The organism is Flavobacterium sp. FlaQc-52 (assembly GCF_044007495.1).
Taxonomy (GTDB): Bacteria; Bacteroidota; Bacteroidia; order Flavobacteriales; family Flavobacteriaceae; genus Flavobacterium; species Flavobacterium cupriresistens.
In genome coordinates this window covers 57,672-114,365 of the sequence record NZ_JBIPCV010000012.1, presented here as the reverse complement: position 1 = coordinate 114,365, position 56,694 = coordinate 57,672, and the positions used below count along the sequence as shown (strand labels likewise).

General features: G+C 33.8%; 64 protein-coding genes (2 of these 64 running past the window's edge). 59 read left to right on the top strand and 5 right to left on the bottom strand.

Translation table 11 applies throughout. The features are described from left to right. The 3 genes from ACHRV5_RS18395 to ACHRV5_RS18385 form a co-directional block, all read right to left on the bottom strand. A protein-coding gene (locus ACHRV5_RS18395) for a SusD/RagB family nutrient-binding outer membrane lipoprotein (protein ID WP_395427732.1) crosses the window boundary here: on the bottom strand, positions 1-928 show its 5' portion. It extends 524 nt beyond the left edge of the window; the window shows 928 of its 1,452 coding nt (coding positions 1-928); it begins with the start codon at positions 926-928; its stop codon lies off the left edge, out of view. An 11-nt stretch (positions 929-939) separates the two neighbouring features. Beyond that, the gene (locus ACHRV5_RS18390; RefSeq protein WP_395427731.1) at positions 940-4,185 is read right to left on the bottom strand and encodes a SusC/RagA family TonB-linked outer membrane protein; all 3,246 of its coding nucleotides are present in this window, start codon (positions 4,183-4,185) and stop codon (positions 940-942) included. Between the two features lie 84 nt (positions 4,186-4,269). Beyond that, positions 4,270-5,970 (bottom strand): hypothetical protein, encoded by a 1,701-nt coding sequence (locus ACHRV5_RS18385; protein ID WP_395427730.1) that lies wholly within the window; start codon positions 5,968-5,970, stop codon positions 4,270-4,272. 182 nt (positions 5,971-6,152) lie between these two features. On the opposite strand from ACHRV5_RS18385, the gene rpsL reads away from it, so the two are divergent. The 37 genes from rpsL (at position 6,153) to ctlX (ending at position 29,811) form a co-directional block, all read left to right on the top strand. Then, positions 6,153-6,536, top strand: a complete 384-nt coding sequence (rpsL, locus tag ACHRV5_RS18380; protein WP_007136570.1) for a 30S ribosomal protein S12 — start codon at positions 6,153-6,155, stop codon at positions 6,534-6,536. Between the two features lie 117 nt (positions 6,537-6,653). Beyond that, positions 6,654-7,130 carry a 30S ribosomal protein S7 gene (gene rpsG / locus ACHRV5_RS18375; protein WP_007803600.1) on the top strand — a complete coding sequence of 159 codons (477 nt, stop codon included), beginning with the start codon at positions 6,654-6,656 and terminating at the stop codon, positions 7,128-7,130. Positions 7,131-7,141: 11 nt separating this feature from the next. Beyond that, a complete protein-coding gene (fusA, locus tag ACHRV5_RS18370) occupies positions 7,142-9,298 on the top strand; it encodes an elongation factor G (protein WP_047774322.1) in 2,157 nt (718 codons plus the stop codon). A gap of 11 nt (positions 9,299-9,309) precedes the next feature. After that, positions 9,310-9,615 (top strand): 30S ribosomal protein S10, encoded by a 306-nt coding sequence (gene rpsJ / locus ACHRV5_RS18365; protein ID WP_007803605.1) that lies wholly within the window; start codon positions 9,310-9,312, stop codon positions 9,613-9,615. Positions 9,616-10,019: 404 nt separating this feature from the next. Then, positions 10,020-10,637, top strand: a complete 618-nt coding sequence (gene rplC, locus ACHRV5_RS18360; RefSeq protein WP_007803612.1) for a 50S ribosomal protein L3 — start codon at positions 10,020-10,022, stop codon at positions 10,635-10,637. After that, positions 10,637-11,266 carry a 50S ribosomal protein L4 gene (gene rplD, locus ACHRV5_RS18355; protein WP_047774320.1) on the top strand — a complete coding sequence of 210 codons (630 nt, stop codon included), beginning with the start codon at positions 10,637-10,639 and terminating at the stop codon, positions 11,264-11,266. The genes rplC and rplD overlap by 1 nt, the downstream gene beginning before the upstream one ends. Before the next feature lie 7 nt (positions 11,267-11,273). Continuing rightward, the gene (rplW, locus tag ACHRV5_RS18350; RefSeq protein WP_007803621.1) at positions 11,274-11,564 is read left to right on the top strand and encodes a 50S ribosomal protein L23; all 291 of its coding nucleotides are present in this window, start codon (positions 11,274-11,276) and stop codon (positions 11,562-11,564) included. Positions 11,565-11,573: 9 nt separating this feature from the next. Then, positions 11,574-12,398 carry a 50S ribosomal protein L2 gene (rplB, locus tag ACHRV5_RS18345; protein WP_007803623.1) on the top strand — a complete coding sequence of 275 codons (825 nt, stop codon included), beginning with the start codon at positions 11,574-11,576 and terminating at the stop codon, positions 12,396-12,398. Between the two features lie 6 nt (positions 12,399-12,404). Next, complete coding sequence (gene rpsS, locus ACHRV5_RS18340) at positions 12,405-12,683, top strand: 30S ribosomal protein S19 (RefSeq protein ID WP_031456039.1); 279 nt, start codon at positions 12,405-12,407, stop codon at positions 12,681-12,683. 6 nt (positions 12,684-12,689) lie between these two features. Beyond that, positions 12,690-13,103: a 50S ribosomal protein L22 gene (gene rplV, locus ACHRV5_RS18335; protein WP_007803631.1), complete on the top strand. Its 414-nt coding sequence runs from the start codon at positions 12,690-12,692 to the stop codon at positions 13,101-13,103. Between the two features lie 5 nt (positions 13,104-13,108). Next, positions 13,109-13,870 (top strand): 30S ribosomal protein S3, encoded by a 762-nt coding sequence (gene rpsC, locus ACHRV5_RS18330; protein WP_007803635.1) that lies wholly within the window; start codon positions 13,109-13,111, stop codon positions 13,868-13,870. A gap of 19 nt (positions 13,871-13,889) precedes the next feature. After that, entirely contained in the window at positions 13,890-14,315 is a 426-nt protein-coding gene (gene rplP / locus ACHRV5_RS18325) for a 50S ribosomal protein L16 (protein ID WP_007803637.1), read from the top strand. A gap of 13 nt (positions 14,316-14,328) precedes the next feature. Continuing rightward, positions 14,329-14,520 carry a 50S ribosomal protein L29 gene (gene rpmC / locus ACHRV5_RS18320; RefSeq protein WP_047774317.1) on the top strand — a complete coding sequence of 64 codons (192 nt, stop codon included), beginning with the start codon at positions 14,329-14,331 and terminating at the stop codon, positions 14,518-14,520. 17 nt (positions 14,521-14,537) lie between these two features. Beyond that, a complete protein-coding gene (rpsQ, locus tag ACHRV5_RS18315; protein WP_047774311.1) occupies positions 14,538-14,798 on the top strand; it encodes a 30S ribosomal protein S17 in 261 nt (86 codons plus the stop codon). A gap of 2 nt (positions 14,799-14,800) precedes the next feature. Further along, complete coding sequence (gene rplN, locus ACHRV5_RS18310; protein ID WP_007803649.1) at positions 14,801-15,169, top strand: 50S ribosomal protein L14; 369 nt, start codon at positions 14,801-14,803, stop codon at positions 15,167-15,169. A gap of 11 nt (positions 15,170-15,180) precedes the next feature. After that, the gene (gene rplX / locus ACHRV5_RS18305) at positions 15,181-15,495 is read left to right on the top strand and encodes a 50S ribosomal protein L24 (RefSeq protein ID WP_047774310.1); all 315 of its coding nucleotides are present in this window, start codon (positions 15,181-15,183) and stop codon (positions 15,493-15,495) included. 2 nt (positions 15,496-15,497) lie between these two features. After that, a complete protein-coding gene (gene rplE, locus ACHRV5_RS18300) occupies positions 15,498-16,049 on the top strand; it encodes a 50S ribosomal protein L5 (protein WP_047774308.1) in 552 nt (183 codons plus the stop codon). Positions 16,050-16,052: 3 nt separating this feature from the next. Next, positions 16,053-16,322, top strand: a complete 270-nt coding sequence (gene rpsN / locus ACHRV5_RS18295; RefSeq protein ID WP_007803655.1) for a 30S ribosomal protein S14 — start codon at positions 16,053-16,055, stop codon at positions 16,320-16,322. Positions 16,323-16,399: 77 nt separating this feature from the next. Continuing rightward, positions 16,400-16,798 (top strand): 30S ribosomal protein S8, encoded by a 399-nt coding sequence (rpsH, locus tag ACHRV5_RS18290; RefSeq protein WP_017495014.1) that lies wholly within the window; start codon positions 16,400-16,402, stop codon positions 16,796-16,798. A gap of 19 nt (positions 16,799-16,817) precedes the next feature. Beyond that, positions 16,818-17,360, top strand: coding sequence for a 50S ribosomal protein L6 (gene rplF, locus ACHRV5_RS18285; RefSeq protein WP_395427729.1), 543 nt, complete (start codon positions 16,818-16,820; stop codon positions 17,358-17,360). 11 nt (positions 17,361-17,371) lie between these two features. Continuing rightward, on the top strand, positions 17,372-17,722 hold the full coding sequence (gene rplR / locus ACHRV5_RS18280) for a 50S ribosomal protein L18 (RefSeq protein WP_047774303.1): 351 nt from the start codon (positions 17,372-17,374) through the stop codon (positions 17,720-17,722). Between the two features lie 3 nt (positions 17,723-17,725). After that, the gene (rpsE, locus tag ACHRV5_RS18275) at positions 17,726-18,250 is read left to right on the top strand and encodes a 30S ribosomal protein S5 (RefSeq protein WP_085950271.1); all 525 of its coding nucleotides are present in this window, start codon (positions 17,726-17,728) and stop codon (positions 18,248-18,250) included. A 12-nt stretch (positions 18,251-18,262) separates the two neighbouring features. After that, positions 18,263-18,445 carry a 50S ribosomal protein L30 gene (gene rpmD, locus ACHRV5_RS18270; RefSeq protein ID WP_017495010.1) on the top strand — a complete coding sequence of 61 codons (183 nt, stop codon included), beginning with the start codon at positions 18,263-18,265 and terminating at the stop codon, positions 18,443-18,445. A gap of 11 nt (positions 18,446-18,456) precedes the next feature. Then, positions 18,457-18,909, top strand: coding sequence for a 50S ribosomal protein L15 (rplO, locus tag ACHRV5_RS18265; protein ID WP_047774299.1), 453 nt, complete (start codon positions 18,457-18,459; stop codon positions 18,907-18,909). A gap of 13 nt (positions 18,910-18,922) precedes the next feature. Then, a complete protein-coding gene (gene secY / locus ACHRV5_RS18260; protein ID WP_047774297.1) occupies positions 18,923-20,269 on the top strand; it encodes a preprotein translocase subunit SecY in 1,347 nt (448 codons plus the stop codon). A gap of 7 nt (positions 20,270-20,276) precedes the next feature. Further along, on the top strand, positions 20,277-20,492 hold the full coding sequence (infA, locus tag ACHRV5_RS18255; RefSeq protein ID WP_007136545.1) for a translation initiation factor IF-1: 216 nt from the start codon (positions 20,277-20,279) through the stop codon (positions 20,490-20,492). Positions 20,493-20,504: 12 nt separating this feature from the next. Further along, positions 20,505-20,621, top strand: a complete 117-nt coding sequence (gene ykgO / locus ACHRV5_RS18250; protein WP_072945378.1) for a type B 50S ribosomal protein L36 — start codon at positions 20,505-20,507, stop codon at positions 20,619-20,621. Between the two features lie 2 nt (positions 20,622-20,623). Continuing rightward, positions 20,624-20,998, top strand: a complete 375-nt coding sequence (gene rpsM, locus ACHRV5_RS18245) for a 30S ribosomal protein S13 (RefSeq protein ID WP_012022478.1) — start codon at positions 20,624-20,626, stop codon at positions 20,996-20,998. An 8-nt stretch (positions 20,999-21,006) separates the two neighbouring features. After that, on the top strand, positions 21,007-21,390 hold the full coding sequence (gene rpsK, locus ACHRV5_RS18240; protein ID WP_007803677.1) for a 30S ribosomal protein S11: 384 nt from the start codon (positions 21,007-21,009) through the stop codon (positions 21,388-21,390). 93 nt (positions 21,391-21,483) lie between these two features. Next, positions 21,484-22,089, top strand: a complete 606-nt coding sequence (gene rpsD, locus ACHRV5_RS18235) for a 30S ribosomal protein S4 (RefSeq protein WP_035619621.1) — start codon at positions 21,484-21,486, stop codon at positions 22,087-22,089. Positions 22,090-22,110: 21 nt separating this feature from the next. Then, complete coding sequence (locus ACHRV5_RS18230; RefSeq protein ID WP_026109818.1) at positions 22,111-23,103, top strand: DNA-directed RNA polymerase subunit alpha; 993 nt, start codon at positions 22,111-22,113, stop codon at positions 23,101-23,103. Between the two features lie 36 nt (positions 23,104-23,139). Next, a complete protein-coding gene (rplQ, locus tag ACHRV5_RS18225; protein ID WP_047774292.1) occupies positions 23,140-23,628 on the top strand; it encodes a 50S ribosomal protein L17 in 489 nt (162 codons plus the stop codon). A 242-nt stretch (positions 23,629-23,870) separates the two neighbouring features. Continuing rightward, positions 23,871-24,989, top strand: coding sequence for a glutamine-hydrolyzing carbamoyl-phosphate synthase small subunit (gene carA / locus ACHRV5_RS18220; protein WP_230003382.1), 1,119 nt, complete (start codon positions 23,871-23,873; stop codon positions 24,987-24,989). A gap of 102 nt (positions 24,990-25,091) precedes the next feature. Next, positions 25,092-26,384, top strand: a complete 1,293-nt coding sequence (gene eno / locus ACHRV5_RS18215) for a phosphopyruvate hydratase (RefSeq protein WP_047774288.1) — start codon at positions 25,092-25,094, stop codon at positions 26,382-26,384. Positions 26,385-26,540: 156 nt separating this feature from the next. Then, on the top strand, positions 26,541-27,818 hold the full coding sequence (locus ACHRV5_RS18210) for a citrate synthase (RefSeq protein ID WP_047774286.1): 1,278 nt from the start codon (positions 26,541-26,543) through the stop codon (positions 27,816-27,818). 65 nt (positions 27,819-27,883) lie between these two features. Further along, a complete protein-coding gene (locus ACHRV5_RS18205; RefSeq protein ID WP_395427728.1) occupies positions 27,884-28,798 on the top strand; it encodes a dimethylarginine dimethylaminohydrolase family protein in 915 nt (304 codons plus the stop codon). A 77-nt stretch (positions 28,799-28,875) separates the two neighbouring features. Continuing rightward, on the top strand, positions 28,876-29,811 hold the full coding sequence (ctlX, locus tag ACHRV5_RS18200) for a citrulline utilization hydrolase CtlX (protein ID WP_395427727.1): 936 nt from the start codon (positions 28,876-28,878) through the stop codon (positions 29,809-29,811). 95 nt (positions 29,812-29,906) lie between these two features. On the opposite strand, the gene ACHRV5_RS18195 is transcribed toward ctlX, so the two are convergent. Continuing rightward, positions 29,907-30,356, bottom strand: coding sequence for a GNAT family N-acetyltransferase (locus ACHRV5_RS18195; protein ID WP_395427726.1), 450 nt, complete (start codon positions 30,354-30,356; stop codon positions 29,907-29,909). A 34-nt stretch (positions 30,357-30,390) separates the two neighbouring features. Then, entirely contained in the window at positions 30,391-31,020 is a 630-nt protein-coding gene (locus ACHRV5_RS18190; protein ID WP_047774278.1) for a MarC family NAAT transporter, read from the bottom strand. Between the two features lie 154 nt (positions 31,021-31,174). On the opposite strand from ACHRV5_RS18190, the gene ACHRV5_RS18185 reads away from it, so the two are divergent. From ACHRV5_RS18185 to ACHRV5_RS18080, 22 genes are all read left to right on the top strand, one after another. Beyond that, positions 31,175-31,540, top strand: coding sequence for a CoA-binding protein (locus tag ACHRV5_RS18185; RefSeq protein WP_047774276.1), 366 nt, complete (start codon positions 31,175-31,177; stop codon positions 31,538-31,540). A 74-nt stretch (positions 31,541-31,614) separates the two neighbouring features. Then, a complete protein-coding gene (gene recR, locus ACHRV5_RS18180) occupies positions 31,615-32,235 on the top strand; it encodes a recombination mediator RecR (RefSeq protein ID WP_047774274.1) in 621 nt (206 codons plus the stop codon). 71 nt (positions 32,236-32,306) lie between these two features. Beyond that, the gene (locus tag ACHRV5_RS18175) at positions 32,307-33,101 is read left to right on the top strand and encodes a polysaccharide biosynthesis/export family protein (protein WP_395427725.1); all 795 of its coding nucleotides are present in this window, start codon (positions 32,307-32,309) and stop codon (positions 33,099-33,101) included. Positions 33,102-33,116: 15 nt separating this feature from the next. Then, positions 33,117-35,552 carry a polysaccharide biosynthesis tyrosine autokinase gene (locus ACHRV5_RS18170; protein WP_395427724.1) on the top strand — a complete coding sequence of 812 codons (2,436 nt, stop codon included), beginning with the start codon at positions 33,117-33,119 and terminating at the stop codon, positions 35,550-35,552. 10 nt (positions 35,553-35,562) lie between these two features. Further along, positions 35,563-36,546, top strand: coding sequence for an SDR family oxidoreductase (locus tag ACHRV5_RS18165; RefSeq protein WP_395427723.1), 984 nt, complete (start codon positions 35,563-35,565; stop codon positions 36,544-36,546). A gap of 31 nt (positions 36,547-36,577) precedes the next feature. Next, positions 36,578-37,969 (top strand): UDP-glucose 6-dehydrogenase, encoded by a 1,392-nt coding sequence (locus tag ACHRV5_RS18160; RefSeq protein ID WP_395427722.1) that lies wholly within the window; start codon positions 36,578-36,580, stop codon positions 37,967-37,969. A gap of 83 nt (positions 37,970-38,052) precedes the next feature. Beyond that, a complete protein-coding gene (locus ACHRV5_RS18155) occupies positions 38,053-38,517 on the top strand; it encodes a UpxY family transcription antiterminator (protein WP_395427721.1) in 465 nt (154 codons plus the stop codon). Between the two features lie 287 nt (positions 38,518-38,804). Then, complete coding sequence (locus ACHRV5_RS18150; protein ID WP_230003367.1) at positions 38,805-40,088, top strand: nucleotide sugar dehydrogenase; 1,284 nt, start codon at positions 38,805-38,807, stop codon at positions 40,086-40,088. 31 nt (positions 40,089-40,119) lie between these two features. Then, a complete protein-coding gene (locus ACHRV5_RS18145; protein ID WP_395427720.1) occupies positions 40,120-41,127 on the top strand; it encodes a mannose-1-phosphate guanylyltransferase in 1,008 nt (335 codons plus the stop codon). Between the two features lie 12 nt (positions 41,128-41,139). Then, positions 41,140-42,186, top strand: a complete 1,047-nt coding sequence (gene rfbB / locus ACHRV5_RS18140; protein ID WP_395427719.1) for a dTDP-glucose 4,6-dehydratase — start codon at positions 41,140-41,142, stop codon at positions 42,184-42,186. A gap of 40 nt (positions 42,187-42,226) precedes the next feature. Further along, positions 42,227-44,653: an SLBB domain-containing protein gene (locus ACHRV5_RS18135; protein ID WP_395427718.1), complete on the top strand. Its 2,427-nt coding sequence runs from the start codon at positions 42,227-42,229 to the stop codon at positions 44,651-44,653. Positions 44,654-44,669: 16 nt separating this feature from the next. Beyond that, positions 44,670-45,749, top strand: coding sequence for a Wzz/FepE/Etk N-terminal domain-containing protein (locus tag ACHRV5_RS18130; RefSeq protein WP_395427717.1), 1,080 nt, complete (start codon positions 44,670-44,672; stop codon positions 45,747-45,749). 50 nt (positions 45,750-45,799) lie between these two features. Beyond that, positions 45,800-46,921 (top strand): non-hydrolyzing UDP-N-acetylglucosamine 2-epimerase, encoded by a 1,122-nt coding sequence (wecB, locus tag ACHRV5_RS18125; RefSeq protein WP_395427716.1) that lies wholly within the window; start codon positions 45,800-45,802, stop codon positions 46,919-46,921. Between the two features lie 2 nt (positions 46,922-46,923). Further along, positions 46,924-48,321, top strand: coding sequence for a lipopolysaccharide biosynthesis protein (locus tag ACHRV5_RS18120; protein ID WP_395427715.1), 1,398 nt, complete (start codon positions 46,924-46,926; stop codon positions 48,319-48,321). Next, positions 48,318-48,884 (top strand): acyltransferase, encoded by a 567-nt coding sequence (locus ACHRV5_RS18115; protein WP_395427714.1) that lies wholly within the window; start codon positions 48,318-48,320, stop codon positions 48,882-48,884. Before ACHRV5_RS18120 ends, ACHRV5_RS18115 begins: the two co-directional genes overlap by 4 nt. 116 nt (positions 48,885-49,000) lie before the next feature. Then, the gene (locus ACHRV5_RS18110; RefSeq protein WP_395427713.1) at positions 49,001-50,662 is read left to right on the top strand and encodes an FAD-dependent oxidoreductase; all 1,662 of its coding nucleotides are present in this window, start codon (positions 49,001-49,003) and stop codon (positions 50,660-50,662) included. A gap of 13 nt (positions 50,663-50,675) precedes the next feature. After that, entirely contained in the window at positions 50,676-51,752 is a 1,077-nt protein-coding gene (locus tag ACHRV5_RS18105) for a polysaccharide pyruvyl transferase family protein (RefSeq protein WP_395427712.1), read from the top strand. A gap of 141 nt (positions 51,753-51,893) precedes the next feature. Beyond that, on the top strand, positions 51,894-52,925 hold the full coding sequence (locus tag ACHRV5_RS18100; RefSeq protein WP_395427711.1) for a hypothetical protein: 1,032 nt from the start codon (positions 51,894-51,896) through the stop codon (positions 52,923-52,925). 45 nt (positions 52,926-52,970) lie between these two features. Continuing rightward, positions 52,971-53,819 (top strand): glycosyltransferase family 2 protein, encoded by an 849-nt coding sequence (locus ACHRV5_RS18095; protein ID WP_395427710.1) that lies wholly within the window; start codon positions 52,971-52,973, stop codon positions 53,817-53,819. Further along, a complete protein-coding gene (locus tag ACHRV5_RS18090; protein WP_395427709.1) occupies positions 53,806-54,876 on the top strand; it encodes an EpsG family protein in 1,071 nt (356 codons plus the stop codon). Before ACHRV5_RS18095 ends, ACHRV5_RS18090 begins: the two co-directional genes overlap by 14 nt. A 10-nt stretch (positions 54,877-54,886) precedes the next feature. Further along, positions 54,887-55,972 carry a hypothetical protein gene (locus ACHRV5_RS18085; RefSeq protein ID WP_395427708.1) on the top strand — a complete coding sequence of 362 codons (1,086 nt, stop codon included), beginning with the start codon at positions 54,887-54,889 and terminating at the stop codon, positions 55,970-55,972. A gap of 96 nt (positions 55,973-56,068) precedes the next feature. Beyond that, positions 56,069-56,694: the 5' portion of a glycosyltransferase family 4 protein gene (locus ACHRV5_RS18080; protein ID WP_395427707.1), read on the top strand. Its footprint extends 526 nt past the window's final position; the window shows 626 of its 1,152 coding nt (coding positions 1-626); it begins with the start codon at positions 56,069-56,071; its stop codon lies beyond the right edge, outside the window.

The window sequence follows — 56,694 nt, the reverse complement described above, 5'->3', positions numbered from 1 at the left end:
TTCCACCAGTTATTGGATCATAATAATGGCTTATTCTTGGATCATTAGTTGTGTTCATGTAGTCAACTAATGTTTTTCCAGCGAAGAAATCATCTCTACCGCTTGCAGAAAGGTTTTCAAACAAAGGATTGTAGTTTGGCGATGCAGCTAAATACGGTAATTGAGCATTATCAGCAGGAGAAGTCATTACCCCAGCAGCAATAGCTGCATTTGCAGTAGTTTGTGCTAAAGTTGGATTTGAATCTGCTATTCCTATTGCTAGTTTTAATTTTAAGGAATTTGCAAATATTCTCCACTTTTGAATAGATCCAGCGTAATATTTGTCACCATCAGTAAAAGTGTCAAAGTCAGTGGTTGATGTAGTGTTTACTAATTTAGCAGTGGCTGCATCAACTCTTTTAATCAAATCTACGTAGATAGTAGCTCCGTCATCATATACAGGTAATGGATAAGCATTAAGATTTGCTGCCTGAGTATAAGGAACGTTTCCAAAAGTATCTACTAAAAGCTGATAAGTGTAAACTTGCATTAAGTCAACTATTGCTAATTGATTTTGTTTGTTAACAGGCCAGTTTGGTGCCTCGGTTGGTGTTGGATCATATACATTGATAATTTCTTTTGCCTTACCAAGGTTGTTTAGGATGTTTACATAATTAAGCAAAAAGATGTTATTAGAAACATTTCTGTTTGTAAAATCATAATTACTCTCATTTACATAAGTTGTTTCCTGCCAATACTGCATCGTCAGTCTAAAGTTGTTTTCGTTTACACTTGGTGTATTTACGTAATCACTTAATTCCTTTTGCGTGTAAGTAACTAGTGATCCCGGTACAGTGGTATATGCACTGTGTGGGTCTGTATTTATGTCCTCATTAACACAAGCTGTCATCGACAGACCAATGGTTAATATTGCTATGATTTTTTTCATTTCCATTTTTTTTAAAAATTAACTTTGACATTAAAAGAAATATTTCTTGTTGTCGGCATAGGTCCTGATTGGTATCCTTGTGTGTTACCTGAAGATAATCCAGCTTCCGGATCAGCATATGGTAAGCTTTTGTCAATTATCCAAAGATTGTTACCTATTAAGCTAAATGAAGCTCCTTTTATAGATTTTCCGATTATACTTTCTGGAAGATTATAAGTAAAAACAACTTCTCTTAATTTTACAAATCCAGCATCATAAATAAATGCTTCAGCAGGTGGATCTGTACCTAAAACTTGGCTAGATTGAGATCTGTCTAATCTGGTTGTGTTTGTGATGTATTGTGGTTGGTTACCTCCTGGCGTGTAAGCAGGGTTAGCCATTACACCTTTTAGAATTTCACCTCCATTATTTGCTAATGTGTTTCTTATTGGGAATCCTAGGTCATTGTTTCCAACTGAGTTAGCGTAAATACCAGTTCCATATCCATAATATTGATCAAGAGAGAACATCTCTCCACCTTTCTTGATGTCAATTAAGAAGCTGAAAGAAAGATTTTTGTAAGTGAATTTATTATTGATACCACCAGTCCAGTCAGCTTGGTAGGTTCCTAATTTGTTGTCAGTTGTAGTAGAAACTACATAAGCACCATTGTCTCCGATGATTCTGTTTCCAGAATTATCTAACACATAAGTTGTTCCCCAAATTTGACCGTAATCTTGGTTAAGAGGAGCATTGATACTGATACCACCTTGTAGTGAGTTGATATTGATGTTTTCGATACCAGGAGCTAGTTTTGTAACTTTAGTATTTGGGTTTGACCAGTTAATGTTTACATCCCAAGCAAAGTTGTCTGTTTTAAAAGGAGTAGCATTAAGGGTAACCTCAAATCCTTTTGTTGTCAATGTACCAGCATTTACTGTGTTAAATGAAGATCCGGTAGCTGTTGATACAGGTAATGGTAAAATTTGATCGTATGCTTTGTTTTGGAACCAAGCAACATCAAATCCAAGTCTGTTTTTTGCGAATTGCATGTTTAAACCTAACTCGACATTGTCTAACTGTTGTGGTTTTAGGTTTGCATTTTTCTTAGTAGTGTTGAACGAATAAACAGGTGTTCCGAATGGATTTCTTGCTGTATAGGTGTCCATTAATTGGTTAGGATCAGTGTCAGAACCTACTTGAGCGTAAGCTGCTCTGAATTTACCAAAATTAATGAATTCAACATCTTTTAACCAGTTTGAGAAAACAACACTTGCTGATACTGCAGAGTACCAATATGCATTGTTGTCTTGAGGTAATGCAGATGACTCATCTCTTCTTACAGAACCTTCAAAGTAGTAAGTTCCTTTGTATCCTAATGTTGCCTGTGCAAATAAACCAAGTACTTCTTTTCTTGTGTCTATGATTCTAGGTAAAGCAGGAGCTGATACTGAATTCGAAATAGTATACAATCCTGGGATGTATAATCCTCCTGATGTCATTTGTTGGTTGATAAATCTGCTTTGTACGTTATAGTTTGTTCCTAAAACAACATTAAGATTTAATTCTTCAGCTAAGTCTTTTTTGTAAGTAGCTAAGAAGTCATAGTTTTGTTCACTAAAATCATAGATGTCCAATGCATAACCAGATGGTTGAACAGGTAAGTTTTGACCGTTTGAGTTTGATCCAAGAGTTGCAGGAATTGAACCAGCAGCTATTCTGTCTTCAGTTCTCATTGTGAAACCGTCAGTACCCATTCTACCAGTAAAGCTTAAGCTTTTAGATACATCATAAGTAATACTAGCATTGGCAGCAAATCTTTTTCTGCTGTCATTGTTGTAATTTTGGTATCTTGTGAAATAAGGGTTGTCCCAGTATTGAGGAGCAATGTTTGTTGGACTTTTAATGTTCCATGTGTAATTTTGGTGACCTAATTCGTAAAGGTATTTTTGCTCTTTAATGTCAACGTTTGTTGCCCACCATTGTCTGAAACCAGCCACGTTGTTTCCACCGTAACCAGTCGTATTTCTGTTTCTGGTGTTTTGCGATACGTAAGTAGCGTTAAAAGTTGAACTTAATTTATCGTTAAACTTGTAAGTAGCACTAGCATTAAAGTTGTTTTTGCTTAATAAAGCATTTGGCATAATATCATCACTGTTGGTGTTAGCATAAGTCAATCTGTAAGTTGCCTTTTCAGTTCCACCGTTTAACGAGATGTTGTTGATTGTAGATGTCGCAGTGTCAAAAAATTCGATTGGACCATTTTTGGCAGCTTCCCATGGAGTTCTTTGTCCGTATGTTGGTGAACCAGGGATAAAGGCGTCGTATTGCCAAATTAGTGCACCATCAAATTTTGGTCCGTAAGAAGCATCATGTGTAGTACTAGGTCTTGGTTGTCCTTGGTAGCTTCCAAATGATTGTCCTAAATATCCTTGTCCGTATTGACTTTGATATTCAGGGAAAGTTTTTTTGTCTACAGAAGACATAGTGTAAGAAGATGAAAATTCTACAGCTAAGTCAGTTCTTGCTTTTCCTTTTTTAGTAGTAATGATAATCGCTCCATTTTGTGCTCTAGATCCGTAAAGAGCTGTTGCAGCTGCACCTTTCAGTACGTTAATATCTGCAATGTTATTTGGGTTGATATCTGAAGCAGCGTTACCATAATCGTAACCACCTCTACCACTTTTTTGATCAGCACTGTTTACGTTACTGTTCAAAATTGGCACCCCATCAACTACGAATAAAGCCTGGTTGTCTCCCAAAAGTGATTTGAAACCTCTAAGAACTACGTTTGTAGATCCTCCAAAGTTTGTACCATTGGTTACACTAAGACCAGCAACTTTTCCTGTTAAGTTGTTTACGAAGTTTCCTGTAGGAACTGTTGATACTTGCTCAGCAGTTACTTGTTGTGCAGAGTATCCAAGAGATTTTTTCTCTCTTTTAATACCTAAAGCTGTTGTTACAACAACTGCTTCAAGTTCGTTTGCATCTGCGCCTAATTTTACATTAAGTGAGGATGAGCTTGCTGCTACTTCCTGAGTTTTCATCCCAATGTAGCTGAATACCAAAACTTGGCTTGTTGATGCTTTGATAGAGAATTTACCATCAAAATCAGTTTGTGTTCCAGATTTTGTTCCTTTGATCAATACACTTACCCCTGGAAGAGGCATTCCTGTATTGTCAGAAACCATTCCTGAAACAACTCTTTCTTGCGCGAAAGTTAGTTGCGCCACTAGTACTAGCAATAGTACTAAGAATCCATTGAACTTTAGTTTCATTTTTAAATATTTTGAATTAGTATCGCAAAACTCTTAATAATTTGTTAACTTTCCTAATAAATAAAAATCTTTTTTTGATAAACGCTAAAATTTAACATTATAACATATGTTTATGATACTGTTATATAATTGCATTTCCTGAATATTCTCGCCTCCGTTCGTTAGTGTGATTTTTAATAAACCATTTTTGGTTTGTATCGCAGTTCCAATTCCGATTCCTATTAATTTTTTGATTTCGCTTTTGTTTGAGGTGTTGGTTAAGTCTTGGTATAAGCCATAATCGACGATAGAATTTAGATATAAGTTTTTAGAGACGATATATCTGTATTCTGTAAGAATTAACGAATTGAAATTGGCTTGTAAACTGTTTTCTAAAAAACCTCTGATGGAATTAATTCCGCCAAAACGATATAGTTCATTCGAAATATAACTTTTGCTTTTTAAATAGAAATTCTGTGAATTAATACTAATAAAATTCTTTTCATTTAGTTTAAAATTGTAGGAAATTTCCAGGTTGATGAAAAATTGTTTACTTGGTCCTGCGGTATCCGGATCATTGTTTGTGTCTCTTTTTCCATAGCCAATTATGACGTTTGCAAAGGCTTTTTTAGGGAAGAGATTGTTTATAGGATCTACTTTTTTGTATTCAAAAGTTGTAGTAGTGTAGGAGTTGTTGTAGTCGCTAATAGTAGAATTGTTTGTGTTTTGAATATCGCTTGATTCGGTAGATTGATAGCCCAGATATATTTTGGAATTGTAGTTGATGTAGTATCCTAAATCAATTGCTGTTTTTGTGTTTTGAAAGGTGCTGTCTTGCTTAAATATGTTGAGTTGCGCTTTTATTCCCAATGAAGTTTTGAAAATGTATGGGATTTCTAGTTTTGTGTTAAAAGTTTTTTGCTGGTTTCCATCGCTCTTCCAGTACAAGGAGAATTTTTCCCCGGAATGAAGAATGTTTTGCAAGGTAACATCGAGGTATCCGTTAAGGTTGATTTTTTTGTTTTCGTCATTAGAGAAGCCGATGTATCCGTCAAAAGTGTTTGCTTTTCTTTTTTCTATGTAGGTGTAGATTTTGGTTGAATCGTTGGTGAATAATATTTCAGGATATTTTGTTTGGGTAATGAATTCAAAGCGGTTTATATCATCGTATAATTCTTTTGTTATTTCCTGATTAAAAGTTTTGTTGATGTATTTTTTATTGAGTTGTTTTAAGTGTCCTTTTGGAAAAAAATCTTTTCCATCACTGTTTGTGTAATTGAGAATAATTGAATTTAGGACACGTTTTTTTTCGGATTTAAAGTTTAAGTCGGCGTAAATTATTGAATTCTTTCTGGTGATATTTTCAAGTTTTATCTTGCTTAATGCGTAACCAAGCTTTTCGGCTTCAATTGTTTTTTGGTTCAGATAGTTTTCTATCTCAACATAAGGGATGACGATAGTGTCGTTTTGGTTTTTTGATGTTTTGAAAAAAGAATTATTTCTACCTATATATATACGGGCCAGTTTTATTCTGTTTTTAAGATTTATGACCGATATGTAAGTACTGTCGTTTAGTTTGCTGGTTTCTACTGTTTTGTTGTCCGGGTATCCTTTTTTAGAAAGCTTTTTTGAGGTGTTGTTGATTTCGTCAAACAATGATTTTATGTTGTTGTGTTTTGTTGTGTAATTTAGCGAATCGATAGTTTTGTTTTCAATTTGATTGGTTCCGTTTATTTTTAAATAAAAGTTTTGGGCATGGCAGCTAAGTCCAAAAATGAAAATCAATATGTTTAGAAGCTGTTTCAAGTGTTAAATTAAGTTTAATAATTGTATTGCAAATATCTATTGTTTGTTTGTAAAATCATAAGTATAAATAATGTTATTGAAAATTAATGAATTAACGTTTGTATAGTGAAAAATATTTTATACATTTGCAACCCCGTAAAAAGCGGGAATTTAATATACATAATAAATTTTTAGTATTAATTATGCCAACAATTCAACAATTAGTAAGAACAGGAAGAACTCAGATAACTAAGAAGAGTAAATCGGTTGCTTTAGATTCTTGTCCTCAAAGAAGAGGGGTTTGTACGCGTGTTTACACTACTACACCAAAAAAACCAAACTCTGCAATGCGTAAAGTTGCGCGTGTACGTTTGACAAATGGTAATGAGGTGAATGCTTACATCCCTGGAGAAGGACACAATTTACAAGAGCACTCGATAGTATTAGTTAGAGGTGGAAGGGTAAAAGATTTACCAGGTGTTAGATATCATATCGTTCGTGGAGCGCTTGACACGTCAGGAGTTGCAGGAAGAACGCAAAGAAGATCTAAGTACGGTGCTAAACGCCCAAAAGAAGCAAAAAAGTAATTTAAAACGTTAAGAGTTGGAGGTTAGGAGTTAAGGGTTTGAAGTTAAAGCGTAAGCTAAAATGGATGACACATAACATTTAACGGATAACCTATAACTTTTTATTAAAAAAAAGACATGAGAAAAAGAGCGGCAAAGAAAAGACCACTTTTACCAGATCCAAGGTTTAATGACCAATTGGTAACGCGTTTTGTGAACAACTTAATGTGGGATGGTAAGAAATCTACGGCTTTCAAAGTATTTTATGATGCAATTGACATCATTGAGTCTAAAAAGCAAGATTCAGAAAAATCTTCATTAGAAATTTGGAAAGATGCTTTAACAAACGTTATGCCTCACGTAGAAGTACGTAGTCGTAGAGTTGGTGGAGCTACATTTCAAATTCCAATGCAAATTAGACCAGACAGAAAAATTTCTATGGCAATGAAGTGGTTAATACTTTATTCAAGAAGAAGAAATGAAAAATCTATGGCACAACGTTTAGCGTCAGAATGTTTAGCTGCTGCTAAAGAAGAAGGTGCTGCTGTTAAGAAAAGAATGGATACTCACAAAATGGCAGAAGCTAATAAAGCTTTCTCTCACTTTAGATTTTAATTCGTAAAGAAATGGCTAGAGATTTAAAATATACAAGAAATATCGGAATTGCTGCTCACATTGATGCTGGTAAAACAACAACAACTGAGCGTATTCTTTTTTATACTGGAAAGTCACACAAAATTGGTGAAGTACACGATGGTGCTGCAACAATGGACTGGATGGCTCAAGAGCAAGAAAGAGGTATTACAATTACTTCAGCAGCTACAACTTGTGAGTGGAATTTTCCAACTGAGCAAGGTAAAACGTTGCCTGAAACATTGCCTTACCACTTTAATATTATTGATACTCCTGGACACGTTGATTTTACTGTAGAGGTAAACCGTTCTTTACGTGTGCTTGATGGTTTAGTGTTCTTGTTTAGTGCTGTTGATGGTGTTGAGCCTCAATCAGAAACTAACTGGAGACTTGCTGATCAATATAGAGTTCCACGTATGGGGTTTGTTAATAAAATGGACCGTCAAGGATCTAACTTTTTGGCAGTTTGTCAACAAGTTCGTGATATGTTGAAATCTAATGCTGTTGCGATCACTTTACCTATTGGTGAAGAAAATGATTTTAAAGGTGTTGTTGATTTAGTAAAAAACCAAGCAATCGTTTGGCATGATGCTACTCAAGGAGCTACTTTTGATATTGTGCCTATCCCTGAGGATATGGTTGCAGAAGTAAAAGAATACAGATCAATTCTTATCGAGGCAGTTGCTGATTACGATGAGAACTTGTTGGAGAAATTCATGGAAGATGAAAACTCTATTACTGAAGAAGAAATTAATGTTGCTTTAAGAGCTGCTACAATTGACATGGCTATCATTCCTATGATTGCTGGTTCTTCTTTCAAAAATAAAGGTGTTCAGTTCATGTTAGATGCAGTATGTAAATATTTGCCATCTCCAATGGATAAAGAAGGTATCGAAGGAATTCACCCTGATGATGCTGAATTATTAGAAGAAGATCAAGTTAAAATTTTACGTAAGCCAGATGTTAAAGAGCCATTCGCAGCTTTAGCATTTAAAATTGCTACTGACCCATTCGTAGGTCGTTTAGCTTTCTTCCGTGCTTATTCTGGTCGTTTGGACGCAGGTTCTTACGTTTTGAATACACGTTCTGGTAGTAAAGAAAGAATTTCTCGTATTTACCAAATGCACGCTAACAAACAAAATCCAATCGAATATATTGAGGCTGGAGATATTGGAGCTGCTGTTGGTTTTAAAGATATTAAAACTGGAGATACATTGTGTGATGAAAAACACCCAATTATTCTTGAGTCTATGAAATTCCCTGCACCGGTAATTGGTATTGCTATTGAGCCTAAAACAAAAGCTGACGTAGATAAAATGGGTATGGCTTTAGCTAAATTAGCTGAAGAGGATCCAACGTTTACGGTTAGAACTGATGAGGCTTCTGGTCAAACAATTATCTCAGGTATGGGTGAGCTTCACTTAGATATCTTAGTAGATCGTATGAAACGTGAATTTAAAGTTGAAGTGAACCAAGGTGAGCCTCAAGTTGAGTATAAAGAAGCGTTTACAAGAACTGCAACACACAGAGAAACTTACAAGAAACAATCTGGAGGTCGTGGTAAATTCGGTGATATCGTATTTACACTTGAGCCTGCTGATGAAGTTGATGGTAAAGTTCCAAAAGGATTACAGTTTATTAATGCTGTAAAAGGTGGTAACGTTCCTAAGGAATATATTCCATCTGTAGAAAAAGGTTTCCGTGAAGCTATGAAAACTGGTCCTTTGGCTGGTTATCAAGTGGATAGTTTGAAAGTAACTTTGACAGACGGATCTTTCCACCCTGTCGATTCTGATGCACTTTCTTTTGAGTTAGCTGCTAGAATGGGTTATAGAGAAGTAGCTAAAGCTGCTGGTGCAATTGTTCTTGAGCCAATCATGAAAATGGAAGTTATTACTCCTGAAGAAAACATGGGAGATATCGTAGGTGATATCAACCGTCGTAGAGGTCAGGTTAATGATATGGGTGACAGAAATGGTGCTAAAACTATTAAAGCTGATGTGCCATTATCAGAGATGTTTGGATATGTTACTACATTGAGAACATTATCTTCTGGTAGAGCTACTTCAACAATGGAGTTTTCTCACTATGCAGAAACGCCTTCTAATATTTCAGAAGCGGTAATTAAAAAAGCAAAAGGTAACGCTTAATTCTTAAGAAAATGAGTCAAAAAATCAGAATAAAACTAAAATCTTACGATCACATGTTGGTAGATAAATCTGCTGAAAAGATCGTAAAAACAGTAAAAACTACTGGAGCGGTTGTAACAGGTCCAATCCCGTTGCCAACTCACAAAAAACTTTTCACTGTATTACGTTCTCCGCACGTTAACAAAAAAGCGAGAGAGCAATTCGAAGTAATGTCGTACAAAAGATTGATCGATATTTACTCGTCTTCATCTAAAACAATTGATGCTTTAATGAAACTTGAATTGCCAAGTGGGGTTGAAGTAGAGATTAAAGTATAATTTTTTATTATATTTTATAAATAAAAAGCGGAACAGAAATGTTCCGCTTTTTTTATGCTTTTAAGTTTTTTCTTCCGGGTGAATTGTTGTGTTTCATTTTTGTAAAAATAATGTTTGTTTTAGCGAAAGGTCTTTATTTTAGGCTGTTGGCAACGTTTTTTGTTTTTAATTATGATGTAATTGTTAAGTATTTTGTTGTTTTTGGTTAAGGAAAATATTTTTATTTTTTCTATAATTATGCGGTAGATGAAGTTTGATTTCGGGCTTGGATTTTGATTATGAGCGATTTAATTTTTGTAACTGTTTGGTATATTCAATTTTAATAGCTACTTTTGCACTCCCTGTTTGGAAATTTCTGTTATTTTCAAATTGAAGGGAATTTTAGTAATTAATAATTAATATTTATGTCTGGGTTAATTGGTAAAAAAATCGGCATGACTAGTATTTTCGACGAAAACGGGAAAAACATTCCTTGTACAGTAATCGAGGCTGGGCCGTGTGTTGTTACCCAAGTCAGAACCAAAGGTGTTGACGGGTACGAAGCGTTGCAACTTGGTTTCGATGACAAAAACGAGAAACATTCTACTAAAGCGGCTTTAGGTCACTTTAAAAAAGCTGGAACTGTTGCTAAGAAAAAAGTCGTTGAATTCCAAGATTTCGCAACTGAACAAAAATTAGGAGATCTTATTGATGTTTCTATTTTTGCTGAAGGAGAATTTGTAGATGTACAAGGTGTGTCTAAAGGTAAAGGTTTCCAAGGTGTTGTAAAACGTCACGGTTTTGGTGGTGTTGGTCAAGCAACTCATGGTCAACATAACCGTTTAAGAGCGCCAGGTTCTGTGGGAGCTTCTTCTTATCCATCTAGAGTATTCAAAGGAATGCGTATGGCTGGAAGAATGGGAGGAGATAATGTAAAAGTACAAAACCTTAGAGTTTTAAAAGTAGTGGCTGAAAAGAACCTACTTGTTATTAAAGGATGTGTTCCTGGACATAAAAACTCTTATGTAATCATTCAGAAGTAATGGAAGTAAAAGTATTAGATTTCAACGGAAAAGATACTGGAAGAAAAGTTCAACTTTCTGATTCAGTATTCGCAATTGAACCAAACAATCACGCTGTATATCTTGATGTTAAGCAATATCTTGCTAATCAAAGACAAGGTACTCATAAGGCTAAAGAAAGAGCTGAAGTTACTGGTAGTACACGTAAGATTAAAAAACAAAAAGGAACTGGTACAGCTCGTGCGGGTAGTATCAAAAATCCATTGTTTAAAGGTGGTGGAACAATTTTTGGACCAAGACCAAGAAGTTATTCATTCAAATTGAATAAAAGCTTGAAGAGATTGGCTAGAAAATCAGCTTTCTCAATCAAAGCAAAAGAGTCGAATATCATCGTTCTTGAAGACTTTAATTTTGAAACACCAAACACTAAAAATTTCATTAACGTTTTGAAAGCTTTAGGGTTAGAAGATAAAAAATCTTTATTTGTGTTGGGAGAGACGAATAAAAATGTATATTTGTCGTCACGCAATTTAAAGGCTTCAAATGTTGTAAAGAGCTCAGAATTAAGCACTTACGCTATTTTAAACACTAATAATTTAGTGCTTTTAGAAGGTTCTTTGGAGTTAATTGAAGAAAATTTAAGTAAATAATAGGAATATGAGCATCATAATTAGACCTATAGTAACGGAAAAAGTAACCAAAGAAAGTGAAGTTTTAAACCGCTTCGGATTCGTTGTTGACAAAAAAGCAAACAAAGTTCAAATTAAGAAAGCTATCGAAGCTGCTTATGGAGTAACTATCGTTAGTGTTAACACGATGAACGTTAGACCGGATAGAACTACAAAATACACTAAAAGTGGTTTGATCAGTGGAAAGACAAATGCAATTAAGAAAGCGATTGTTCAAGTACAAGAAGGAGAAACAATTGATTTTTACAACAATATCTAAGATAGAAAAATGTCAGTAAGAAAATTAAAACCTATTACCCCAGGTCAGCGATTTAGAGTTGTGAATGGTTATGACGCCATTACAACTGATAAGCCGGAACGCTCTTTGATAGCGCCGATAAAAAACTCTGGAGGTAGAAATAGTCAAGGAAAGATGACCATGCGTTATACGGGTGGTGGTCACAAGCAGAGATATCGTATTATTGATTTCAAAAGAACTAAAGACGGAATTCCGGCTACTGTGAAATCAATCGAATACGATCCAAATCGTACTGCATTTATCGCTTTATTAGCTTATGCTGATGGTGAGAAAACTTATGTTATTGCTCAAAACGGATTGAAAGTTGGTCAGAAATTAGTTTCTGGTCCAGAGTCTCAACCTGAAATTGGTAATACATTACCTTTAAGCAGAATTCCTTTAGGAACTGTAATCTCTTGTATTGAGTTACGTCCAGGTCAAGGAGCAGTAATTGCTCGTTCAGCTGGTACATTTGCGCAGTTAATGGCAAGAGATGGAAAATATGCTACAATTAAAATGCCATCTGGTGAAACAAGATTGATCTTGTTAACTTGTTCGGCTACTATTGGAGCTGTTTCTAATTCAGATCACCAATTAGTTGTATCAGGAAAAGCTGGTAGAACAAGATGGTTAGGAAGAAGACCTAGAACAAGACCTGTTGCAATGAACCCTGTTGATCACCCAATGGGTGGTGGAGAAGGACGTTCTTCTGGTGGACATCCACGTTCAAGAAATGGAATACCAGCAAAAGGTTATAGAACTCGTTCTAAGAAAAACCCGAGTAACAAGTATATCGTAGAACGTAGAAAGAAATAATAAGATATGGCACGTTCATTAAAAAAAGGACCTTTCGTTCATTATAAGTTAGACAAGAAAGTTCAAGAAAACATTGAAAGCGGAAAAAATGGAGTAGTAAAGACTTGGTCTAGAGCTTCCATGATTACTCCAGACTTTGTTGGACAAACTATCGCAGTTCATAACGGTCGTCAATTTGTACCAGTTTACGTAACAGAAAACATGGTAGGTCACAAATTAGGAGAGTTTTCACCAACTAGATCTTTTAGAGGTCATGCTGGAGCAAAAAATAAAGGTAAAAAATAAGAAGCAATGGGAGTTCGTAAAAGAGAAACAGCAGATGCGAGAAAAGAGGCTAATAAGTCTATTGCTTTCGCAAAATTGAATAACTGCCCTACTTCACCTAGAAAAATGCGCTTAGTAGCGGACTTGGTAAGAGGTCAGAAGGTAGAAAGAGCACTTAACATCTTAAGATTCAGTTCTAAAGAAGCTTCGAGAAAACTAGAAAAACTATTATTATCTGCAATCAACAACTGGGAGCAAAAAAATAGTGAAGGTAATTTAGAAGAGGCTGGATTATTTGTTAAAGAGATCAGAGTAGATGGTGGAATGATGTTGAAAAGACTTCGTCCAGCTCCACAAGGTCGCGCACACAGAATAAGAAAACGTTCTAACCACGTAACAATCGTGCTTGGAGCTATCAATAACACACAAAGCAATTCTTAAGCAGCATGGGACAAAAGACAAATCCAATTGGAAATAGACTTGGTATCATCAGAGGATGGGACTCAAACTGGTATGGTGGAAATGATTACGGTGATAAACTTGCCGAAGATCACAAAATCAGAAAGTATATCCATGCTCGTTTATCAAAAGCTAGTGTATCAAAAGTAATCATCGAGAGAACTTTAAAACTTGTAACCGTTACTATCACTACTGCTAGACCTGGTATCATTATCGGAAAAGGTGGACAAGAGGTAGACAAGTTAAAAGAAGAACTTAAGAAAGTTACTGACAAAGAGGTTCAAATCAACATCTTTGAAATCAAAAGACCTGAGTTAGATGCGTATCTTGTGGCTACAAGCATCGCTCGTCAAATCGAAAGCCGTATTTCTTACAGACGTGCAATCAAAATGGCTATTGCTGCTTCTATGCGTATGAACGCTGAAGGTATCAAAGTTTTGATTTCTGGTCGTTTGAATGGTGCTGAGATGGCACGTTCAGAAGGTTTCAAAGAAGGTAGAATTCCTCTATCAACTTTCAGAGCTGACATCGATTATGCACTTGCTGAAGCTCATACTACTTATGGTAGAATGGGAATCAAAGTGTGGATCATGAAAGGTGAAGTTTATGGAAAGAGAGATCTTTCTCCACTTGCAGGAATGGATAAAAAACAATCCGGAACTGGTGGTGGTAAAGGTGGCGATTCTCCAAGAGGAGACAGAAAGCCCTTTAATAAAGGTGGTAAACCAGACGCTCGTAAAAGAAAGTAAATTTTTAAACTAAAGAAAAATGTTACAGCCTAAAAGAACAAAATACCGTAAGGTACAAAAAGGTAAGATGAAAGGAAACTCTCAAAGAGGGCATGAACTTTCTAATGGAATGTTTGGTATTAAATCTGTACATGAAGATGGAATGTTCTTAACTTCTCGTCAAATCGAAGCTGCACGTATTGCTGCAACTCGTTTCATGAAGAGAGAGGGACAATTATGGATCAAAATATTTCCAGACAAACCTATAACTAAGAAGCCTCTTGAAGTACGTATGGGTAAAGGTAAAGGAGCAGTTGAGTATTGGGCTGCTGTTGTTAAACCAGGAAGAATTATGTTTGAAGTTGGAGGAGTTCCTTTGTCAGTTGCAAAAGAGGCGTTACGTCTTGCAGCTCAAAAGCTTCCAGTAAAAACTAAGTTCGTCGTTGCTAGAGATTTCGAAGCATAATTTATATTATATTATGAAACAATCAGAAATAAAAGATCTTTCTGCAGCGGAGTTGCAAGAAAAACTTAGTCAAACTAAGAAAACATATGCTGACCTAAAAATGGCTCACGCTATTTCTCCAATTGAGAACCCACTTCAAATTAGAAGTGTAAGAAGAACAGTTGCAAGATTAGCTACAGAGTTAACTAAAAGAGAGTTACAATAATTGTATTCTGCTGAAAGATGGAAGAAAAAAGAAATTTAAGAAAAGAAAGAATTGGTGTTGTCACTTCAAATAAGATGGATAAATCTATCGTTATTGCTGAAGTAAGAAGAGTAAAACACCCATTATACGGTAAGTTCGTGTTGAAAACTAAGAAATACGTTGCACACGACGAAACAAACGACTGTAACATTGGAGATACTGTAAGAATTAGCGAAACGCGTCCTTTAAGTAAATCAAAATGTTGGAGATTAGTTGAAATCTTAGAAAGAGCTAAATAATTATGGTACAACAAGAATCAAGACTAAAAGTAGCAGATAACACGGGAGCAAAAGAAGTTTTAACTATCCGTGTTTTAGGAGGTACCAAAAGAAGGTATGCCTCTGTTGGTGACAAGATTGTAGTTTCTATCAAAGATGCAACTCCAAACGGAAACGTGAAAAAAGGAGCTGTTTCAACTGCAGTTGTTGTACGTACCAAAAAAGAAGTGAGAAGAGCCGATGGTTCTTATATCCGTTTCGATGACAATGCATGTGTTCTTTTGAACGCTGCAGGGGAAATGAGAGGAACTCGTGTTTTTGGTCCGGTAGCAAGAGAACTTCGTGAAAAACAATTCATGAAAATTGTATCATTAGCACCAGAAGTGCTTTAATTCGTTTTAAGATGATAAAGCTAAAAATAAAAACAGGAGACATCGTAAGAGTAATTGCCGGAGACCATAAAGGTGCTGAAGGTAAAGTTGTACGTGTTTACCGTGAGAAAAATAAAGCGATAGTTGAAGGTGTAAACATGGTTTCGAAACATACAAAACCAAGTGCTAAAAACCCTCAAGGTGGTATCGTTAAGAAAGAAGCTTCTATACAAATATCTAACATTTCACTAATTGATCCTAAAACTAAGGAAACAACTAGAGTTGGTATTAGAGTAGAAGGAGATAAGAAAGTAAGATTTTCAAAAAAATCTAATCAAGTACTATAGTAATGGCATATACACCTAGACTAAAAGAAGAATATAAGAGTAGAGTAATCGCTGCTCTTAAAGAGGAATTCGGATATACAAACGTAATGCAAGTTCCTAAATTGGAAAAAATCGTTTTGAGCCGTGGAGTTGGTGCAGCTGTATCTGATAAAAAACTTATTGACTATGCAGTTGATGAGTTAACAAAGATCACTGGACAAAAAGCAGTATCTACTATTTCAAAGAAAGACGTTGCGTCATTCAAATTGAGAAAAGGGATGCCGATTGGAGCAAAAGTTACTTTGCGTGGAGAAAGAATGTATGAGTTTTTAGATAGACTTATCACTTCTGCTTTACCACGTGTAAGAGACTTTAGTGGTATTAAAGCTACTGGATTTGATGGTAGAGGTAATTATAACCTTGGAGTTTTAGAGCAAATCATTTTCCCAGAAATTGATATTGATAAAGTAAACAAAATTTCAGGAATGGATATTACTTTTGTTACTACTGCTCAAACTGACAAAGAAGCAAAGTCATTATTGGCTGAATTAGGTTTACCTTTTAAAAAGAATTAAGACATGGCTAAAGAATCAATGAAAGCCCGCGAGGTTAAAAGAGAAAAAACGGTAGCAAAGTATGCTGAGAAAAGAAAAGCTTTGAAAGAAGCTGGAGATTTTGAAGGATTACAAAAATTACCTAAAAATGCTTCGCCAGTTCGTTTACACAATCGTTGTAAATTAACAGGTAGACCAAGAGGGTATATCCGTCAATTCGGTATTTCACGTGTAACTTTCCGTGAAATGGCTAACAATGGATTAATTCCAGGTGTTAAAAAAGCCAGCTGGTAATATAAAAAGTTTATAAATTGATTAAAGGTTCAGGAGGCATAGTGCTTCCTGAAAACCATAATCGCAATCAAATACATATGTATACAGATCCTATTGCAGATTATTTGACTAGAGTTCGTAACGCTGTGGCTGCAAACCACAAAGTTGTTGAAATTCCAGCTTCTAATCTAAAAAAAGAAATAACTAAGATCTTATTTGATCAAGGTTATATCTTGAGTTACAAATTTGAGGACAACTCTGTTCAGGGTTCAATCAAAATTGCTTTGAAGTATGATAAAGATACTAAAGAGCCTGTAATTAAAGATATCCAAAGAATTAGTAAACCTGGTTTACGTAAGTACGCAGGTGCTGCCAAATTACCTAGAATCCTTAACGGATTAGGAATTGCTATTGTTTCTACATCAAAAGGTTTGATGACTGGAAAACAAGCTAAGCAATTAAATGTAGGTGGTGAAGTAATTTGTTACGTATACTAATTTTAAACACTAGATAAAGATGTCAAGAATAGGTAAAAGCCCAATTGTAATCACTGCTGGTGTAACTGTAGAAGTTAAAGACGGTATTATTACAGTAAAAGGAAAAAAAGGTCAACTTACTCAGGAGTTTTCGGACGTAACTGTAAAAGTTGAAGGCGATCAGGTTTTAGTAGAAAGATCGTCTGATCATAAAGATCAAAGAGCAAAACACGGATTATACAGATCATTAATCAATAACATGATTATTGGTGTATCTGAAGGTTTTACAAAAGAACTTGAATTAGTTGGAGTTGGTTATAGAGCTTCAAACCAAGGTCAAAAGTTAGATTTAGCTCTTGGATATTCTCACAATATTGTTTTAGAAATTGCTCCAGAAGTAGCTTTAGAAACAATATCTGAAAAAGGTAAAAACCCTATCGTAAAATTAACATCATTCGATAAACAACTTTTAGGTCAAGTAGCTGCGAAAATCAGAGGTTTCCGTAAGCCTGAGCCATATAAAGGAAAAGGTGTTAAATTTGTGGGTGAAGTATTAAGAAGAAAAGCAGGTAAATCAGCTTAAAAAATAAGATTATGTCATTAACAAAATCTGATAGAAGACAGAGAATTAGATTCAGAATTAGAAAATCGATCAGTGGTACAACCTCTAATCCTAGACTATCTGTATTTAGAAGTAACAAAGAAATTTACGCTCAACTTATTGATGATGTAAATGGAGTTACTATATTAGCTGCATCTTCAAGAGAAAAAGAAATAGGAAAAGGTACTAACGTTGAAATCGCTGCTGCTGTTGGAAAACTAGTTGCTGAGAAAGCGTTAAAAGCCGGGATTGATACCATCACTTTTGATAGAGGTGGATATTTATATCACGGTCGTATTAAATCATTAGCAGAAGGCGCAAGAGCGGCTGGACTTAAATTCTAATATATTATGTCTAAATACAAAAATGTAGAATTGGTAAAACCAAGTGGTCTTGAACTTAAAGATCGTCTGGTAAGTGTTAATCGTGTTACTAAAGTTACAAAAGGGGGTAGAGCTTTCGGTTTTTCTGCTATTGTAGTTGTAGGTGATGAAAATGGAGTAGTTGGTCACGGATTAGGAAAATCTAAAGACGTTTCTGAAGCAATTGCGAAAGCAGTAGAAGATGCTAAGAAAAATTTAGTAAAAATTCCTTTGAATGGACAATCTGTTCCTCACGAACAAAAAGGTAAATTTGGTGGTGCACGTGTATTCTTAATTCCTGCGTCTCATGGTACAGGAGTTATTGCTGGTGGAGCTGTTCGTTCAGTTCTTGAATCAGTAGGTATTCACGATGTATTATCTAAATCTCAAGGATCATCAAATCCTCATAACGTAGTGAAAGCAACTTTTGATGCTTTATTACAAATGAGAAGCGCTTACACTGTTGCAAAACAAAGAGGTGTTTCTTTAGAAAAAGTTTTTAAAGGTTAATTCAAGGAAATTATGGCTAAATTATTAGTAAAACAAGTAAGAAGCAAAATCAACTGTCCTCTTTCTCAAAAGAGAGGTTTGGAAGCTTTAGGTCTACGTAAAATGGGACAAGTTGTAGAGCATGATTCAAACCCTGCTATCCTTGGTATGATAAACAAAGTTAAACACTTAGTTTCTGTCGAAGAAGCTAAATAACAAATACTGTTATGAATTTAAGTAACTTACAACCAGCTGAAGGGTCAACACACAATCAAAATAAAAGATTAGGTAGAGGAGAAGGTTCTGGAAAAGGTGGTACTTCTGCAAGAGGTCACAAAGGAGCAAAATCTCGTTCTGGTTATTCTAAAAAGATTGGTTTTGAGGGAGGGCAAATGCCACTTCAAAGACGTGTGCCTAAGTTTGGTTTCACAAACATCAATCGTAAAGAATACGAAGGTGTTAATTTAGATACGCTTCAATTATTAGTAGACAATGGTGTGATTACTGATTCTGTTAACATGACAGATTACGTAGCAAACCGTCTAGCTACCAAAAATGAAATCGTTAAGATTTTAGGTAGAGGAGAATTGAAAGCAAAATTAAAAGTAACTGCCCACAAATTTACTGCTACTGCAAAAGCTGCTATTGAAGCTGCTGGTGGAGAAGCTGTAACTATATAACTTATCTACTAAGATGAAGAAATTTATTGAATCAATAAGTAATGTTTGGAAAATCGAAGAACTGAAAAATAGAATCTTAATTACATTAGGATTACTTTTAGTATATCGTTTTGGTGCACACGTAACGCTTCCTGGTATTGACGCAACTCAATTAACAGGTTTAGCGGGACAGACTAAAAATGGTTTAGGATCTATCCTAGACATGTTTACAGGAGGTGCTTTCTCTAAAGCTTCAGTTTTTGCTTTAGGTATTATGCCTTATATTTCTGCATCTATTGTTGTTCAGTTAATGGGAATTGCTATTCCTTATTTGCAAAAACTTCAAAACGATGGAGAAAGTGGTAGAAAAAAGATTAATCAAATCACTCGTTGGTTGACTATAGCTATTACACTGGTTCAAGGTCCAACTTATATCTATAATCTGTACAGAACATTGCCTGGTAGTGCATTCTTACTAGGCTTTAATTCTCCTGAATTTTTGTTCTCATCAGTTATCATTTTAGTTACAGGTACAATTTTTGCTATGTGGCTTGGTGAGAAAATTACAGATAAAGGTATTGGAAATGGAATTTCATTATTGATTATGGTTGGTATCTTAGCTCGTTTACCGCAAGCTTTTATTCAAGAGTTTACAACGAGAGTTACCAACAACAATGGAGGTCCAATGTTGTTAGTTATTGAAATTATTGTGTGGTTATTAGTTATTATTTCTTGTGTATTGCTTACAATGGCAGTACGTAGAATCCCGGTTCAATACGCTCGTCGTACGACAACTGGTGACTATGAGCAAGATTTAGCAGGTGGTAATAGACAATGGATTCCTCTTAAGCTTAATGCTTCTGGGGTTATGCCAATCATTTTTGCTCAGGCAATTATGTTTATACCTGCGGCTGTAGCTGGATTGTCTAAATCAGATACATCACAATCAATCGTTGGAGCATTTAGCGATATGTTTGGTTTCTGGTATAACTTGGTATTTGCAACTTTAATTATTGTATTTACATTCTTTTATACTGCGATCACCGTACCGACTAACAAGATGGCTGATGATTTGAAAAGAAGTGGTGGTTTTATTCCTGGCGTTCGTCCGGGAGCTGAAACTTCAGACTTCCTTGATAAAGTGATGTCTTTGATAACTTTCCCAGGATCTTTATTCCTTGCTTTGATTGCTGTGTTCCCAGCTATTGTTGTAAGTATTATGGATGTACAACCATCTTGGGCAATGTTTTTTGGAGGTACCTCATTAATAATTATGGTTGGTGTTGCAATAGATACTATTCAACAAATCAACTCGTACTTGTTAAACAAACATTATGATGGTTTAATGAAGACTGGTAAAAATAGAAAAGCGGTAGCTTAATATATTTATGGCAAAACAATCAGCAATAGAACAAGACGGATCAATCATTGAAGCATTATCAAATGCGATGTTCCGTGTGGAGTTAGAAAATGGACATATCGTGATTGCTCATATTTCCGGAAAGATGCGTATGCATTACATCAAATTATTACCTGGTGATAAAGTGAAACTGGAAATGAGCCCTTATGATTTGTCAAAAGCAAGAATTACTTATCGATATTAAAGGATATTCACTATGAAAGTTAGAGCATCAGTAAAAAAGAGAAGTCCCGAGTGCATCATTGTGCGTAGAAAAGGGAGATTGTACGTAATAAACAAAAAGAATCCTAGATTTAAACAAAGACAAGGATAATTATGGCAAGAATAGCAGGGGTAGATATCCCAAAAAATAAGAGAGGTGTTATAGCACTTACCTACATCTTTGGATTAGGAAAAAGTAGAGCTATTGAGATTTTAGAGAAAGCTCAAGTAAGCCAAGATAAAAAAGTTCAAGATTGGAATGATGATGAAATCGGAGCGATTCGTGACGCAGTTTCATTTTACAAAATTGAAGGAGAATTACGTTCTGAAGTTTCTTTAAACATCAAGCGTTTAATGGATATTGGTTGTTATAGAGGTATCCGTCATAGATCTGGTCTTCCGTTAAGAGGACAAAGAACTAAAAACAACTCTAGAACTAGAAAAGGTAAAAGAAAAACTGTTGCGAACAAGAAAAAAGCAACTAAATAATAAGTAATATGGCTAAAGCAACTGCAAAAAAACGTAAAGTTATCGTTGAATCAACGGGTGAAGCTCATATTTCTGCCACTTTCAACAACATTATCATTTCTTTGACTAATAAGAAAGGTGAAGTTATTTCTTGGTCTTCAGCTGGTAAAATGGGTTTCAGAGGTTCTAAAAAGAACACTCCGTACGCAGCTCAAATGGCAGCAGAAGATTGTAGTAAAGTAGCTCTTGAGGCAGGACTTAAAAAAGTAAAAGTTTATGTAAAAGGACCAGGAAACGGACGTGAGTCTGCTATCCGTTCTATTCATAACGGTGGAATTGAAGTTACTGAGATTATCGATGTTACTCCAATGCCTCACAACGGATGTCGTCCTCCAAAAAGACGTAGAGTTTAATACTCAAATTTAATTATAGTATAACCTAGATAGAATATACGATTATCGAAGGATAAGACCTGAATTCATAATCTCTATCTTAAACAATTTAAAATGGCAAGATATACTGGTCCTAGCACAAGAATCGCTCGTAAATTTGGCGAAGCAATTTTCGGAGATGATAAATCTTTCGAGAAAAGAAATTACCCACCTGGACAACACGGGATGGCTAAAAAAAGAGGAAAAAAATCTGAGTACGCTGTTCAGTTAATGGAAAAGCAAAAAGCTAAATATTCTTACGGAATTTTAGAAAAACAATTCAGAAATTTATTCGAAAAAGCATCAGCTACTAAAGGAGTTACTGGTGAAGTTTTATTACAATTATGTGAAGCAAGATTAGATAACGTTGTTTTCAGAATGGGTATTGCTCCTTCTAGAAGAGGTGCTCGTCAAATCGTATCTCACAGACACGTTACTGTTAATGGTGAAGTTGTAAATATTCCTTCTTACCACCTTAAGCCTGGTGATAAAGTTGCAGTTCGTGAAAAATCTAAATCTTTAGAAGCTATCGAACGTTCTTTATCAAATTCAAGTCATGTTTACGAATGGATTACTTGGAACAATGATCTTAAAGAAGGAACTTTCGTTTCTGTACCTGCGAGACTTCAAATTCCAGAAAACATTAAAGAACAATTAATCGTAGAGTTGTACAACAAATAATAATTGACTTAGTCGAAATTTATGGCAATATTTAATTTTCAAAAGCCCGATAAAGTTATCATGATCGATTCAACCGATTTTGAAGGTAAATTCGAATTTAGACCTTTAGAACCTGGTTATGGATTGACTGTTGGTAATGCACTTAGAAGAGTTTTGCTTTCAGCATTAGAAGGTTATGCAATTACATCTGTTCGTATCGAAGGTGTAGATCATGAGTTTTCTACTATTTCAGGTGTTGTTGAGGACGTTACCGAAATTATCCTTAATCTAAAGCAAGTACGTTTCAAACGTCAGATTGAAGATATCGATAATGAAGCAGTTACAATTTCTGTTTCTGGTAAAGATCAATTAACAGCAGGTGATTTTCAAAAATTTATTTCAGGTTTTCAAGTTCTGAACCCAGACCTTGTTATCTGTAATTTAGATTCAAAGATCAAATTGAACTTCGATTTAACAATCGAAAAAGGTAGAGGATATGTTCCTGCTGAGGAGAACAAAAAACAGAATGCAGCAATTGGTACTATTTTTACAGATTCTATTTTTACTCCGGTAAAAAACGTAAAATATGCTATTGAAAACTTCCGTGTGGAACAAAAAACAGATTACGAAAAATTAGTTTTTGAAATTAAAACTGATGGTTCTATTAATCCAAAAGATGCCCTTACTGAAGCTGCTAAAGTTTTAATTCACCACTTCATGTTATTTTCTGACGAAAGAATTACACTCGAGGCTGACGAAATTGCACAAACAGAATCGTATGATGAAGAGTCATTGCATATGAGACAATTGCTTAAAACTAAGCTTGTTGATATGGATTTATCTGTGAGAGCATTAAATTGCTTGAAAGCGGCTGAAGTTGATACACTTGGTGATTTAGTATCGTTCAATAAAAATGACCTAATGAAATTCCGTAATTTTGGTAAAAAATCTTTAACTGAACTTGATGAACTTGTTGCAGTTAAAAATCTAACCTTCGGAATGGATTTAGCTAAATACAAATTAGATAAAGAATAATTCAATCCGCTGCGGCGGATTAAATTTAAAATAGCAATGAGACACGGAAAAAAATTCAATCACTTAAGCAGACAGACTGGACATAGAAAAGCTATGTTGGCTAATATGGCTTGTTCTCTTATCGAGCACAAACGTATTAACACTACTGTTGCTAAAGCTAAAGCGCTTAAACAATTCGTTGAGCCTTTAATCACTAAATCAAAAGAAGATACGACTCACAACCGTCGTATTGTTTTTGCTTACCTACGTAGTAAATATGCGGTAACTGACTTGTTCAGAGACGTAGCTGCTAAAGTTGGTGACCGTCCAGGTGGATACACTCGTATCATTAAAGTTGGAAATCGTTTGGGAGATAATGCTGATATGGCAATGATCGAACTTGTAGATTTCAATGAACTTTACAATGGTGGTAAAAAAGAAGTTAAAAAAGCAAAAAGCCGTCGTGGTGGTAAAGCAAAAAAAGCTGAGGATACTCCAGAAGCTCCAGCTGCTGAATCAGAATCGACTACTGAAGCTTCTGAATAATTATGAAAGTAATGATTCTATAGAAATCAAGGATAAACTAATTTTTAGTTTATCCTTTTTTTTTGATTTTTTTTAAAAGGAAATCTAACTTATTTGAATTTTTAGGTTTCATTTTTATGAATGAAATTTTTAAAAAATCTTGGAGACACTCTTTTAAAGAAGTAAATTTACAAAATATCTAATTACAATTGAAACAGGCTTCGCCGGTTTTATAGGACGATTAAAAACAATACAATTAAAGAATGAAATACACTACACGTCAAAGCGCCATTTTATTACTAAGTGATGGAACTATTTTTCATGGAAAATCTATCGGAATTAGCGGTAAAACTTTTGGAGAAGTTTGTTTTAATACTGGAATGACCGGATACCAGGAGATCTTTACTGATCCTTCTTATTTTGGACAAATTATGGTGGCTACTAACACGCACATCGGAAATTATGGGGTTAATGATTCAGAAGTTGAATCAGATTCTATAAAAATTGCCGGTTTAGTTTGTAAAAACTTTAGTTTTAATTATTCCAGAGAAGATGCTTCCGGTAGTTTGGAAGATTATTTTACAAAACAAAATCTAATTTGTATTTCTGATGTTGATACACGTGCATTAGTAAGTTACATTCGTGATAATGGAGCTATGAATGCTGTTATTTGTACAGATGGTACTGCTGTGGAAGATTTAAAGAAAGAGTTGGCAAATGTACCCAACATGGAAGGTTTAGAATTGGCATCGAAAGTTTCCACTACTGAGCCTTATTTTTTTGGTGACGAAAACGCTACTTATAAAATCTCTGCCTTAGATCTTGGTATTAAAACAAATATTCTTAGAAATCTGGCTAAGAGAGATTGTTATATAAAAGTATTCCCATACAATTCAACTTATAAAGATTTGGCTGCGTTTAATCCGGATGGGTACTTCTTGTCAAACGGGCCTGGTGATCCGGATCCGCTTTTCGGGGCAATTGAAGTTGCAAAAGAAATTCTGGCGAATGATAAACCCTTATTTGGGATTTGTTTAGGACATCAGGTAATTGCTTTAGCAAATGGAGTTCAGACTTATAAGATGTTTAACGGGCACCGAGGAATAAATCACCCTGTAAAAAATATCATTACAGGTAAAGGTGAAATTACGTCTCAAAATCATGGTTTTGCTGTTAATAAAGAACAATTAGATAACCACCCGGATTTAGAAATTACACACCTGCATTTGAATGACGGAACTGTAGCTGGTATGCGTATGAAAAATAAAAATTGTTTTTCAGTACAATACCACCCGGAAGCAAGTCCTGGTCCTCATGATTCTTCTTATTTGTTCGATCAGTTTGTAGAGAACATCAAAGAGGCTTCTGCTAAAACGATATAGTTAATAAATAAAGGTTTTTAATAGTTAAAATGCGTATTTTCTATTGGATATTTTTATAATTTCGAAAAAAATATATAATTTATTAATAAAAAAGTAAAAATAATGAGTATTATAATTAAAATTCACGCAAGACAAATTCTTGATTCCAGAGGTAATCCTACTATTGAAGTTGATGTAATAACTGAAAACGGAGTTTTAGGTAGAGCAGCTGTTCCTTCTGGAGCGTCAACTGGAGAGCACGAAGCGGTTGAATTACGTGATGGAGGTAAAGCTTACCTTGGAAAAGGTGTTTTGAATGCAGTGAATAATGTAAATACTGTTATTGCTGAAGAGTTAGTTGGAATTTCTGTTTTTGAACAAAATGTGATCGATCAGACTATGATTGATTTAGACGGAACTCCAAACAAATCTAAATTAGGAGCTAATGCAATTTTAGGAGTTTCTTTGGCTGCTGCAAAAGCGGCTGCTAATGAGCTTGGATTGCCTTTATACAGATATGTAGGTGGCGTTTCTGCTAATACATTACCTGTACCGATGATGAACATCATCAACGGTGGTTCTCACTCTGATGCGCCAATCGCATTTCAAGAATTTATGATTTTCCCTGTAAAAGCAACTTCTTTTACACATGCGATGCAAATGGGAACTGAGATTTTTCACAGTTTGAAAAAAGTATTACATGATAGAGGTTTAAGTACTGCTGTTGGTGATGAAGGAGGTTTTGCTCCAAACTTAGCCGGTGGAACTGAAGATGCTTTAGATACCATCAAAAAAGCGGTTGAAAATGCAGGATATTCTTTCGGAGACGAAATTATGATTGCACTTGACTGTGCTGCTTCTGAGTTTTATGTAAACGGTAAATACGATTATACTAAATTTGAAGGAGAGACTGGAAAAATCAGAACTTCTGAAGAGCAAGCGGATTATTTAGCTGAACTTGCTGCTAAATATCCAATTATCTCTATCGAGGATGGTATGTACGAAGATGACTGGAATGGATGGAAATACTTAACAGAAAAAATCGGTGATAAAGTGCAATTAGTTGGTGATGATTTATTCGTTACTAATGTAGAGCGTTTGTCTACAGGAATTCAAAAAGGTATTGCCAATTCAATCTTAGTAAAAGTAAACCAAATCGGAACTTTAACAGAGACTATTGCAGCTGTAAATATGGCTAAAAATGCAGGGTATACTTCAGTAATGTCTCACCGTTCAGGAGAAACAGAAGATACTACAATTGCAGATTTAGCAGTGGCTTTAAACTGTGGTCAGATTAAAACAGGTTCAGCTTCTCGTTCTGATCGTATGGCAAAATACAATCAATTATTGAGAATTGAAGAAGAATTGGGAAGTACTGCTTATTTCCCTGGCTTAAATGCTTTCAAAATCAAATAATTGTAAACAATTATAGACTATATTTAAACCATCCGTTTTTACGGATGGTTTTTTTTTGGAGTTTTAACAAATTCATAGCAGGATTCTTTTTTTAATTAGTCTTAAATTCCTTAGATTTGGTAAATTATTATTTTAAAGATTTATTTCCGATATATTATGTCAAAAACAGCTACATTAGAAGTAGATGGTAAGAAAATTGAACTTCCGGTAATCACTGGGAGTGAAAATGAGTCTGCTGTCGATATTAACAAATTACGTGATTTAACTGGCTTCATTACGCTTGACCCAGGATATAAAAATTCAGGATCTTGTACAAGTGAGATTACTTTCTTGGATGGAGAACTTGGGATTTTGCGTTACAGAGGATATTCAATCGAAGATTTAGCTGAAAAAGCAAGTTTCCCTGAAGTATCTTATCTTTTAATTTTTGGTGAATTACCAACAGCCCAACAATTAGCTCAATTTGATGCTGATATTAAAAAGCATACTTTGGTTAACGAAGAAATGAAGAACATCATTGACGGTTTTCCAAAAACGGCTCATCCAATGGGAGTTTTGTCTGCTTTGACAAGTGCTTTAACCGCCTTTAATCCAAAAGCTGTAAATGTAGAGAACGAAAAAGAAATGTACGAAGCTATCTGTAAAACTATAGCTAAGTTTCTTGTAATCGCTACATGGACGTATAGAAAAACAATGGGGTATCCATTGAACTATTATGACAATACACAAGGGTATGTAGAGAACTTTATGCAATTAATGTTTAAATTGCCTACAGGACCTTACGCTGCAAACCCTATTATTGTTAATGCATTAGACAAATTATTTATCTTACACGGAGATCACGAGCAAAACTGTTCAACCTCTACGGTAAGAATGGTTGGTTCTTCTCATGCAGGATTGTTTGCTTCAATCTCTGCAGGTGTTTCTGCGCTTTGGGGACCACTTCACGGTGGTGCTAACCAGGCAGTTCTTGAAATGCTGGAAGAAATTAACAAAGACGGTGGAGACACTGATAAATTCATGGCTAAAGCCAAAGATAAAAATGATCCTTTCCGTTTAATGGGATTTGGTCATAGAGTTTACAAAAACTTTGATCCAAGAGCAAGAATCATCAAAAAAGCAGCTAAAGAAGTATTAGAAACTTTAGGTGTTGAAGATCCGATTTTAGAGATCGCGAAAAAATTAGAGGCAGCAGCTTTAGAAGATGAATACTTCAAATCAAGAAATTTATATCCAAACGTTGATTTCTACTCTGGAATTATATACAGAGCCTTAGGGATTCCAACAGATATGTTTACCGTGATGTTTGCTATTGGTAGATTACCAGGTTGGATTGCGCAATGGAAAGAAATGCGTGAGAATAAAGAACCAATCGGAAGACCAAGACAAATATACACTGGGCACCCGTTGAGAGACTTTAAGTCAAATAAATAAAAACATTTTAAAGCTTCACCTAACTGTGAAGCTTTTTTTATCTTTGTTCAAAATACAATAAAGTTATGTTGCAATTAAATGTAAAGAACGAAACGTCAAGATTACGTGCTGTAGTTTTGGGTTCAGCGGTTCATAATGGGCCAACTCCATCCTTAGATGAGGCTTATGATCCTAAATCATTGGAACATATTAAAGCAGGAACCTACCCTCTTGAAAAAGATATGGTTGTTGAAATGGATGCTTTTAATGCTGTTTTTCAAAAATATGATGTAACGGTTTATCGTCCTGAGATGATAGAAAATTACAATCAAATTTTTGCGAGAGATATAGGGTTTGTTATTGATGATACTTTCGTGAAATCTAATATTTTACCGGATAGAGAGCGAGAATTAGATGCGATTCAATATGTAATCGACCAAATGAATACTTTAAAGGTGGTTCGTCCACCGGAAGAAGTTCATATCGAAGGTGGTGATGTGATGCTTTGGAACGATCATATTTTTATAGGAACCTATAAAGGCAGTGATTACAAAGATTATATTACAGCTCGTACCAATATGGAGGGTGTAAATTATATTAAAGAATTATTCCCAAACAAAATTGTTAAAGAGTTTGATCTGGTTAAATCTAAATTAGAAGCCAGAGATAATGCTTTGCATTTGGACTGTTGCTTTCAACCTGTTGGAAAAGACAAAGGGATTATTTACAAACGAGGTTTTCGTGAAGAAGCAGATTATTTGTATTTGGTAAACCTTTTTGGAAAAGAGAATTTATTTCATATCGAAAGAGACGAAATGTATCATATGTTTTCTAACGTATTTTCTATTGATACTGATGTAGTGGTTTCAGAAAAAAACTTTACCCGCTTAAACAATTGGTTGCGTGCAAATGGTTTTACAGTTGAAGAAATTCCATATGCTGAAATTGCGAAACAAGAGGGATTGTTAAGATGTTCGACTTTACCATTAATTAGAGATTAAAAAGTAGTTTCAAGTTTCAGGTTTCAAGTTCACGACAACTTGAAACCTGAAACCTGAAACAAAAAAAATATTAAAACATGAAACAAACAACGAATGCAATTGTAATGATTCGCCCTGTTGCTTTTAGAATGAATGAGCAAACGGCTGTCAATAATTATTATCAAAAAGTTTTGGACGGACTTTTACCGAGTACAGTAAATGCAAAAGCACAACAGGAATTTGATGTTTTTGTTGAGAAGTTGAGAGCTGTAGGGGTTGATGTTACCGTTATAGAAGATACTTTAGAAACAGATACTCCGGATAGTATTTTTCCAAATAACTGGGTTTCGTTTCACGAAAACGGAGACGTGGCTTTATATCCAATGTTTGCAGAAAATCGTCGTCAGGAGCGTCGTGAAGATATTTTAGATACACTTGAAGACAAAGGTTTTGAAATTGCCAATATAATGGATTATACCTCGGCAGAAGAAGACGGTATTTTTCTTGAAGGCACCGGAAGTTTGCTTTTAGATCGTGCCAACGGAAAAGCCTATTGTGCTTTGTCTCCGAGAGCTGATGAAGAATTGTTTATCGAATTCTGTGAAGACTTTGATTATGCTCCGGTAATTTTTGAAGCTTTTCAGACCGTTGATGGGGAACGTAAATTAATTTATCACACCAACGTAATGATGTGCTTGGGTGAAACTTTCGCTGTTATTTGTGCGGATTGCATCGATGATAAAAAAGAACGCAAAATGGTTCTGGAGAATCTAAAAGCAGATAACAAAGAAGTTATTTTGATTACAGAAGCTCAGGTAAATAATTTTGCTGGTAATATGCTAGAAGTTAGAGGAGCCGATGATAAGAAATATATTGTTATGAGTGCTTCGGCTCATCAGAGTTTAACACCAAAACAAATTACGCAGTTAGAAGCTCATGCTGAAATTTTAAGTTCAAGCTTAGATACAATCGAAGCGTGCGGTGGCGGAAGTGCAAGATGTATGATGGCAGAGGTGTTCTTGCCAAGAAGTTAAATTTTATAATTTTCAATAAAAAAATTCCAAATTCCAAAAGCTGAATAGTACAGTTTGGAATTTGGAATTTTGTGTTTGTGGATTAATCGTTAAGCTTAATTTGACTTGTAAACTTCAGGATTATATAATTCCATGTAGAATTCAGGATTGGGTAATTTTGTAAAATTGTATTTTTCGTAAAGCCATTCAGCTGTAGATGTCAATAAAATCCAACGGCGTAAACCTTGTAAATTAGGATGGTTCATTACTTGTTCCATCAAAGCTTTAGAAAGTCCTCTTCCTCGATATTCTTCCAATACATAAATGTCGCCCAAATACCCAATAGTAGCAAAATCTGAAATTACCCTTGCAAAACCAATTTGTATATTTTTATAGAATAATCCAAAATTTAGAGAATTTTCAATAGAAGTTTTCATGGTCTCAAAAGGAATACCATCACTCCACCCGGATTTTTTTGATAAGAAATCATGAATGGCATGAAGATCCAATTTGTTTTTATTGGTTGTAATAGTGAAATCTCCAAAAGAGAAATTAATTTCTTTCATTTTTTTTCGGCTAGAATTAAAGTAAACAACAGATTTACATCAAATTTCCTTTTACAATATTGATAATCGAACTCACGATATATTGAATTCCGATAGAGATTACAATAAAGCCAACAATTCTAGAAATCGCAACAATTCCCGAAGCACCTAAAATTCTGGCAAGATAATGAGCACTTTTTAGTATCGCAAAAATCGCTATTGCAATGGCTGCAATAGCCAAAGTCGAAATAATAATTTCATTCATTTCATGATGCTCCTGATAAAAAGCAATTAATAAAGACATAGAACCCGGACCGGCGAGCATCGGAATTGCCAAAGGAGTCAAGGCAATGTCGTTTCGTTGTTGTGCCTCGTTTTCAATCTTTTTGTTAATACCTCTTTTCTTGTTGAATTTTCCAGAGAGCAAAGAGAAACCTGAATTTACGATTACAATTCCACCGGCAATTCGTAGCGCATCAATACTAATTCCGAAGAAAGTCAATACGTATTGACCAATGAAGTAGGAAACTAATAAAATGATAAAAACGTTGATCGCCGTCCATAGTGAAATCCTGGAACGTTCTTTTTGAGAATCGTGCTGTGTCAGTCCAACAAAAATTGGTACGGTACCGATTGGGTTTAGAACCGAGAAAAGAGCAGCAAATAAATAAATGAATAAATCCATATTGTTTGGGTTAGTAGGGTAAAAATAGTCTTTTTTTAATATTTAAGTGTAAATTTATGGTGAGATATTGCTTTTTTATTGTTGTTAAGTCTATGCTAAATTACCTGAATTTAGCTCGTACTTTTTGATTACTTTTGTACGATATTTAAAAATGATGAAAAATAAAAAAACTTTAGTTCTGGGAGCAACTACAAAACCGGAGCGTTATGCTTTTAGAGCTATAAATGCATTAGTTGAAAAAGGACACACCGTTTTGGCAATAGGTCAAAATACAGGCGAAGTTGCCGGGGTGAAAATTTATACAAAAGCGATTCCTGTTAAAAATATTGATACTATTACATTGTATTTGAATCCGGCACGTCAGCGTGATTATTATAATTATATTGTTGAAGCACAACCAAAGAGGGTGATTTTCAACCCTGGTTCTGAGAATCCGGAGTTGTATCAATTATTGGAACTGAATAATATTAAAGCAGAAGTTGCTTGTACATTGGTTTTATTAGCTACAAATCAATATTAATTCACTTTTTCGATACCGATTGATTTTTGGTGCCTCAAGGCCGCTAAATTATTAAAAACAGTATTTTTGTCGTCATGGAATTTTCATCAAAACTAATAGAAAAAGCAGTCAACGAAATGTCGCAATTGCCAGGGATTGGTAAACGTACGGCATTGCGCTTGGTCTTGCATTTATTAAAACAGCCTAAAGAACAAACCGGTTTTTTATCTCAGGCATTGTTAAACATGCGAGAGGATATTAAATTTTGCAAAAGCTGTCATAATATTTCAGATACTAAAGTTTGTGAAATTTGTGCTAATGTGGCAAGAAACCATGAGTTGATTTGTGTCGTTGAAGATATTCGCGATGTAATGGCTATTGAGAATACGGGGCAGTACAAAGGGATTTATCATGTTTTAGGAGGGAAAATTTCCCCGATTGAAGGTGTTGGACCCAGTCAGCTAAATATTACAACTTTAGTAGAAAAAGTAAAATCAGGGAAAGTAACAGAACTTATTTTTGCGCTAAGTTCAACCATGGAGGGTGATACAACGAATTTTTATATCTACAAGCAAATAGGAGGATACGATATCATAGTTTCTACAATTGCACGAGGGATTTCTGTTGGAGACGAATTAGAATACGCAGACGAAGTTACACTCGGAAGAAGTATTTTGCACCGCGTCCCGTTTGAAAAAACTTTCAAAAACAACTAAATAGAGTCAATAAAAAGCTAGATTTCCTGAAGATTAAAGGAAAAGCTATATTTGCGGATAAAATATTAATAATGACAAAGAAAAGTTTTTATATATTACTATTAATTAGTACAGTATTTACATCTTGTATTCCTGTAAAAGATCTGGTGTATTTGCAGGATAAAAATACTTCGGGAGAACAAAATACAGTTGCTGCCGTTGAATCTAAGCCTTATAGATTGCAGGTAAATGATGTTATAAGTGTTGATATTAAAGCAATAGATCCTAAATTAGTTTCCATTTTTAATAAAAATGATGGTGCTGCAGCGGCGTCTGGGAAATCAGAAGCAGCTTTGTATTTTGATGGTTTTACAGTTGATGATCATGGAAATATAAGAATGCCAATTTTAGGAGAGCTAAATGTTATCGGATATACGCTTGAAGAAGTACGAGTGATGATTGAAAAAAAATTACTTGAAGAATATTTTAAAAGTGAGGCCAATATTTTTGTAACAGTAAAATTGGCAGGTTTCAGATATACAATAAATGGTGAAGTAGGGAGCGTAGGGACTAAGACATTATTTCAACCGCATGTAAATATTATGGAGGCTATTGCAAATGCAGGAGATATTACGACAGTTGGAAACAGAAAGGCAGTAACGGTAATTCGTCAAACCCCGACAGGAGTTCAGATGCATGACATTGATCTTACTGATGCCAATGTGATGAAATCGCCTTATTATTACTTACAGCCTAACGATTATATTTATGTGAAGCCTCTAAGGCAAAAAACATGGGGGACTGGGCAGACAGGAATACAGTCTATAGGTACTGTTATTACTTTGTTGTCATTGGCAACGACAGTTTATTTGATTCTTAAAAATTAAAACTCAGTTCAAAAGATGTTAGATATAAAAGATTTTTCGATTTTTGAGAATCATTCGAATTTTGATTTTAAAGGACTTTTATTAAAAATTATAAGTTATTGGAAGTGGTTTCTGGTGAGTTTAATAATTGCGTTTGCAATAGCCCATCAGGTAAATATTCGTAAAGAAAAAATTTACGCCATGCAAACCATGATTTCTATTAAAGAAGAAAGCAATCCGTTTTTTACTTCGAATACCAGTTTGGTTTTTAATTGGGGTGGGATTTCTGATCAGGTAAATGGAATTTCTACCATCTTGAAGTCAAGATCACATAATGAATTGGTGGTTGACAAATTGCAGTTTTATATCGATTATCTTTCGCAAGGGAAATACAATTTGGTTGATTCTTATGGCGAAGTACCTTTTTATTTGAATATTGATAAATCAAAAGGGCAGCTTGCCAATACTCTTATCGGGGTTAAATTTATAAGTGAAAATGTATATGAAATCAGAATTTTATTTGAAAATAATTCTGTTTCGGTATTAAATTATTCGACTAATTCTTATGCTAATACGGCGGTTCAGCCTATGGAGTTTGTTAAAAGATATAAAGTCGGAGAACAAGTTTCACTTCCTTTCCTAAATTGGAAATTGCAAATAAATGACAATCCGGGGCTCTATAAAGGAAATGAGTACTTCGTTAGATTTAATGATTTTGACGGTACAGTGTCTAATTACAGAGGAATAAATGTTAGTTCTGATGATAAAGGAGGTTCGTTGTTAACTTTGTCATTGCAGGGTACGAACAAAGCCAGAATGGTTGATTATTTGAACTCAACAGTAAGGATGTTGATTAAAATTCAGCTTGATGGTAAAAATCAATTTGCAAACAACACGATCCGATTTATAGATAGTACTCTTGTTGCGATGGAGTCTCAGTTGAAAGAAAACGGCAACGAGCTAAAAACGTTCAGAAAGGACAAGAATATCTACGAAATTGAGGGTGGAGGTGTTAAGTTTTCAGATAAAATAATGGATTTCGATGTTGAGAGAGATTTGATTTCCAGAAAAATAGCCTATTATAATTCTTTAAAAACATATCTAAATAATAGTGTAGACTACTCTCGTTTGCCTGCTCCTTCTGTTGCAGGAATTGAGGACCCGAATATTATTACGAATGTTTCAAAACTTATCGCGCTCTCTGCACAAAGGTCAGAAATGGCGTATGCGGTAAAAAGTGATAAGATTTTCAAGGATTTTGATAATCAAATGAATGCTGTTAAAGGTGTTCTGTTGGAAAATATTACAAGTGCAAAATCATCCTTGTTGTATGACCTGTCAATGATAAATGCTAAAATTGGTCAGGCAGAAAGTACGGTTAAACGACTTCCTGAGGAACAGCAGGAGTTGTTGAAGATTAAGAGAAAATACGATTTAAATGATAATATTTATACGGAGTTTTTGCAGAAACGAAATGAAGCAGAAATTGTAAAAGCATCTAATTTATCAGACATTCATTTTATTGATCCTGCAAAAGATATAGGTGGAGATTTGGTAGGCCCCAAAACTTCTGCCAATTATGTTTTGGCTTTGTTTCTGGGGATGTTGGTTCCTTTGTTGTTTGTTTTTGTAATTTTCTTCGTTAATAATTCAATTCAGAATGTTGAGGACATAAGTAAATTAACGCAGATTCCTCTTATTGGGGTAATTGGGGTTGATAAAGAAAATATGAGCTTGGCGGTTTTTGACAGACCAAAATCGGCGCTTTCAGAATCTTTTAGGGCTGTTCGTTCTTCGTTACAGTTTTTGTATAAAAAACAACGTGTTAGCGGCGCAAAAACATTAATGATTACTTCGTCGGTAAGTGGTGAAGGAAAAACATTTTGCTCCATAAACATTGCGACAGTTTTTGCTTTAAGTGAAAAGAAAACGGTGATTGTCGGTTTGGATTTGAGAAAACCGAGGTTGGCTGATGAATTTAATTTGACTAAGAATGTGGGTGTAGTTAATTATTTGATTAAACAAAAAAGTTTAAGTGAAATAACAAATCCAACACAGATACCAAATCTTGATGTTATTTTGTCAGGCCCAATCCCTCCTAATCCTTCCGAACTTATTTTAAGTGAAGCGATGAAAGAGCTAATAGATGAGTTAAAGCAAGAATACGATTATATTATTTTAGATACGCCTCCCGTTGGTTTAGTTTCTGATGCTTTAGAGTTGGCTCAGTATGCTGATGTTACTTTATATATTGTAAGGCAGAACTATACCAAAAAAGATATGATCACGTTGTTGAATAACAGAGTGAAAAGAGGAGAGCTTAACAATGCAAGTATCGTTTTAAATGGATATGAAAATAAAGCCAAGTATGGTTCTGGGTACGGATATGGTGCCTATTCTAACGGCTATTATGAAGAAAGAGAAAAAGAAGGTGTTGTGAAATCTCTTTTAAACAAATTCAATAAAAAATAATTTGAAGCATATGGAAGTATCGGTTCAATACAAAATTTTAATTACAGGAGGTGCTGGTTTTATTGGTTCAAATTTGTGTGAACACTTTTTAAAATCAGGTCACAAGGTGGTTTGTTTAGATAACTTTGCGACAGGACATCGCCATAACCTGAAAGATTGTATGGAGAACCCCAATTTTAAATTGATTGAGGGTGATATTCGCACCATAGCCGATTGCGTCGCTGCAGTTGATGGAGTTGATTATGTTTTGCATCAGGCCGCTCTAGGTTCTGTTCCAAGATCTATAAACGATCCGATAACTACTAACGATGTTAATGTGTCGGGTTTTTTAAATATGTTGACAGCGTCCCGCGATGCTAAAGTAAAGCGATTTATATATGCGGCAAGTTCCTCTACCTATGGAGATTCTGAAGGATTGCCAAAAGTAGAAGAGGTTATCGGTAAACCCTTGTCTCCATACGCTATTACAAAATATGTAAATGAATTATATGCTGAAATTTTCAGTAAAACCTATGGTTTGGAAACGATTGGATTGCGCTATTTTAATGTTTTTGGACGAAAACAAGATCCTAATGGCGCCTATGCAGCTGTAATTCCTAAGTTTGTGATGCAGTTTATGAATTATGAAAGTCCGGTTATAAATGGTGACGGAAATTATTCACGTGATTTCACTTATATTGACAATGTGATTCAGATGAACGAATTGGCGATGTTAAGTCAAAATCCGGAAGCAGTAAATACAGTTTACAATACGGCATTTGGAGATCGGAATACTTTGAATGACTTGACAGGATATTTGAAAAAATACTTAAGTGAATTGGATTCAAAAATTGCTGATGTAGAAGTTGTTTACGGTCAAAATAGAGCAGGAGATATTCCGCATTCGTTAGCTAGTATTGCTAAGGCCAAAAAAATGCTGGGATATGATCCGAAATATTCATTACAAGAAGGATTAAAAGAAGCTGTCAGCTGGTACTGGAGCAATTTGAAATAAAGTCAAAGATTAAGATATTAAATTAAATTAAATGGAAGTAACAAAAATTTGTTGCATTGGTGCAGGTTATGTTGGAGGTCCGACGATGGCAGTAATTGCTCAAAAATGTCCACATATTCAAGTGACTGTTGTTGATTTGAACGAACAAAGAATTAAAGATTGGAACGATCCAAATACTGATAATATTCCGATTTACGAACCGGGACTTTCCGAAATTGTGGCGGAGGCAAGAGGAAGAAACCTTTTCTTCTCAACCGAAGTAGAAAAAGCGATTGATGAAGCTCAGGTGATTTTTATATCAGTAAATACGCCAACAAAAACCTACGGAAAAGGAAAAGGGATGGCAGCTGATTTGAAATATATTGAATTATGTGCCAGACAGATTGCAAAAGTGGCAAAAGAAAATAAAATTGTAGTTGAGAAATCGACTTTGCCGGTACGTACTGCAGAAGCCATAAAAAGTATTTTAGATAATACCGGAAACGGAGTTCAATTTCAGATCTTGTCTAATCCTGAATTTTTAGCAGAAGGAACTGCTGTTACAGATTTATTAAATCCGGACCGAATTCTAATTGGTGGCGACACCACTCCTGAAGGAGAAGTGGCTATTAAGGCCTTAGTAGATGTATATGCCAACTGGGTTAGTAAGGATAAAATTCTGACTACAAATGTGTGGTCTTCAGAATTGTCTAAACTTACAGCGAATGCCTTTTTAGCGCAACGCATTTCATCTATAAATGCAATGTCTGAACTTTGTGAAAAAACAGGTGCTGATGTAAACGAGGTGGCAAGAGCGATAGGAATGGACAGTAGAATTGGACCAAAATTTTTAAAAGCTTCCGTTGGTTTTGGTGGATCTTGCTTTCAAAAAGATATTTTGAATTTAGTTTATATTGCAAAAACATACGGATTGAATGAAGTGGCGGACTACTGGGAACAGGTTATTATTATGAATGATCATCAGAAGCGAAGATTTTCAAATAAGATCGTTCAGACTTTATACAATACGGTTGCTGATAAGAAAATTACCTTTTTGGGCTGGGCATTCAAAAAAGATACCAATGATACCCGTGAGTCTGCAGCAATATATGTAGCTGATGATTTGATTAACGAACAGGCGAAAATTGCTGTTTACGATCCTAAAGTTTCAAGGACTAAAATGCTTGCGGATTTAAATTATTTAGAAACAAGAGCAGTTGAAGAAAATAATAAGGCAGTTTTAACGTTTGATAATCCTTATGATGCCTGCAAAGACGCCCATGCGATTGCAATTCTTACCGAATGGGATGAATTTACAACATACGATTGGCAAAAAATTTATGATGCAATGCACAAACCAGCATTCGTCTTTGATGGTAGAAATATATTAAATGCACAAGAGTTAGAGTCTATTGGGTTTGTTTATAACGGAATTGGTTCATAGTCGATTATTAGTCTTGATTTAAAATTTGGCAGAAAGCGAATAAAGCGATAGAATTAAAAATTTTATTTCATTATAAAAGAGATATGAATTGGTACGTAGTTTATACTAAGCCCAAATGGGAAAAGAAGGTTGCAGAGCGGCTAAATCAAATCGGAATCGAATGTTATTGTCCGGTAATTACTCAGATAAAGCAATGGTCGGATAGAAAGAAAAAAATTGAAGTACCTCTTTTTAATTCCTATGTATTTGTTCAATTACCAGATATGGATCGAAATGCTGTTTTTCAGGTCGCTGGTGTAATTCGCTATTTGTTTTGGCTTGGAAAACCGGCAATTGTTAAAGACGAAGAAATAGCTATAATAAAAAAGGGTCTTTCGGATTCAAATGTAAGCGATGTTTCGGTAACGGCATTTCAAGTTGGAGATCGTATAAAGTTAGAATCCGGGGTTTTCAGTAGTCAAAATGCAATTGTTCAGGAAATTTCTAATACCCATTATATTTTGGTGTTGGAATCTTTAGGTTGTGTTTTGAAAATTAAGTACAAGTAGTATATTTTATGTACGAAATTAAAATATAAATTAATTGAGAGTGAAATTCGTTTTTGGTGTTTTTCATTCTCTTTTTTTTGCAAATAAAATGGCACAGCTTTGATTTGTAAAGGTTTGTGTTTATAGGTTTTTTTGTTTTTAAGTCTGCAAAAAAACGTATTGAATTAATTGACTTAATGTGTTATATTTGCCAAAAATGATTTTTCCAAATTCTGTGTCGATTACTGTGACAGGGAACGGCGTAGCCGTGAATTTTACGGACTAAATCGTATAAAAAAGAAAACAATTTGAATGAGAATATAAAAATAGCGGTTATCGGTCTGGGCTATGTCGGACTACCTTTAGCAAGGTTGTTTGCCACCAAGTATGCTGTTATCGGTTTTGATATTAATACATCAAGAGTAGATTCTTTAAAATCAGGATTTGATACTACACTGGAAGTGGATGATGTTACTTTGCAGAAAGTATTGGTAGATAATCCTAATGTTGAAATTGGACTGTACTGCACTACCTCTTTGACGGACATCGCAGATTGTAATTACTTTATAATAACAGTTCCAACACCAGTTGATAAAAATAACCGTCCGGATTTAACCCCATTGTATAAATCGAGTGAATCTGTTGGTAAAATACTGAAAAAAGGAGATATTGTTATTTATGAATCGACGGTTTATCCAGGCGTTACAGAAGAACAATGTGTACCTGTGTTGGAAAATGTTTCAGGTTTGAAATTTAATGAGGATTTTTTTGCAGGATATTCACCTGAAAGAATAAATCCCGGAGATAAAGAACACACGGTTGAGAAAATTCTGAAAGTAACTTCAGGATCAACTCCTGAAATTGGATTAAAAGTTGATGCACTATATAAATCTGTTATTACAGCAGGAACTCATTTAGCCCCTAGCATAAAAGTGGCAGAAGCCGCAAAAGTGATAGAAAACTCACAAAGGGATATTAATATCGCTTTTGTTAATGAATTAGCTAAGATATTCAACTTAATGAATATTGATACACAGGAAGTTCTGACTGCCGCTGCAACAAAATGGAATTTTTTACCTTTTAAACCAGGTTTGGTCGGAGGTCATTGTATAGGAGTAGATCCTTACTATTTGGCACAACGAGCACAGGAATTTGGGTATCATCCTGAAATAATTTTGGCAGGACGACGTTTAAATGACAGCATGGGAGAGTATATTGCTTCTCAAGTGGTTAAATTGATGATTAAAAAAGGGATTTCTGTAAATGGTGCCAATCTGTTAATGCTTGGAATTACATTTAAAGAAAATTGCCCTGACGTTCGAAATACTAAAATTGTAGATGTTATAAAAGCATTGAAAGAGTATGGAATAGCGGTAACGATATACGACCCGTTAGCAAGTATTGACGAGGTTAGAAAAGAATACAAGCTGACAACAGTAGATTCAATTCCAAAGGAGAAATTTGATGCTATTGTTTTAGGTGTCGCACACAAAGAATTTTTGAAACTGGATTTTTCCGGTTTGCAAAAATCAAATAGTTTAGTATATGATGTAAAAGGAGTTTTAGGTACTGTAGCCGATAATAGGTTGTAGTAAATAAAGTTTCTTTTTTAGTTTAAAAAAAATGGAAATAAGCAGTTCAATCATACATGTAATTTTGACTGGCGGAGTTGGGAGCAGATTATGGCCTTTGTCACGAAAAAGCCAACCCAAACAATATCTGGAGATATTTGAAGGGAAGTCTTTATTTGAAATGACGGTAGAAAGAAACAGTCATTTGGCTAATAAAGTTATGGTGGTGGGTAATGTTGATAATCACCACTTAAGCAGTAAAGTGATGGATAAGACCAAGACTGAATTTCTAAATATTGTAGAAGCTACCCCAAGAAATACGGCTGCAGCTATTGCTTTTGCGGCATTTGCATCTCATCCTGATGATGTATTAATTGTGACGCCCTCAGATCATATTATTGATAAGATGGAAGAGTATAATAAAGCCATACATGAAGCTATTTTAAAAGCAAATGAAGGTTATATCGTAACATTCGGAATTATTCCAACCAAACCGGAAACGGGATATGGTTATATTGAATCTAATGGAGATAAAGTGATTTCATTTCGTGAAAAACCAAATGAAACAACAGCTAAAAACTTTATAGCTAGAGGTAATTTTTTATGGAACAGTGGTATGTTCTGTTTTAAAGCAGGGGTTCTTTTAGATGAGCTAAAACAATTTCAACCTGATGTTTATGAAAAAGCAAAGATAGTTTGGGAATCGGGTAAGAATGGAGTACTTGATTTGGATTTGTCTTTAGAAATTCCATCCATTAGTATCGATTATGCTGTAATGGAACGAAGTAAAAAAATTAAAGTGGTTCCCGCTTCATTTTCCTGGTCCGATTTAGGATCTTTTGAATCTGTTTATGACTATTTGGTATCTAAAGGGCATCCTGTAGATAAAAATGGAAATATGGTTATAGGAAGCGAAAAATATACAGCATTCTTAGGATTAAAAAATACTATTTTTGTTTGTACGGATACTGCAAATCTACTATTGCAAAAAGAGAATTCACAAGACGTAAAAGACTTATACGGTGAATTAGAAAAAGCAAATTCACATTTATTAAATTAATTGAAAGCTAAAATGAAAAAAATTCTTATAACCGGTGGTGCTGGTTTCATTGGGTCACATGTTGTAAGACGTTTTGTAAATAAATATCCGGAATATCAGATTTATAATTTAGACGCATTGACTTATGCCGGCAATCTTGAAAATATTAAGGATGTTGAAAATCAATCTAATTATACTTTTATAAAAGGTGATATTGTTGATGAAATTTTTATAAAAGAACTTTTTTCTGCACATAATTTTGATGGCATTTTGCATTTGGCAGCCGAATCCCATGTGGATCGTTCTATTGAAGATCCTTTAGCTTTTGTGAAAACAAATGTTATTGGAACGATGAATTTGTTAAACGCTGCAAAGAATCAATGGAAGGATGATTTTCAAGAGAAACGTTTCTACCATATTAGTACAGATGAAGTTTATGGCTCTTTAGGCAGCGACGGACTTTTTACAGAAACTACTCCCTATGCGCCTAATTCTCCTTATTCAGCTTCAAAAGCAAGCTCAGATCACTTTGTCAGAGCATATGGAGAAACGTATGGATTGCCATATGTTTTAACAAATTGTTCAAATAATTACGGATCCTATCATTTTCCTGAAAAATTAATCCCACTTTTTATCAATAATATTATAAATAATAAGCCTTTGCCAGTTTATGGTGATGGGAATTATACCCGTGATTGGTTGTTTGTAGAAGATCATTCAATTGCGATAGATTTAGTTTTTCATGAAGGAAAAAATCATGAGACTTATAATATTGGTGGCTTCAACGAATGGAAGAATATAGATTTGGTCAAATTATTATGCCAGATTATGGATCAAAAGTTAGGAAGGGACGAAGGGACTTCTCAGAAATTGATTACTTATGTTAAAGACAGACCGGGGCATGATTTGCGTTATGCAATAGATGCCTCAAAAATTAACCAAGAACTTGGTTGGAAACCATCTGTAACTTTTGAAGAAGGTTTAGAGAGAACAATTAATTGGTACCTTAACAATGGAGAATGGTTGCAAAATGTAACTTCAGGTTCCTACAAAGAGTATTATAAGAAACAATATTCCTAAATTTTACAGATAAATTATTTAGGTCAAAATTATATTCAATATGAAAAAGCTAACATATATACTTTCTCTTTTTTTTGTTCTTTTAATGTCTTTTAGTGCAAATGCTCAGGATATTTTTAAATCTAGAGATTTAAGCACTATAAAAGTAGATTATTTGTCTGATGATGACTTAGGTAAGATCAGTGCACAATTAAAAAGCAACAATATGACTATCGATCAGGCTGAATCTATGGCACTATCGAGAGGTATGAGTCAAGAAGAGTTTGATAAGTTAAAAATCAGATTAAATAATTTCTCAAAGACATCTGATACTGCCGACAATAAATCCAATCAAAGTAAGAATAATAAAACGCAATTCGGAAGAAATCAGGAAGTGATTACAAATGTTAAAGTTAAAGACTCGATAAATGCTTTAATTTTTGGTTCTGAATTATTTGATAATCCGACTTTAAATTTTGAGCCTGATTTAAAATTAGCAACTCCAATGAATTATATCCTAGGACCTGGAGATGAATTGCAAATTAGCGTTTATGGTGTTCAGGAGTTTAATGCCAGTATACCAGTAAGTGTTGAAGGGAAAGTTAGTATCCAGTATGTAGGTCAAATTGCGGTTTCCGGTATATCAGTTGAAGCAGCAACACAAAAAATCAAATCGGCAATTGCAAAAGTCTATAGTACAGTTCGATCAGGACAGTCAAAAGTTAGTGTTAGTTTAGATAAAATACGTACTATAAAGATAACGGTTGTTGGAGGTAAGCAACCGGGTAATTACTCTATTTCATCCTTAGCAACTGTTTATAATGCCCTACATTTAGCAGGAGGTCCAGGTAAAAACGGCAGCTATAGAAACATCGAATTGATTAGAAATAATAAAGTTTTTAGAAATATTGATATTTATAGATTTTTAGTAAAAGGAGATCAATCTGATAATGTAAGTTTAAAGGATAATGATGTTATTAGAATTCCGGCTTATAGTCAAAGGGTAACAGTTCAGGGAGAGGTCAAGCGTCCAGGGATTTTTGAAATAAAAAAGGGAGAAACTTTTTCAGACTTATTGAATTTTGCTTCAGGATTTAATGAATATGCTTATACGGCTTCAGTAAATGTGGTGCAGAAAACAGGGAAAGAGTTCAAAGTTCATGATATAAATGAAAGCGAATTTGGTAGCTACAATCCTAAATCAGGAGATGTTTTCAGAGTAACGAAAATTTTAGGTCGATTTGAAAACCGTATTAAAATAGAAGGTGCAGTTTTTAGACCAGATTATTATTCCTTTAATGAAGGGATGAGAATTTCGGATTTGATTACTAGAGCTGAAGGACTAAAAGAGGATGCTTATAGTAAAAGAGCCAGAATCATACGTTTAAAACCTGATTTGACTACAGAGATTGTTAATGTAGATATAAGTGCTGCTTTGTCAGGTGATTTAAAAGCGGATTTAGAATTAAAAAGAGAAGATGTATTAACTGTCTATTCTATTTTGGATTTCAGAGAAGAGTATAAAGTTACTATAGATGGAGAAGTGAAAAATCCAGGCGTATATGATTATTTTGAAAATCTAACGTTGAATGATTTAATTGTTCAGGTTGGAGGTTTGACCGGTTCGGCCTCTAAGAGAGTAGAGATTGCAAGAATGATAAAATCGGACACGATAAAGGATACGGATATGAAGCGTATCGAATTAATGCAGCTTGATATAACAGAAGATAATAATGAGCAAGTCAAAAATTTTCTTTTAAGGCCTTTTGATGTAGTTAATATTCGAAGAGTGGCTGTTTATGAAAAGCCTCAAATGATTACTATTAGCGGTGCTGTAACATATCCTGGTAAGTACGTTTTGGCTAATAAAAAAGAAAAAGTGTATAATTTAATCATGAGAGCTGGAGGATTAACATCTATTGCTAATATAGAAGGTATGAAAATCAGAAGGCCGATTAAGCAGGATGAAATAGCTAAGATAGAAAGCGTAGATTTAAATTTATCTAAAACGGATACGATAAATGAAGATTTAGTAGAAAAGTTGAAAAATGAGGTGAAGTTTTCTACAATTCCTATCGACTGGGAAAAAATTATTAAAAATACGGATCATTATTCTAATGTGACCTTATTCCCAGATGATGAAATCATAGTAACGGATTATAATGAAGGAGTAAAAGTGACAGGAAATGTCTTGTTGACTTCTGAGATTCCTTATAGAAGTGGGAAAGGGTTTAAATATTATATAAATTCTGTTGGTGGAGTAGATAATAAAGGTTGGAAGAAGAAGGCCTATATAATTTATCCTAATGGTAAAGCCGATGTTACAAAATCATTTTTATTTTTTAGATCATACCCAAAAGTTTTGCCAGACTCACAGATTATTGTTCCAGAAAAACCTGAAGGAAATAAAATGTCTACCGGGGAGTGGGTGAGTATAGGTAGTGTAATAACAAGCTTGGCTTTGTTGATTGTAACAGCTTTTAAATAAATAATAGAATTTTAGCATGGATAATAAACCTGAAATTAATGATGAAATTTCATTACAAGAGATACTTGAAAAAGCTAGAGATTGGTATTTTTATTTATTGTCAAAATGGAAAATAATCGCATTGGCAGGAGTTTTGGGAGCAATTGGAGGACTGACATATTCAGTTGTTAAAAAGCCAATATATACTGCTAGTTTATCATTTGCTTTGGAAGATGAAAAGTCTGGCGGAGGAGGTTTAGGTGGAGCATTGGGACTTGCAAGTTCATTAGGAATAGATGTTGGCGGCGGCGGTGGAAGCATTTTTACAGGAGCAAATTTAACAGAACTGTTGAAATCAAGGACGATGGTGGAGCAGACCTTGCTAACACCTGTCTCAACGCCAAAAGGTAAGGTTATTTCTTTGGCGGAAATGTATGTTCAGAACAATGGTTGGCGAGACAAATGGGCAGACAATCCCAAGTTAGCTTCCGTAGAGTTTCTGCCTAATAGCAAACGAAAGTATTTTTCGCGGGTACATGATAGTATCTTAGGAGCAATTTATGAAAATTTATCTGGTAAAGGATTAGTAATAGGACAGAAAGACAAGAAAATTGCAATTGTTACAATAGATATGTCATCTACAAATGAATTGTTTTCTAAATATTTTGCGGAAGCCTTAGCTAAAGAAGTTTCAGATTTTTATATCAGTACAAAGAGTAAGAAAGCGCGTATAAATATGGCTGTTTTAAACAAACAAACAGATTCAATACGAGCAGAACTCAACGGTGCAATTACCGGAGTAGCAGTAGCAGAGGATAATACATTTAATTTAAATCCTGCATTAAATGTTCGTCGTACTCCTTCGGCAAGAAGACAGGTAGATGTACAGGCAAATACCGCTATTTTGACAGAACTTGTTAAACAATCTGAATTAGCTAAAGTAACATTAAGAAAAGAAACACCCTTAATTCAGATTATTGATAAGCCAATTTTGCCTTTGAAAAAAGACAAATTGGGTAAGTTTAAAGGGATGCTAATTGGATCTTTTCTTTTTGGATTCATTTGTGTTTTGTTCCTTATGAGCAAAAAGTATATTAGAGAATCCCTTTCTTCATAGTTGATTGTTTAGCTATGTTTCATTTAATTTAAAGCAAGAATAGTATTAAGATGAAGATTAAAAATTTAATCATATTTGGCACAAGACCGGAAGCAATCAAAATGGCGCCTTTGGTAAAAGAATTTCAGAAAAACACTAATGATTTCGAAACTAAAGTTTGTGTAACTGCACAGCACAGGGAAATGTTAGATCAAGTATTGGAGTTTTTTAAGATTATTCCCGATTATGATTTAGATTTAATGAAAGCAAATCAAAATTTATATTCTTTAACTGCAGATATTATTACGGAGTTAAAAATTGTTTTAGAGGATTTTAAACCAGATTATGTTTATGTCCATGGAGATACAACTACTACTATGGCGGCTAGTATTGCGGCCTTTTACTCCGGGGCAAAAGTTTGTCATGTAGAAGCAGGTTTACGCACGCATAATAAACGATCTCCATTTCCTGAAGAAATTAATCGACAGGTAACCGGTCGCATTGCAGATTTTCATTTCGCTCCTACAACAGCCTCCCAAAATAATTTATTAGCAGAAAATGTTAATGAGAAAAGCATATTAGTAACAGGAAATACGGTTATAGATGCTTTATTGGAAAGCGTATCTATAGTTGACACTGTTGAGAATGAGGAAATCGACTATCTAAAAAATATTGTTGATTTTTCGAGAAAAATAATTTTAGTGACAGGTCACCGACGTGAAAATCATGGACAAGGATTTATCGATATTTGTGCAGCTTTAAAAGAAATTGCGTTGCAGCATCCAGATGTTCAAATCATTTATCCGGTACATTTGAATCCAAACGTAAAAGGGCCAGTTTATGATATTTTGTCAAATGTTTCTAATATTCAGCTGATAAATCCTTTAGCATATCCTGCTTTTGTTTGGTTAATGAAACAGTCCTATTTGATTATTACCGATTCTGGTGGTGTACAGGAAGAAGCACCTAGTTTAGGCAAGCCCGTTTTGGTAATGCGTGACACTACAGAAAGACCGGAAGCAGTTGATGCAGGAACAGTAATTTTAGTAGGGACTAATAAAGAGAAAATTGTCTCAGAAGCAAATCAGTTATTAATAGATAATGAGCGCTATCAAAATATGAGTGCTCTGCATAACCCATATGGAGATGGTAAGGCTTGCCAAAGAATAGTAGAATTCATACGAACAAATTAAATATGAAAACTTCTTCTTCGGGCCATCTTGGAAAAAATTTGTTTCGAGAAACATTAATTTATTCTATTGGAAGTTTTGGTTCAAAAATATTATCTTTTTTATTACTTCCTTTTTATACCTTTTTACTCACTAAGAAGGATTTAGGAGAGTATGACATATTTATCACAACAATAACATTGTTTGTTCCCTTGGTTTCCTTGCAAATATCAGATGCAGTATATCGATGGTTGATTGATAAAGATAGAGAAGACGAAGTATTGAAAGCACAAATAATATCCAATACAATGATTGCATTTGGTATTGGTTTTTTGTTTTTTTCGATCTGTTTTCTAGTTTATTGCAGTTTTGAAACTTTTCAATATAAAGGATGTTTCTTTGCGCTAATGTTCTTGAATTGCTTATTACCGATTCTGCAAAGTATATTAAGAGGAGAAGGAAATACTAAAAAATTTGCTTTAAATGGTCTTATCACCACATTTTTAGTAATTGTTTTCAATGTGTTTTTTATATACATATTGCGTTTAAAAGTAGAAGGTATTTTGCTTGCTAATATTGTTGCTTATGCAATTGCCTGTCTGTTGATACTTTTTCAGATTAAGATTTTTAAATATTTTTCTTTTCGAAAATTTGATAAAAAATTATTGAAAGAAATGTGTAATTATTCACTTCCTCTTATTCCTAATTTGATGAGTTGGTGGGTAATAGGGTCTGCAAGTAAGTTTATTATTCTTCATTATTTAGGAGCTGAAGCGAACGGTATTTATGCAATATCTTCAAGATTTCCATCGATCATAGTAATCATAAATTCGATTTTTGTTTTACCAATTCAAGATGCTTTTCTTAAGAAGGATACTAAAATGGAAGATTTTAGTAAATTGTTAGTTTACTTCATGAAAATAGAATTTAGTATAATTGCTGTTCTAATTGCCGGCGCACCGATCTATACAAAATACGTTGTGAATAGTGAGTTTTATGAATCCTGGAAATACATGTCCTTTTTGTATCTGGGAGTTGGTTTTAATACTATTGCTGCATTGATTAGTCTTGTTTATCAAAAAAGTAGAAGTACTTTAAAGATAACTTTTACTACGGTAATTGGGGGATTAGTTTCTGTTGGTTTAGGTTTTCTACTGGTTGAACGATGGGGCTTATACGGTATATCAATTTCCTATTTTTTTGGTTTTTTTATTATATATTTATTGAGATATTTCGATTTAAAAAAAGAATTAAACCTCATAATAAATGAGTTTTATTATATATTATCTCTCGTTCTTATGGTTGCTTTGATTACTTTAATGAGTATTTTGGAATTTCAATTTCAGCTGCTTTTATTCGTTTTGGTACTAATTTTAATCTTGTTTATTAATAAAAGTTTAATATTAAAATTTTTAAAAAGATGATCATAAAAAGAATATATGAATTTTACCAGAATATTAGATTAAAGCGATTGTTACGTGGTTTGAAACATATTGGAGCTAATAATAAAATTAGTTCTTCTACATTAATTTATTATCCGGATAGAGTATCGCTAGGGAGTTACATATATATCGGACCTAATGCGGAAATTAATGGTTTAGGCGGAATAGAAATAGGGAATGGAGTGATTATAGGTCCCAATTTAGTGGTGCATTCGGCAAATCATTGTTTTAAAAATTCAAAATATATTCCCTACGATGAAACCTTTGATTTTAGAAAAGTAACAATTGAGGAGAATGTTTGGATAGGAGGGAATGTAATAATAACCCCAGGAAGTACTATTGGCGAAGGATGTATAATTGGGGCTGGAGCAGTTGTTGCCGGATCAATTCCTGCTCTTTCAATCGTTGTAGGAAACCCTTGTAAAGTTATTAAAAGTAGAGATTCGGAACATTATTACAGATTAAAGAGTGAGAATAAAATTTATCTTAAAGAAAAAATAGAAAAGAACCTAAAGCCAGATATAAATTTAAATTTTCATATATAAATTTGAATTACGCGAATAATAATTCATTTGTAGAATTAAAGTTGTATAAAAATATATTGCGCTAAAATTAATTATGAGTTTCAATTATTTAAAATTAACTTATTTACTACTATAAAATGGATTTTATAAAATTACGATTGCCAGTTTTTTTGTTATTTAGTTTCCTTTTTTGCTTTTCTTGTGCAGATGATGATTTTCAAGAGGTAAAGCCGATTTTTAATTTTGAAACTACTACGGGAGTTGAGAATGTTGACGTAGCTAAAGAATATGATGTTGTGGTTTATGGAGGAACAGCCGCAGGTATTGTAGCAGCTGCAGAGGTTGTAAAATCTGGTAAAACAGTTCTTTTAATCAAACCTTCAAATACAGCTCTTGGAGGGATGACTACTAATGGACTCGGAATTACAGATGTGGTGAATACAAATACATTAGGAGGTCTAACAAGAGATTTTTATAAATCAATAAAAGAATATTATAGTGATTCTCGAAATTGGTTTGTTGGTAATTCAGGAAATTATGCCAGATACTCATTTGATGGAGATGTAATGATTTGGTTTGAACCAAAGGCAGCCAAGTATATTCTTCGTGATTTTATTGTTAAAAATAATGTCCCAATTTTGCATAACGAAAGACTTGATTTATCTGAGGGGGTTAAGAAAAATGCACAAAATGCAATAGTTTCCATAAAGATGGAGTCTGGTTTAGTGATAAGAGGTAAAATGTTTATTGATGCAAGTTATGAAGGAGATCTAATGGCTAAGTCAGGTGTTTCTTATACTTATGGTAGAGAAAGTAACAGTCAATATAACGAAATAAATAATGGAGTGCAGAGGGTTCCTCACAATGATCGAAACCAGTTACCGGATGGAATAAAAAAGTATAGTTTGGGAGGTTCTTTGAGTTTACCTGGTAATGGAACAGGAGATAGAAAAATTCAGGCCTATTGTTATAGAATGTGCCTTACCAACGTTAGAGGTAATCGTATAGCAATCCCAAAACCAGTTGATTATAATGAAGATGATTATAACATATTATTTGAGTATCTTAAGACTTATGAAGGGAATACTTTTTTTGATTTAATGCCGTTACCTAATGGTAAAACAGATTCAAATAATTTTGGACCAGTTTCAACGGATTATGTTGGTAAAAACTATAATTATCCGGAAGGAAATTATGAGGAAAGAGAAAGTATTATAGCAGATCATAAACGTTATCAGATTGGGTTATTGTGGACTTTAGCAAATAGCCCGAGAGTACCGGAAAGAATTCGTGATTTTTATAAAGAATGGGGTTTGCCAAAGGATGAGTTCGTTGAGAGTAATAATTGGCCAAATCAACTTTATGTTAGAGAAGGCAGGAGGATGATCGGGGAGTACGTTATGACAGAAAGAAACTGTAATGGTCAGATAAAAGCGGAAAGAAGTATTTCAGTAGGGGATTATCCAATGGACTCTCACATTGTTCAACGCCATATTGATAATAATGAAAATGTTAAAAATGAAGGTCAGCTGATGGCAAGAACACCTAAGCCATATCCAATTGACTATCGCTCTATTGTTCCTAAAAGAACAGAATGTACAAATTTGTTTGTTCCCGTTTGTTTGTCAGCTACGCATATTGCATTGGGTTCTATTAGAATGGAACCGGTTTATATGTCGTTGGGTCAAGCTTCTGCGATCGCCGCTGTATTGGCTTTAAACAAAGGCACAACGGTACAAAATTTGCCATACGAGAATTTAAGAAATGAGTTATTGGATAAAAAACTCATATTGCAATAATATATTTCTAAACATGAAAATTAATATTAGAGGAGCTTACGGAGAAACCAATTTTGGAGATGATCTCTTAATGTGTGTATTTGAAAACTATTTTTTAAAAGAGTTCGATAATGTGCAATTAAATTTTGTTGGTGATGAAAATGGTTATGTTGATAAACTTCTAATTGATAGCACTTATTTAGAACCGGATTTTTTGCCAGATTGGGAGATATACGGAGGTGGAACACAGTTTTTTGCTTTTCAGAACAAATATGAGACATCTTTGTGGCAAAAACTTAATATTGTTTTAAAGAATCCCGGACTAATAAAAAGGAAATTAAAGAATGTTTTTGGAAAAACCACTTTAAATAATTCTAAAATCGCATTTATAGGATTTGGTATTGGACCATTTTATGAAAATCAGGAAGCAATTAGTAATGCTAAAGAAAAGATTTTAGAAGCTGATTTTGTAGGTGTAAGGGATGAAGTTTCAAGTCAATATTGCGCTGATTGGAATATTCCGGCAACCTTAGGAGCAGATGTAGTTTTCTCTTCCTATTTCATGAAAATTGACGTAAAAAAAGCAATAGATACTAGACCAAAAAAGAAAATTGGAATTATTGTTAGAGATTGGGAATGGGAAGAATCCGGAAGAAATTATATTGATAATCTAATTAAATTCTCTAAATCTTATTCAGATGTCGAAATGCAATTTATTGTTTTTGCTCCTTCGAAAGATAAAGGATGGCTTGCAAAATTAAAAAACGAAAATGCTTTAATTTGGGATCCGCAAAAATATTCAATCAATTTATTTTTAGAAGAATTAAATACATTTGATGGCTTTATAAGTGCACGATATCATGGTGCAATTATAGCAGCTTTATTACAGAAACCTGTTATATGTGTTGAAATAGAGCCAAAATTAAAAATCTTAACCGAGCAGGTAAAAGAAATAAAACTATGGCAAAAACCGTTTGATATTGAGGAATTGGTCAAACTAGTCAATCAGTTAAATTATGATGTTGATTATGCAAATTCTTTAGAAGAGAGAAAAATAAAGGCAGATCATATGTTGTTGGAATTCAAAAAAAGATATAACGAATTGTACTAGATTACCTAGTAATTGATTTTTCTTCCGATGAAAAACTTTTCATCGACTTTAAAATTAGCATAAGATTTTAACTTGTAAAAATAGTAATAACGATATGGATATAATCATTATCTATTAATAAGCTATTAAAAAAAGAGATTAATGAGAGCATTTTTTTATCTGCCTGAAAGTGCCATGAATGAGGCAACAGAATACTACACTAATTTAATAATAAAAGCTTTTGAGGGGTATGAGGTAATTATCTCGCAAGAACCTTTTATCGAAGAAGATGTTGATGTTATCGTAACTATACGTGTGGCGGATCAAAATGAATTGAAGTATCAGAACAAACATAAAAAATACTTTTTTGTAAATTGGTTTCAAGGGATTGGTCCAGAAGAATATGAGTTGTTGCACAATTATACATTAAGATCAAAACTTGGTAAAGCTTATTTAAGTTATTTTGAAAAAAAGGGTCTTAAGAAAACAGATTTGTGTCTCTTTGTTTCCAAAGAAATGGAACGCTTCTACAAAAAAAAGTATGATTTAAAGTTTGAAAATAAATCACTTATTATTCCATGTTATAATAAAGCATTGGATGAAGCCTCTTTCTTGGTTGAAAAAAAATATGAAAATTTTAGTTTTGTATATGCCGGAGCATTATATGGCTGGCAATGTATAGAAGAAAGCGTGCAAATATTTAAAAAAGTTTATGAATTTGATCAATCAGCAACATTGACCTTATTAACAGGACAAAAAAGAGAAGCTGAAGAATTGATTAAGAAATATGACTTAAAAAATGTAACAGTTGGTTTTGTAAAACTGGAAAAATTGCAAGATGAACTTATGAAGTATAAGTATGGGTTTCTGTTGAGAAAGGATGATCCAATAAACAATGTGGCAACACCTACTAAAATGAATTCTTATCTCGCGGCAGGGATTATTCCTATATATACAGATGTTGTAAAGGATTTTGAAGAGCATATCAATTTAGGAGATTACTCTCTTAAATATAGGATAGAAGAGGATACTTTACTAGAGATTGCAAATAAAATTATCACTTTTAATACAAAGAGTATTAATGTAGAAGAGATAAAAAGGATTTATAAAGAGAATTTTGATAAATATTATTCAGATCATAAATACATTAAGCTTATCCAGGATAAATTAATGATCTTATCTAATAAGGTATAGGTAATTCGTTAATTCTGCTCTTGTAAAATTCACCATAAAATAATTATGTTAGTTTCAGTCGGTATCCCAATATATAATGCAGAACAGTATCTTAAATTAGCTATTGATTCTGTACTACAACAAACTTTTAAGGACTTTGAATTATTATTAGTTAATGATGGCTCTACAGATAATTCCTTAGAAATAATGACTTCATATAATGATTCCAGAATTAAAATTATTAATGATGGTGTTAATAAAGGGTTGATTTTTAGATTAAATGAAATGATCGAGCTTTCAGAAGGGCAATATTTTGTAAGAATGGATGCTGACGATGTGATGTTTCCAGATAGATTACAAAAACAATTGGACTTGTTGAGAGATAATCCGGAAATAGATGTTGTTCATGGAGATGCTGTCAGCATTGATAAGGATAATAGTATTTTGGGCTATAAAAAATCACAAGAAGTAAAATTGAAAAATGATATTCTCAGAGGAATTTTTCCAATACACCCTACCGTAATGGCAAAAAGAGAAGTGTTGTTGAAAAATCCGTACAAAGAAGGTTTCATACAGATGGAAGACATGGAATTGTGGTATAGGCTAATTGATAAATGTAGATTTCAAAACTTAAGTGATCCTTTGTTATTTTATAGAGAAGACAGCAGTAATAATTCTCGAAAACATTTAAAAATGATTAAAGGAAGGTTGAAATTTGCAGAAACTTATCGAACGTCAACAATTAATAAGCTAAAAATTGTATTAGAATCTTACCTCAAATACACTATATATTTGATTTTAGAAAAAGCGAAGAAGGAGCATATTTTACTTAACAAAAGGTTTCAACAATTACCGCAAACAGCAAAAATAGATTTTAAAAAACAGTTAGATTTGATTATAAGTGGAGCAATATAAAACTATATATTACATCATTTATTCAATAGCTGCATTGTTGGCTATTTTTACAGCTATCAATATAGATTTTAAAAAAAAGAATTATCAAAGTATAGCTAATTATATAGTTTTGGTATTAATGCTGGCCTATATTTTTTTGTTTGGTTTGCGAACAATAGATGTTGGTACAGATACAGAAATGTATCATTGGCAGTATACTCATCATAATGAAATTACTTTTGGTACAGATGCGCCTGTCGGATATATGTTTAAGTTCTTAAATATCTTTAGTGAAAATCCTCAGATTTTTCTCTTTGTAATGAGCTTTTTATTCGTAATGTTAAATTTTTACGCACTAAAGAAGTACACAAAATTTTATAAATCAAATTTTTTTCTTTCAGTATTTTCATTAATCAGCCTTTTTTTCTTTGAGTCCCTGGGTATAAATGTTATACGACAAGGATTGTCTCTGGCTTTTTTCGTACTGGCAATTATTTTTCGCGATTTTTCGCCTAAGAGAAAATTTAAATGGATTTCGTTTTTAGTATTAGCAGTTTGCTTTCATTTTACAAGTCTCATACCAGTTGTTATATATTTGTCAGTTGCTTATTTCAAGAACGTACGGATGTATTATTATTATGGGATATATATAATTTCTGTTTTTTTGTCTGCGGCCAGTATAAGTATTTTATCTTTCAAAGATTATTTTATTGGGTTTTTATTAATAGATGAAAGAAGAAGTGGTTATTTAGACGGAGATGATTCTTCTTATTTGGTAGGATTCAAGCCTCAGTTTGTTGCATTTAATACGATATTTTTAATTCTATTTATCTATTTAAACAATATTGAGAAGAATGATTTTTATACAAACTTATTGAAATATTATATTGTTATAAGTGCTATATTTTATATGATGTTTCAAATTCCTTACTCTGATAGGTGGGGAGTTATGTCTTGGTGTGTTATTCCTTTTCTATTTGCACCAATGTTTAAAGTTTACCGAAATAAGAAAAGTATGAAAGCTGTTTTCTCTATAGTATTCTTAATATTTATCTTTGTTTTTTTTCAATCTAGATAATTTCAAGCTTATGAAAATTACTCTTTTCCTTAAAACAGTATTCTTTTGTTTTTTTATTTCTAATATAGCAAATGCTCAAGACTATGTCTATGCAACTCCACCAAAGCTACTTGTAAAAAAGTATTATAAGGGCTATCAAAAGTATGTTTTTCCAAAGAACGCCTACTATCTTGAGAAAAGTCTGCCAACAAACCCGAATAAAAAAGCGACAGTTGATTATACAAACAAGCTTCAGGATGCGATTAATAAATATTCAGTGGTCGTGATGCCCAATTTTCCGATTTTAATAAACAGTAAGGGGCTTTTTATTCCTTCAAACCGTAAAATATATTTTAATCAAAATTCAATTATACTATTTAAAGGACCGGCAATAGGAAGATTAAATGATATTATAAAAATTTATAATGCTTCAAATGTAAAAGTGTATAATGCAAATATCATTGGTAGTAGAAATGAGAAAAGTGATCAGAAAGGAGAATGGAGTGCAGGTATTTGTATTTTGAATAGTTCTAATATAGAAATTAACAATTTTCAGATAAAAGATACTTGGGGGGATGGCGTTTTCGTTGGATCGGAAGACGGAAATGTAAGCAGCAACGTGGTTGTCAAAAATGGATTCATTGACCGGGCACGTAGAGATGGTATATCTATTACTTCTGCAGATAATCTACTAGTAGATTCTGTATTTATCTCTAATACGTTTGGAACTTTGCCTATGTCAGGTATACAAATTGAACCTAGTCTTCATAAAGAAACTATTAAAAATATAAACCTAAGTAATATCTATACTTATAACAATCCAGGTGGAATTGTGGTTAATTTGCAATCTTTCTCCATTAAAAAAAGTGCACAAAAGGAAGTAGCCATTAAGGTGCTAAATTATACGGACGAAGGATCTAATTATTCTTTTGGAACATCAATAAATGATGATGAATCAATCAAAAATCCAATGGGTACAATTACGATATCCAATGCAGTTTTTAAAAACCCAAAAAAGGATTTTTATTGGAAAAATTCAAGTAAATATGAAGTAAAGGTTATTTTTAATAAGATAAAGAAATATAAAAATAACGAGTTAATTAATACAAATGATTAGTTTGTGAAAACGTAATTATTGAAAATTTAAAGAGTTGCTGCTTTTTGGGATCAATATTTGAAAAAAAAGTAAAGAAGCTACTGATTAATATAAAAAATGAATAAAATTATTCGATTATCTACTGTTCCATTATCATTAAATGTTTTATTAAAGGGACAGCTAAAGTTTTTAAATAGTTATTATAATGTTTTAGGAGTTTCAGGGAAAGGATTGGATCTGGACGAGGTAGCAAAACGAGAAGGGATTACTGTCCATTCTATTGAGATGCAAAGAAAAATTGCACCATTAAAAGATCTTGTTTCTTTGGTAAGATTGTATTTTTACTTTCGAAAAGAACGTCCATTTATAGTGCATTCAATTACACCAAAAGCGGGTCTGTTGAGTATGATCGCAGGAAAGTTAGCCGGCGTTCCAATTAGGATCCATACTTTTACAGGGTTAATTTTTCCATCAAAATCTGGTTTTTTTCAAAAAATTCTTATTGTAATGGATAGATTGTTGTGTCTATGCGCAACAAATGTTTATCCGGAAGGACAGGGGGTTAGTGAAGATTTAGTAAAATACAGAATTACTAAAAAACCATTGAAAGTGATCGGAAACGGAAATGTTAATGGGATAGATACAGAATATTTTGATCCGGGATTATATACTTTAGAAGACAAAATCAAGCTGCGAAAAAAAATAGGGGTTTTTGAAAATGACTTTGTATTTATTTTTGTAGG

What these genes read in the sequence shown, in the direction of transcription:
- ACHRV5_RS18205 (WP_395427728.1), top strand. Translation starts at nt 27,884, where the DNA reads ATGTTGCAATTAAATGTAAAGAACGAAACGTCAAGATTACGTGCTGTA.
- rplQ (WP_047774292.1), top strand. Translation starts at nt 23,140, where the DNA reads ATGAGACACGGAAAAAAATTCAATCACTTAAGCAGACAGACTGGACAT.
- rpsD (WP_035619621.1), top strand. Translation starts at nt 21,484, where the DNA reads ATGGCAAGATATACTGGTCCTAGCACAAGAATCGCTCGTAAATTTGGC.
- rplO (WP_047774299.1), top strand. Translation starts at nt 18,457, where the DNA reads ATGAATTTAAGTAACTTACAACCAGCTGAAGGGTCAACACACAATCAA.
- rpsK (WP_007803677.1), top strand. Translation starts at nt 21,007, where the DNA reads ATGGCTAAAGCAACTGCAAAAAAACGTAAAGTTATCGTTGAATCAACG.
- ACHRV5_RS18155 (WP_395427721.1), top strand. Translation starts at nt 38,053, where the DNA reads ATGAATTGGTACGTAGTTTATACTAAGCCCAAATGGGAAAAGAAGGTT.
- ACHRV5_RS18165 (WP_395427723.1), top strand. Translation starts at nt 35,563, where the DNA reads ATGGAAGTATCGGTTCAATACAAAATTTTAATTACAGGAGGTGCTGGT.
- rplB (WP_007803623.1), top strand. Translation starts at nt 11,574, where the DNA reads ATGTCAGTAAGAAAATTAAAACCTATTACCCCAGGTCAGCGATTTAGA.
- ACHRV5_RS18190 (WP_047774278.1), bottom strand. Translation starts at nt 31,020, where the DNA reads ATGGATTTATTCATTTATTTATTTGCTGCTCTTTTCTCGGTTCTAAAC.
- ACHRV5_RS18105 (WP_395427712.1), top strand. Translation starts at nt 50,676, where the DNA reads ATGAAAATTAATATTAGAGGAGCTTACGGAGAAACCAATTTTGGAGAT.
- rpsS (WP_031456039.1), top strand. Translation starts at nt 12,405, where the DNA reads ATGGCACGTTCATTAAAAAAAGGACCTTTCGTTCATTATAAGTTAGAC.
- ACHRV5_RS18115 (WP_395427714.1), top strand. Translation starts at nt 48,318, where the DNA reads ATGATCATAAAAAGAATATATGAATTTTACCAGAATATTAGATTAAAG.
- ACHRV5_RS18170 (WP_395427724.1), top strand. Translation starts at nt 33,117, where the DNA reads ATGTTAGATATAAAAGATTTTTCGATTTTTGAGAATCATTCGAATTTT.
- ACHRV5_RS18130 (WP_395427717.1), top strand. Translation starts at nt 44,670, where the DNA reads ATGGATAATAAACCTGAAATTAATGATGAAATTTCATTACAAGAGATA.
- rpsH (WP_017495014.1), top strand. Translation starts at nt 16,400, where the DNA reads ATGTATACAGATCCTATTGCAGATTATTTGACTAGAGTTCGTAACGCT.
- ykgO (WP_072945378.1), top strand. Translation starts at nt 20,505, where the DNA reads ATGAAAGTTAGAGCATCAGTAAAAAAGAGAAGTCCCGAGTGCATCATT.
- rpmD (WP_017495010.1), top strand. Translation starts at nt 18,263, where the DNA reads ATGGCTAAATTATTAGTAAAACAAGTAAGAAGCAAAATCAACTGTCCT.
- rpmC (WP_047774317.1), top strand. Translation starts at nt 14,329, where the DNA reads ATGAAACAATCAGAAATAAAAGATCTTTCTGCAGCGGAGTTGCAAGAA.
- rpsN (WP_007803655.1), top strand. Translation starts at nt 16,053, where the DNA reads ATGGCTAAAGAATCAATGAAAGCCCGCGAGGTTAAAAGAGAAAAAACG.
- rpsL (WP_007136570.1), top strand. Translation starts at nt 6,153, where the DNA reads ATGCCAACAATTCAACAATTAGTAAGAACAGGAAGAACTCAGATAACT.
- rpsC (WP_007803635.1), top strand. Translation starts at nt 13,109, where the DNA reads ATGGGACAAAAGACAAATCCAATTGGAAATAGACTTGGTATCATCAGA.
- rplE (WP_047774308.1), top strand. Translation starts at nt 15,498, where the DNA reads ATGGCATATACACCTAGACTAAAAGAAGAATATAAGAGTAGAGTAATC.
- infA (WP_007136545.1), top strand. Translation starts at nt 20,277, where the DNA reads ATGGCAAAACAATCAGCAATAGAACAAGACGGATCAATCATTGAAGCA.
- rplC (WP_007803612.1), top strand. Translation starts at nt 10,020, where the DNA reads ATGTCTGGGTTAATTGGTAAAAAAATCGGCATGACTAGTATTTTCGAC.
- rplF (WP_395427729.1), top strand. Translation starts at nt 16,818, where the DNA reads ATGTCAAGAATAGGTAAAAGCCCAATTGTAATCACTGCTGGTGTAACT.
- recR (WP_047774274.1), top strand. Translation starts at nt 31,615, where the DNA reads ATGGAATTTTCATCAAAACTAATAGAAAAAGCAGTCAACGAAATGTCG.
- ACHRV5_RS18085 (WP_395427708.1), top strand. Translation starts at nt 54,887, where the DNA reads ATGAAAATTACTCTTTTCCTTAAAACAGTATTCTTTTGTTTTTTTATT.
- wecB (WP_395427716.1), top strand. Translation starts at nt 45,800, where the DNA reads ATGAAGATTAAAAATTTAATCATATTTGGCACAAGACCGGAAGCAATC.
- rpsJ (WP_007803605.1), top strand. Translation starts at nt 9,310, where the DNA reads ATGAGTCAAAAAATCAGAATAAAACTAAAATCTTACGATCACATGTTG.
- ACHRV5_RS18390 (WP_395427731.1), bottom strand. Translation starts at nt 4,185, where the DNA reads ATGAAACTAAAGTTCAATGGATTCTTAGTACTATTGCTAGTACTAGTG.
- rplD (WP_047774320.1), top strand. Translation starts at nt 10,637, where the DNA reads ATGGAAGTAAAAGTATTAGATTTCAACGGAAAAGATACTGGAAGAAAA.
- ACHRV5_RS18135 (WP_395427718.1), top strand. Translation starts at nt 42,227, where the DNA reads ATGAAAAAGCTAACATATATACTTTCTCTTTTTTTTGTTCTTTTAATG.
- rpsQ (WP_047774311.1), top strand. Translation starts at nt 14,538, where the DNA reads ATGGAAGAAAAAAGAAATTTAAGAAAAGAAAGAATTGGTGTTGTCACT.
- secY (WP_047774297.1), top strand. Translation starts at nt 18,923, where the DNA reads ATGAAGAAATTTATTGAATCAATAAGTAATGTTTGGAAAATCGAAGAA.
- rplV (WP_007803631.1), top strand. Translation starts at nt 12,690, where the DNA reads ATGGGAGTTCGTAAAAGAGAAACAGCAGATGCGAGAAAAGAGGCTAAT.
- ACHRV5_RS18110 (WP_395427713.1), top strand. Translation starts at nt 49,001, where the DNA reads ATGGATTTTATAAAATTACGATTGCCAGTTTTTTTGTTATTTAGTTTC.
- rpsG (WP_007803600.1), top strand. Translation starts at nt 6,654, where the DNA reads ATGAGAAAAAGAGCGGCAAAGAAAAGACCACTTTTACCAGATCCAAGG.
- rfbB (WP_395427719.1), top strand. Translation starts at nt 41,140, where the DNA reads ATGAAAAAAATTCTTATAACCGGTGGTGCTGGTTTCATTGGGTCACAT.
- rpsM (WP_012022478.1), top strand. Translation starts at nt 20,624, where the DNA reads ATGGCAAGAATAGCAGGGGTAGATATCCCAAAAAATAAGAGAGGTGTT.
- rplP (WP_007803637.1), top strand. Translation starts at nt 13,890, where the DNA reads ATGTTACAGCCTAAAAGAACAAAATACCGTAAGGTACAAAAAGGTAAG.
- ACHRV5_RS18145 (WP_395427720.1), top strand. Translation starts at nt 40,120, where the DNA reads ATGGAAATAAGCAGTTCAATCATACATGTAATTTTGACTGGCGGAGTT.
- eno (WP_047774288.1), top strand. Translation starts at nt 25,092, where the DNA reads ATGAGTATTATAATTAAAATTCACGCAAGACAAATTCTTGATTCCAGA.
- rplX (WP_047774310.1), top strand. Translation starts at nt 15,181, where the DNA reads ATGATAAAGCTAAAAATAAAAACAGGAGACATCGTAAGAGTAATTGCC.
- ACHRV5_RS18175 (WP_395427725.1), top strand. Translation starts at nt 32,307, where the DNA reads ATGACAAAGAAAAGTTTTTATATATTACTATTAATTAGTACAGTATTT.
- ACHRV5_RS18120 (WP_395427715.1), top strand. Translation starts at nt 46,924, where the DNA reads ATGAAAACTTCTTCTTCGGGCCATCTTGGAAAAAATTTGTTTCGAGAA.
- rplR (WP_047774303.1), top strand. Translation starts at nt 17,372, where the DNA reads ATGTCATTAACAAAATCTGATAGAAGACAGAGAATTAGATTCAGAATT.
- ACHRV5_RS18230 (WP_026109818.1), top strand. Translation starts at nt 22,111, where the DNA reads ATGGCAATATTTAATTTTCAAAAGCCCGATAAAGTTATCATGATCGAT.
- ctlX (WP_395427727.1), top strand. Translation starts at nt 28,876, where the DNA reads ATGAAACAAACAACGAATGCAATTGTAATGATTCGCCCTGTTGCTTTT.
- rplN (WP_007803649.1), top strand. Translation starts at nt 14,801, where the DNA reads ATGGTACAACAAGAATCAAGACTAAAAGTAGCAGATAACACGGGAGCA.
- ACHRV5_RS18160 (WP_395427722.1), top strand. Translation starts at nt 36,578, where the DNA reads ATGGAAGTAACAAAAATTTGTTGCATTGGTGCAGGTTATGTTGGAGGT.
- ACHRV5_RS18185 (WP_047774276.1), top strand. Translation starts at nt 31,175, where the DNA reads ATGAAAAATAAAAAAACTTTAGTTCTGGGAGCAACTACAAAACCGGAG.
- fusA (WP_047774322.1), top strand. Translation starts at nt 7,142, where the DNA reads ATGGCTAGAGATTTAAAATATACAAGAAATATCGGAATTGCTGCTCAC.
- ACHRV5_RS18100 (WP_395427711.1), top strand. Translation starts at nt 51,894, where the DNA reads ATGAGAGCATTTTTTTATCTGCCTGAAAGTGCCATGAATGAGGCAACA.
- ACHRV5_RS18095 (WP_395427710.1), top strand. Translation starts at nt 52,971, where the DNA reads ATGTTAGTTTCAGTCGGTATCCCAATATATAATGCAGAACAGTATCTT.
- ACHRV5_RS18210 (WP_047774286.1), top strand. Translation starts at nt 26,541, where the DNA reads ATGTCAAAAACAGCTACATTAGAAGTAGATGGTAAGAAAATTGAACTT.
- ACHRV5_RS18195 (WP_395427726.1), bottom strand. Translation starts at nt 30,356, where the DNA reads ATGAAAGAAATTAATTTCTCTTTTGGAGATTTCACTATTACAACCAAT.
- carA (WP_230003382.1), top strand. Translation starts at nt 23,871, where the DNA reads ATGAAATACACTACACGTCAAAGCGCCATTTTATTACTAAGTGATGGA.
- rplW (WP_007803621.1), top strand. Translation starts at nt 11,274, where the DNA reads ATGAGCATCATAATTAGACCTATAGTAACGGAAAAAGTAACCAAAGAA.